At 44.1% G+C, this 57,671-nt stretch carries 58 protein-coding genes (2 of these 58 running past the window's edge); 29 read left to right on the top strand and 29 right to left on the bottom strand.

Annotation, left to right across the window (positions count from 1 at the left end; genetic code table 11):
* Positions 1-916, bottom strand: partial view of a tandem-95 repeat protein gene (locus tag R8N46_RS03045; protein ID WP_318098133.1) — the 5' portion only. It extends 16,613 nt beyond the left edge of the window; 916 of the gene's 17,529 nt are visible here — the first part of the coding sequence; the start codon lies at positions 914-916; the stop codon falls past the left edge of the window.
* A gap of 181 nt (positions 917-1,097) precedes the next feature.
* Here R8N46_RS03045 and R8N46_RS03040 point away from each other — a divergent pair, with 181 nt between their 5' ends.
* The 7 genes from R8N46_RS03040 to R8N46_RS03010 all read left to right on the top strand — a co-directional run bounded on the left by R8N46_RS03040 (position 1,098) and on the right by R8N46_RS03010 (position 10,650).
* On the top strand, positions 1,098-1,466 hold the full coding sequence (locus R8N46_RS03040; protein WP_031777210.1) for a hypothetical protein: 369 nt from the start codon (positions 1,098-1,100) through the stop codon (positions 1,464-1,466).
* Positions 1,467-1,475: 9 nt separating this feature from the next.
* Positions 1,476-2,825, top strand: a complete 1,350-nt coding sequence (locus R8N46_RS03035) for an HlyD family type I secretion periplasmic adaptor subunit (RefSeq protein WP_213972137.1) — start codon at positions 1,476-1,478, stop codon at positions 2,823-2,825.
* Positions 2,826-2,828: 3 nt separating this feature from the next.
* Positions 2,829-5,060 carry a response regulator gene (locus tag R8N46_RS03030; RefSeq protein WP_005389023.1) on the top strand — a complete coding sequence of 744 codons (2,232 nt, stop codon included), beginning with the start codon at positions 2,829-2,831 and terminating at the stop codon, positions 5,058-5,060.
* Positions 5,035-6,459 carry a TolC family protein gene (locus R8N46_RS03025; protein WP_318098135.1) on the top strand — a complete coding sequence of 475 codons (1,425 nt, stop codon included), beginning with the start codon at positions 5,035-5,037 and terminating at the stop codon, positions 6,457-6,459. The genes R8N46_RS03030 and R8N46_RS03025 overlap by 26 nt, the downstream gene beginning before the upstream one ends.
* Positions 6,449-8,035, top strand: a complete 1,587-nt coding sequence (locus tag R8N46_RS03020; RefSeq protein ID WP_005389021.1) for an ATP-binding cassette domain-containing protein — start codon at positions 6,449-6,451, stop codon at positions 8,033-8,035. Before R8N46_RS03025 ends, R8N46_RS03020 begins: the two co-directional genes overlap by 11 nt.
* Complete coding sequence (locus R8N46_RS03015) at positions 8,032-10,170, top strand: ATP-binding cassette domain-containing protein (RefSeq protein WP_053350479.1); 2,139 nt, start codon at positions 8,032-8,034, stop codon at positions 10,168-10,170. The genes R8N46_RS03020 and R8N46_RS03015 overlap by 4 nt, the downstream gene beginning before the upstream one ends.
* Before the next feature lie 105 nt (positions 10,171-10,275).
* Positions 10,276-10,650, top strand: a complete 375-nt coding sequence (locus tag R8N46_RS03010; RefSeq protein WP_064369162.1) for a hypothetical protein — start codon at positions 10,276-10,278, stop codon at positions 10,648-10,650.
* A 26-nt stretch (positions 10,651-10,676) separates the two neighbouring features.
* Here the strand turns inward: R8N46_RS03010 and R8N46_RS03005 are convergent, their stop codons facing one another.
* From R8N46_RS03005 to R8N46_RS02995, 3 genes are all read right to left on the bottom strand, one after another.
* Complete coding sequence (locus R8N46_RS03005; RefSeq protein WP_025768458.1) at positions 10,677-11,567, bottom strand: RNA polymerase sigma factor RpoD/SigA; 891 nt, start codon at positions 11,565-11,567, stop codon at positions 10,677-10,679.
* Positions 11,568-11,900: 333 nt separating this feature from the next.
* Positions 11,901-13,343, bottom strand: coding sequence for a diguanylate cyclase domain-containing protein (locus tag R8N46_RS03000; protein WP_171345462.1), 1,443 nt, complete (start codon positions 13,341-13,343; stop codon positions 11,901-11,903).
* 248 nt (positions 13,344-13,591) lie between these two features.
* Positions 13,592-13,879, bottom strand: coding sequence for an alternative ribosome-rescue factor A (locus tag R8N46_RS02995; RefSeq protein WP_171345463.1), 288 nt, complete (start codon positions 13,877-13,879; stop codon positions 13,592-13,594).
* A gap of 365 nt (positions 13,880-14,244) precedes the next feature.
* On the opposite strand from R8N46_RS02995, the gene R8N46_RS02990 reads away from it, so the two are divergent.
* The 4 genes from R8N46_RS02990 to R8N46_RS02975 all read left to right on the top strand — a co-directional run bounded on the left by R8N46_RS02990 (position 14,245) and on the right by R8N46_RS02975 (position 16,089).
* Positions 14,245-14,454: a cold-shock protein gene (locus R8N46_RS02990; RefSeq protein ID WP_005375625.1), complete on the top strand. Its 210-nt coding sequence runs from the start codon at positions 14,245-14,247 to the stop codon at positions 14,452-14,454.
* Between the two features lie 89 nt (positions 14,455-14,543).
* Positions 14,544-15,089: a YaeQ family protein gene (locus tag R8N46_RS02985; RefSeq protein ID WP_005375627.1), complete on the top strand. Its 546-nt coding sequence runs from the start codon at positions 14,544-14,546 to the stop codon at positions 15,087-15,089.
* Positions 15,076-15,618: a hypothetical protein gene (locus R8N46_RS02980; RefSeq protein ID WP_005375629.1), complete on the top strand. Its 543-nt coding sequence runs from the start codon at positions 15,076-15,078 to the stop codon at positions 15,616-15,618. Before R8N46_RS02985 ends, R8N46_RS02980 begins: the two co-directional genes overlap by 14 nt.
* Positions 15,619-15,729: 111 nt before the next feature.
* On the top strand, positions 15,730-16,089 hold the full coding sequence (locus tag R8N46_RS02975; RefSeq protein WP_005375631.1) for a glutaredoxin family protein: 360 nt from the start codon (positions 15,730-15,732) through the stop codon (positions 16,087-16,089).
* A gap of 191 nt (positions 16,090-16,280) precedes the next feature.
* Here R8N46_RS02975 and R8N46_RS02970 read toward each other — a convergent pair whose 3' ends face one another.
* Complete coding sequence (locus R8N46_RS02970; protein WP_025768460.1) at positions 16,281-16,907, bottom strand: OmpA family protein; 627 nt, start codon at positions 16,905-16,907, stop codon at positions 16,281-16,283.
* A 282-nt stretch (positions 16,908-17,189) separates the two neighbouring features.
* On the opposite strand from R8N46_RS02970, the gene R8N46_RS02965 reads away from it, so the two are divergent.
* Both R8N46_RS02965 and R8N46_RS02960 read left to right on the top strand, forming a co-directional pair.
* Positions 17,190-17,822: a thiol:disulfide interchange protein DsbA/DsbL gene (locus tag R8N46_RS02965; RefSeq protein WP_005375635.1), complete on the top strand. Its 633-nt coding sequence runs from the start codon at positions 17,190-17,192 to the stop codon at positions 17,820-17,822.
* A 13-nt stretch (positions 17,823-17,835) separates the two neighbouring features.
* Positions 17,836-18,309 carry an FKBP-type peptidyl-prolyl cis-trans isomerase gene (locus R8N46_RS02960; protein WP_171345464.1) on the top strand — a complete coding sequence of 158 codons (474 nt, stop codon included), beginning with the start codon at positions 17,836-17,838 and terminating at the stop codon, positions 18,307-18,309.
* 82 nt (positions 18,310-18,391) lie between these two features.
* Here the strand turns inward: R8N46_RS02960 and cyoE are convergent, their stop codons facing one another.
* From cyoE to R8N46_RS02940, 4 genes are read right to left on the bottom strand one after another with little or no spacing between them, the layout of a single operon-like run.
* Complete coding sequence (gene cyoE, locus R8N46_RS02955) at positions 18,392-19,291, bottom strand: heme o synthase (protein ID WP_005385222.1); 900 nt, start codon at positions 19,289-19,291, stop codon at positions 18,392-18,394.
* A complete protein-coding gene (locus R8N46_RS02950) occupies positions 19,284-20,303 on the bottom strand; it encodes a COX15/CtaA family protein (protein WP_033906821.1) in 1,020 nt (339 codons plus the stop codon). The genes cyoE and R8N46_RS02950 overlap by 8 nt, the downstream gene beginning before the upstream one ends.
* Positions 20,304-20,314: 11 nt before the next feature.
* Positions 20,315-20,851, bottom strand: coding sequence for a hypothetical protein (locus R8N46_RS02945; protein WP_033906820.1), 537 nt, complete (start codon positions 20,849-20,851; stop codon positions 20,315-20,317).
* The gene (locus R8N46_RS02940; RefSeq protein WP_213972197.1) at positions 20,841-21,632 is read right to left on the bottom strand and encodes an SURF1 family protein; all 792 of its coding nucleotides are present in this window, start codon (positions 21,630-21,632) and stop codon (positions 20,841-20,843) included. The genes R8N46_RS02945 and R8N46_RS02940 overlap by 11 nt, the downstream gene beginning before the upstream one ends.
* Here R8N46_RS02940 and R8N46_RS02935 point away from each other — a divergent pair.
* Complete coding sequence (locus R8N46_RS02935) at positions 21,631-21,867, top strand: DUF2909 domain-containing protein (protein WP_161440793.1); 237 nt, start codon at positions 21,631-21,633, stop codon at positions 21,865-21,867. The two genes, R8N46_RS02940 and R8N46_RS02935, sit on opposite strands and share 2 nt — an antisense overlap.
* Positions 21,868-21,891: 24 nt before the next feature.
* Here R8N46_RS02935 and R8N46_RS02930 read toward each other — a convergent pair whose 3' ends face one another.
* Genes R8N46_RS02930 through coxB form a run of 4 tightly spaced genes read right to left on the bottom strand, consistent with a single transcriptional unit; the run spans position 21,892 to position 26,179 of the window.
* The gene (locus R8N46_RS02930) at positions 21,892-22,776 is read right to left on the bottom strand and encodes a cytochrome c oxidase subunit 3 (protein ID WP_182016673.1); all 885 of its coding nucleotides are present in this window, start codon (positions 22,774-22,776) and stop codon (positions 21,892-21,894) included.
* A 51-nt stretch (positions 22,777-22,827) separates the two neighbouring features.
* Complete coding sequence (locus R8N46_RS02925; protein ID WP_005385211.1) at positions 22,828-23,367, bottom strand: cytochrome c oxidase assembly protein; 540 nt, start codon at positions 23,365-23,367, stop codon at positions 22,828-22,830.
* Between the two features lie 20 nt (positions 23,368-23,387).
* Positions 23,388-25,019: a cytochrome c oxidase subunit I gene (gene ctaD / locus R8N46_RS02920; protein ID WP_005375510.1), complete on the bottom strand. Its 1,632-nt coding sequence runs from the start codon at positions 25,017-25,019 to the stop codon at positions 23,388-23,390.
* Positions 25,016-26,179, bottom strand: coding sequence for a cytochrome c oxidase subunit II (gene coxB, locus R8N46_RS02915; RefSeq protein ID WP_171345465.1), 1,164 nt, complete (start codon positions 26,177-26,179; stop codon positions 25,016-25,018). The genes ctaD and coxB overlap by 4 nt, the downstream gene beginning before the upstream one ends.
* Positions 26,180-26,509: 330 nt before the next feature.
* Between coxB and R8N46_RS02910 the strand changes: the two genes are divergently transcribed.
* Positions 26,510-28,204, top strand: a complete 1,695-nt coding sequence (locus tag R8N46_RS02910; protein ID WP_025768465.1) for a phospho-sugar mutase — start codon at positions 26,510-26,512, stop codon at positions 28,202-28,204.
* 98 nt (positions 28,205-28,302) lie between these two features.
* On the opposite strand, the gene R8N46_RS02905 is transcribed toward R8N46_RS02910, so the two are convergent.
* Both R8N46_RS02905 and R8N46_RS02900 read right to left on the bottom strand, forming a co-directional pair.
* Positions 28,303-28,725 carry a GNAT family N-acetyltransferase gene (locus tag R8N46_RS02905; RefSeq protein ID WP_054574395.1) on the bottom strand — a complete coding sequence of 141 codons (423 nt, stop codon included), beginning with the start codon at positions 28,723-28,725 and terminating at the stop codon, positions 28,303-28,305.
* Between the two features lie 79 nt (positions 28,726-28,804).
* Positions 28,805-29,437, bottom strand: coding sequence for a LysE family translocator (locus tag R8N46_RS02900; protein ID WP_005375522.1), 633 nt, complete (start codon positions 29,435-29,437; stop codon positions 28,805-28,807).
* A gap of 229 nt (positions 29,438-29,666) precedes the next feature.
* Here R8N46_RS02900 and R8N46_RS02895 point away from each other — a divergent pair, with 229 nt between their 5' ends.
* The 3 genes from R8N46_RS02895 (at position 29,667) to R8N46_RS02885 (ending at position 31,595) form a co-directional block, all read left to right on the top strand.
* Positions 29,667-30,494: an AraC family transcriptional regulator gene (locus R8N46_RS02895; RefSeq protein ID WP_054574396.1), complete on the top strand. Its 828-nt coding sequence runs from the start codon at positions 29,667-29,669 to the stop codon at positions 30,492-30,494.
* Positions 30,495-30,573: 79 nt separating this feature from the next.
* Positions 30,574-31,284: an AzlC family ABC transporter permease gene (locus tag R8N46_RS02890; protein WP_054574397.1), complete on the top strand. Its 711-nt coding sequence runs from the start codon at positions 30,574-30,576 to the stop codon at positions 31,282-31,284.
* The gene (locus R8N46_RS02885) at positions 31,284-31,595 is read left to right on the top strand and encodes an AzlD domain-containing protein (protein WP_005385193.1); all 312 of its coding nucleotides are present in this window, start codon (positions 31,284-31,286) and stop codon (positions 31,593-31,595) included. The genes R8N46_RS02890 and R8N46_RS02885 overlap by 1 nt, the downstream gene beginning before the upstream one ends.
* On the opposite strand, the gene R8N46_RS02880 is transcribed toward R8N46_RS02885, so the two are convergent.
* Both R8N46_RS02880 and R8N46_RS02875 read right to left on the bottom strand, forming a co-directional pair.
* A complete protein-coding gene (locus tag R8N46_RS02880) occupies positions 31,592-32,206 on the bottom strand; it encodes a fumarylacetoacetate hydrolase family protein (protein WP_017635857.1) in 615 nt (204 codons plus the stop codon). The genes R8N46_RS02885 and R8N46_RS02880 overlap by 4 nt on opposite strands.
* A 221-nt stretch (positions 32,207-32,427) precedes the next feature.
* On the bottom strand, positions 32,428-33,486 hold the full coding sequence (locus R8N46_RS02875) for a porin (RefSeq protein WP_053303773.1): 1,059 nt from the start codon (positions 33,484-33,486) through the stop codon (positions 32,428-32,430).
* Positions 33,487-34,095: 609 nt separating this feature from the next.
* Here R8N46_RS02875 and R8N46_RS02870 point away from each other — a divergent pair.
* The 3 genes from R8N46_RS02870 (at position 34,096) to R8N46_RS02860 (ending at position 37,048) form a co-directional block, all read left to right on the top strand.
* Complete coding sequence (locus R8N46_RS02870) at positions 34,096-35,067, top strand: porin (RefSeq protein WP_005375535.1); 972 nt, start codon at positions 34,096-34,098, stop codon at positions 35,065-35,067.
* 465 nt (positions 35,068-35,532) lie between these two features.
* A complete protein-coding gene (locus R8N46_RS02865; RefSeq protein ID WP_318098143.1) occupies positions 35,533-36,390 on the top strand; it encodes a DMT family transporter in 858 nt (285 codons plus the stop codon).
* Between the two features lie 43 nt (positions 36,391-36,433).
* Positions 36,434-37,048: a glutaredoxin domain-containing protein gene (locus R8N46_RS02860; RefSeq protein WP_017635855.1), complete on the top strand. Its 615-nt coding sequence runs from the start codon at positions 36,434-36,436 to the stop codon at positions 37,046-37,048.
* A 126-nt stretch (positions 37,049-37,174) separates the two neighbouring features.
* Here the strand turns inward: R8N46_RS02860 and R8N46_RS02855 are convergent, their stop codons facing one another.
* The 3 genes from R8N46_RS02855 to R8N46_RS02845 all read right to left on the bottom strand — a co-directional run bounded on the left by R8N46_RS02855 (position 37,175) and on the right by R8N46_RS02845 (position 39,161).
* On the bottom strand, positions 37,175-37,309 hold the full coding sequence (locus R8N46_RS02855) for a hypothetical protein (RefSeq protein WP_017635854.1): 135 nt from the start codon (positions 37,307-37,309) through the stop codon (positions 37,175-37,177).
* A gap of 133 nt (positions 37,310-37,442) precedes the next feature.
* On the bottom strand, positions 37,443-37,790 hold the full coding sequence (locus tag R8N46_RS02850; RefSeq protein WP_005391198.1) for a hypothetical protein: 348 nt from the start codon (positions 37,788-37,790) through the stop codon (positions 37,443-37,445).
* 177 nt (positions 37,791-37,967) lie between these two features.
* Positions 37,968-39,161 carry a multidrug effflux MFS transporter gene (locus R8N46_RS02845; protein WP_017821607.1) on the bottom strand — a complete coding sequence of 398 codons (1,194 nt, stop codon included), beginning with the start codon at positions 39,159-39,161 and terminating at the stop codon, positions 37,968-37,970.
* Positions 39,162-39,266: 105 nt separating this feature from the next.
* Between R8N46_RS02845 and R8N46_RS02840 the strand changes: the two genes are divergently transcribed.
* Together R8N46_RS02840 and R8N46_RS02835 are read left to right on the top strand one after the other, a co-directional pair.
* Complete coding sequence (locus tag R8N46_RS02840; protein WP_017635852.1) at positions 39,267-40,154, top strand: LysR family transcriptional regulator; 888 nt, start codon at positions 39,267-39,269, stop codon at positions 40,152-40,154.
* Between the two features lie 183 nt (positions 40,155-40,337).
* Entirely contained in the window at positions 40,338-42,158 is a 1,821-nt protein-coding gene (locus tag R8N46_RS02835; RefSeq protein ID WP_005375494.1) for a putative bifunctional diguanylate cyclase/phosphodiesterase, read from the top strand.
* Between the two features lie 106 nt (positions 42,159-42,264).
* Here the strand turns inward: R8N46_RS02835 and R8N46_RS02830 are convergent, their stop codons facing one another.
* Together R8N46_RS02830 and R8N46_RS02825 are read right to left on the bottom strand one after the other, a co-directional pair.
* Positions 42,265-43,548, bottom strand: coding sequence for a peptidoglycan DD-metalloendopeptidase family protein (locus R8N46_RS02830; RefSeq protein ID WP_025768471.1), 1,284 nt, complete (start codon positions 43,546-43,548; stop codon positions 42,265-42,267).
* A gap of 124 nt (positions 43,549-43,672) precedes the next feature.
* Positions 43,673-44,302, bottom strand: coding sequence for a hypothetical protein (locus R8N46_RS02825; protein ID WP_115386736.1), 630 nt, complete (start codon positions 44,300-44,302; stop codon positions 43,673-43,675).
* Positions 44,303-44,502: 200 nt separating this feature from the next.
* Between R8N46_RS02825 and R8N46_RS02820 the strand changes: the two genes are divergently transcribed.
* From R8N46_RS02820 to R8N46_RS02805, 4 genes are all read left to right on the top strand, one after another.
* Positions 44,503-44,904, top strand: a complete 402-nt coding sequence (locus tag R8N46_RS02820) for a GFA family protein (protein ID WP_025768472.1) — start codon at positions 44,503-44,505, stop codon at positions 44,902-44,904.
* Between the two features lie 153 nt (positions 44,905-45,057).
* On the top strand, positions 45,058-45,729 hold the full coding sequence (locus R8N46_RS02815) for a YoaK family protein (RefSeq protein WP_005375484.1): 672 nt from the start codon (positions 45,058-45,060) through the stop codon (positions 45,727-45,729).
* 455 nt (positions 45,730-46,184) lie between these two features.
* A complete protein-coding gene (locus R8N46_RS02810; protein ID WP_005385171.1) occupies positions 46,185-47,549 on the top strand; it encodes a YjiH family protein in 1,365 nt (454 codons plus the stop codon).
* Positions 47,550-47,985: 436 nt separating this feature from the next.
* The gene (locus R8N46_RS02805; RefSeq protein WP_017821611.1) at positions 47,986-49,857 is read left to right on the top strand and encodes a methyl-accepting chemotaxis protein; all 1,872 of its coding nucleotides are present in this window, start codon (positions 47,986-47,988) and stop codon (positions 49,855-49,857) included.
* A gap of 144 nt (positions 49,858-50,001) precedes the next feature.
* On the opposite strand, the gene R8N46_RS02800 is transcribed toward R8N46_RS02805, so the two are convergent.
* From R8N46_RS02800 to R8N46_RS02790, 3 genes are all read right to left on the bottom strand, one after another.
* Complete coding sequence (locus R8N46_RS02800) at positions 50,002-50,349, bottom strand: hypothetical protein (protein ID WP_213972135.1); 348 nt, start codon at positions 50,347-50,349, stop codon at positions 50,002-50,004.
* A gap of 232 nt (positions 50,350-50,581) precedes the next feature.
* A complete protein-coding gene (locus tag R8N46_RS02795) occupies positions 50,582-51,739 on the bottom strand; it encodes an amino acid permease (RefSeq protein ID WP_115386738.1) in 1,158 nt (385 codons plus the stop codon).
* Between the two features lie 723 nt (positions 51,740-52,462).
* On the bottom strand, positions 52,463-52,774 hold the full coding sequence (locus R8N46_RS02790) for a hypothetical protein (protein WP_005375472.1): 312 nt from the start codon (positions 52,772-52,774) through the stop codon (positions 52,463-52,465).
* A 141-nt stretch (positions 52,775-52,915) separates the two neighbouring features.
* Between R8N46_RS02790 and R8N46_RS02785 the strand changes: the two genes are divergently transcribed.
* Complete coding sequence (locus tag R8N46_RS02785; protein WP_005375470.1) at positions 52,916-53,248, top strand: helix-turn-helix transcriptional regulator; 333 nt, start codon at positions 52,916-52,918, stop codon at positions 53,246-53,248.
* Positions 53,249-53,359: 111 nt separating this feature from the next.
* Here R8N46_RS02785 and R8N46_RS02780 read toward each other — a convergent pair whose 3' ends face one another.
* The 3 genes from R8N46_RS02780 to R8N46_RS02770 all read right to left on the bottom strand — a co-directional run bounded on the left by R8N46_RS02780 (position 53,360) and on the right by R8N46_RS02770 (position 55,272).
* Positions 53,360-53,740: a hypothetical protein gene (locus tag R8N46_RS02780; RefSeq protein WP_005375467.1), complete on the bottom strand. Its 381-nt coding sequence runs from the start codon at positions 53,738-53,740 to the stop codon at positions 53,360-53,362.
* A gap of 167 nt (positions 53,741-53,907) precedes the next feature.
* Positions 53,908-54,294: a GlcG/HbpS family heme-binding protein gene (locus R8N46_RS02775; protein ID WP_115386739.1), complete on the bottom strand. Its 387-nt coding sequence runs from the start codon at positions 54,292-54,294 to the stop codon at positions 53,908-53,910.
* Positions 54,295-54,303: 9 nt separating this feature from the next.
* Positions 54,304-55,272, bottom strand: coding sequence for an aldo/keto reductase (locus tag R8N46_RS02770; protein WP_115386740.1), 969 nt, complete (start codon positions 55,270-55,272; stop codon positions 54,304-54,306).
* A 154-nt stretch (positions 55,273-55,426) separates the two neighbouring features.
* Here R8N46_RS02770 and R8N46_RS02765 point away from each other — a divergent pair, with 154 nt between their 5' ends.
* Positions 55,427-56,302 (top strand): LysR family transcriptional regulator, encoded by an 876-nt coding sequence (locus tag R8N46_RS02765; RefSeq protein WP_017635840.1) that lies wholly within the window; start codon positions 55,427-55,429, stop codon positions 56,300-56,302.
* Between the two features lie 9 nt (positions 56,303-56,311).
* Here R8N46_RS02765 and R8N46_RS02760 read toward each other — a convergent pair whose 3' ends face one another.
* Positions 56,312-57,671, bottom strand: the 3' portion of a protein-coding gene (locus R8N46_RS02760; protein ID WP_017635839.1) for an SgrR family transcriptional regulator. 398 nt of this gene lie beyond the right edge of the window; the window shows 1,360 of its 1,758 coding nt (coding positions 399-1,758); the start codon falls outside the window, past its right edge; its stop codon occupies positions 56,312-56,314.

The following is a 57,671-nucleotide window of genomic DNA, read 5'->3' as shown; positions in this document are numbered from 1 at the left end:
TTAAATCAATCGAGCTAGAAATGGTTTCTTGACCATCACTGATATCAAACGTTAAGCCGAGTTCACCATTAAAATCAGTATCAGGTGTGACGGTATAAGTGCCATCACCATTATCCACAACCGATGCATTAGCACCCACTTGCACGTTGAATGCGGCAAGATCATCGCCATCAACATCACTCGCGTATCCGAGAAGTTGTTCTTGAGTGAAGGTAATAGTGCCATCTTCATCCATGATGTATGCCAGATCTTGCCCTACTTCTGGCGCGTCATTTTCACCTTCGACTTTAATCTGGAACGTTTCGCTCGTAGTTTCGGAGTCGAAATCGTCTTCTACTTGCGTCGTAGTTTCTTCGCTGGTGTCTTGTACATCCACCGCGAAGCTCTCTTCAGTGGTTTCTGAATCTAGCTCGTCACCACCTTGAGAACCTTCAGAGTCTGAAGAAGCACTTGGCGCAGATGAAGTTTGTACCGCTTGTCCTTGCGCTTCATTGCCTTCTGCGTCCGAACCACCTTCAGAGCCAGAGGCATCACCACCACCGACCGCTTGGGCACCCGCCCCAGAATCCGAACCACCGCTGCCCAGAGCCTCGTCACCTGATTCTCCGCTAGAAGCTACACTATCAACAACATTGGATTGTGCAGCGTCAGAGTCGCTGCTACTTTCAGTATCCTCTTCTTGAACTGCGCCACCCGAGCTCACTGCTTCTTCTTCCGTACCCGCGCCACTAGGATTTTCTTCCATCGCACGATTGGCTTCATCAACAGCATCTGCACTTTCAGCACCGGTCGCTACAGTCGAAGAGACGGTCGACTGCTGTTTTTCTTCTTTTGTCCCCGTATCCTTCGTTTCTGTTTGCTCTACCGCATCGTTAAGCTTTTCATTGTCTTTTTCTTGATTAGTGTCGCCTGCCATTACAGCCTCCGTTGCTTTTAGCTAACTGATCGTATTTAGAGGCAGTAAAGGACACCATTTTTAGAAACCAACTTTTTTATACAACTTTTTTCATACCTTTCGAGTTCCATAAAAACAAAAAATTTGAAAACCCAGTATAAAGATCCTTACTTGTTGTCATTAAAGCAATTAGTGCGGTGGGATAATGATAAATATGACAAATCTGTTGCGCTCAGTCGACAACAGCCATAAAGGGCTGCAATTGCTATTAGGCGATTTTTACCAAGATTTCAGTGACGCAGGGATTGATATTGAGATGCTGCATAAACAAAACCGTTTTGAAGCACTCAGATGTTATTCAAAAAGACTAAAGACCATTCTCGTCTTGTTATGTGATGACGACTTACCACCAAAATTGGCAAAGCTTGAACACTTAAACAAACACCATTTCCCTGCTCCTAATGAATTGATCGAGGATGTTAAAACCGAGCTTAACAACGTAAACAAACAAATTAGCCAGCTGTTAAAAATCGAAAATTCAATCGATAGCCGCACAGGTAGTGAATCGTAGGGGTGGCTCATGAGCAATAAGCAAATAGAACATCACCTCAAAAAGGCGCTCGTTTCGAACAACGAAGCTTCGAAGGTAACAACAGACGATACAATCGTGCTAGCCAGTGCAATGACCAGCGTACACAAAACCTTGCTGGTTATCTTTTTGCTTTCCATGGTGGCTATCGCCGTGGCATCTCAGGCTCGTATCGACATTGTGGTGTCGGTGCGCGGTGAGCTATTGCTCGAATCTGACATCGAAAAAGTGCAACACCTTGAAGGCGGTATTCTAGAAGAAATGCTAGTGCGCAAAGGCGAAGTAGTTTACGAAGGTCAGCCTATTGCACGCCTTCGCTCTCTGGATAGAAACACTCAACTCGATACGGTAAACACAGAGATCATTCAGCTTGAGCTAGACAAGATTCGTTACGAAAGCCTGCGCGATATGGTGGAACCCGATTTTTCTGCCTACATCGAAAAGTACCCAAAATTAGTGCAAGTCAACATGAATACCTGGCAGCAAGAATTTTCTAAAAACCGTTCCAATGAAGAGTTGATCACTCACGATATCCAACATAAGAATTCGCTTATTGATTCAATGCTCAAGCGCCGTAAAAGCTCCGAGAACCAGCTCTCCTTGATACGCAAGCAGCTCAATATTAAGAACACCTTGTACAAAGAGGAAATGGCGTCTTACGTCGATGTTCTGAATATGCAGGTTCAAGAGTCAAACATGGTGCGTGAGATTGAAAACCTTGATGAGTCGGTCATGAATGAGCGCTTCCAACTCGACAAACTAGAGAAGCAGTACCGAGACTTGGTGGAGAATCGTAATGCCGAGTATCAAGCACAAATCATTCAAGCAAACAAGGACTTAAAGTTGAAACGTATATTACGTCCTCAACACTCAGATAAAGTGGATCGCCTCGTGGTTTACGCCCCTATTGACGGTGTAGTAGATAAAGTGCACTTCAACTTCCGCTCCGCTGTGATACCGCCAGGTGAAAGCATCGCGGACATTGCACCGATCAATAACGCCCTTCACGGAGAGGCGAAGATCCCGCGTAAAGACATGGGTTTTGTAGAAATCGGACAAGCGGTCAAAGTGAAGATGGATACCTACAACTTTGCCAAATACGGATTTTTGGAAGGTCGAATTGCATCGATCAGCCGTTCTTCTTATGAAGAAGAAGACGCTGAATTCTACCTCGCGGAAATCCAAATCAGTCAAAACTATCTAGAGCGCGGAGGCACACAATACAAGCTGTCCCCTTATATGGAGTTTACCGCAGACGTGAAAACAGGTTCACGCCGGGTGATCGAATACGCAGCGAAGCCGGTTATGTCGGCTATCGAAGACGCATTCGATGAGAGGTGATGGATGAGTAGCAAACCTTCTTACAATATTTCCGTTCCTGTTATGCGCCTAAGCATCGCTTTCAGCTTGATGCTGGCTGCCCTCGCCTTTTATTTGTATATCTCTTGGGAAAAAGTGGATTCAGTCGAGAAAGTGCAAAACGCGCCTCTGTTGGTTCAAGCTCAACAGCTCAACCAAACTATCGAGTTTGATATTCAAACGCTTCAACGCTGTTTAAGCGCACGTTATTGCAGTACAACAGAGCTTGATTTTGAGGTTCTGAAAGACGAAATTGACCAATTTAAGTCGCTCGCGTCACTCAACAAAACCGAGTTTAGCTTGGTGGGCGCGACCGAATACACGCAGCTTGAACTGGCAATCAATCGCTTCTCAGACAGCCAAAAAACACGCGACGATGTGTTGGCACTGTACCTCTCGCTCACCAATAACTACCTACAAATGGACGACAACTACCGGACCATATTTAACAACCATGCGAGTGACCTAATGATGGAGAAAAACGAGTTCTTCATTTGGTTGTTTGTGGTCGTTGTCGTACTGGTTGGTATCGCAGTGCTATCGAACTTGGTGGCAATCCTTAAACTGAAAAAATCCAGCTCGAATGAGCGAGACATTGACCAAGAATTCGATGAGCTTTATCAAGAACTCAAACTACTGGATTTACAAAGGTTGGAAGAGTTGCTGAATGAAGTGAGCATCAATCCTAAGCAGCGTCAGATCTACTCACACCTAAAACTGATTTTCAGCAAACTCGAAGAGCAAAAACGCAATAACGATCTCTACAAGCAGCTCTATGCTCTGATTGGTTACGAGATTCGTGGCATCACCAACACCATTAACGGCGGCGTGCAATATCTCGTTCAAGAGACCGATGAGAGCGGAGTGTTGATGGCGCAAGATATAACCTCGGCTGCCAATACCCTGTCTGAATTGGCAGAGAACTACAACCGACTCATTTCACAAGGGACCGAGAGCAAATCGAAAGAGTTTTCACTGCTGAATGTACTGTCTGAATTGATGATTCACATCAGTTCAAAAGTGCAGCGAAATGAAGGTGAGCTAGACTGCTTTATCTCAGATAACTTACCAAACCGTGTTGAAGGACAATCCACCAGCTTATTCTGGGTGTTGTTCCTTCAGCTATCAAATGCCATCCAACTCAAAGCCGACAAGAAACTGTTTGTCACCATTGAATCAGGTGCGGCGTCAGACATTGAAAATACCCGCCTGACCATCAATCTAAACTTCTTAACCACGCTGGATGTGCCGCTTGCCAAGCTCAATACCCTACACTGGAGCGACCATAAACAGCACACTGCAACCAAAGACGATTTGGCGAAAAGCGTGTTGAAAGATTATGGCTATTACGAGAGCCATTGGTATCAATCGGGCAATCAGGAACGTTTTCAAATTCAGCTCGATTTGAAAGCCAAAAGCTTCCACACCGAGAAAACTCGCTTCGACAATAAGCGCCTATTACTGTGTGCCAACTCTCAGCTGCGCATTGATGTGATGAGCAAAATGTTAGTCAACTTGGGCTTAGAGATTACGCCAATTCGAACGCCGAACGAACTCTTCTCTGCGGCAAAAACCTTTGGCGAATACGATGCCATCATGCTGACCGACACGTTCGAGCCAAACAAGCTGCCCTCACTGAGCAAAACGGTGAAATCGCAACTGCGCAATCACCCGAACACCAAGTTGCTGCTCTCGGTCACTAGCACTCAGCAAGCGCAAGAGAGCCATACCTTTGTCGACAAGATTCTGAACTCCCCTGCGATTCCGTATGAGTTTATCCCCAATCTTTTAGCAATCATGGAAGCGGAAGCCTCAGAAGATCAGATGGAGAACAGCTCATTCCTGATTGTGGAAGATGACCGTGTTCAACAGATTCTACTCAAACGTATTTTGAGCAAGCAAGAATACGAAGCCGACACCGTTGGCGATGGCGCAGACGCTGTTCAGCACTTCATGAATCAGCGCTCGGACATCATTTTTATGGACTGCATCATGCCTGGCATGGGCGGTATTGAAGCAACCAAACGCATTCGACAATACGAACAAGAGAGCGGACAAAACCCTTGCACCATCATAGGCGCGACAGCATTGACCAGCAGTAATGAACACCAAGCTTGTATCGAAGCTGGAATGGATTACGTGATCAGCAAACCTTATAAAAACGACGAAATCATCAAGGTGATCAACAAGTATGTGGCGGTACAGAAACTTAACTAGCTGCGTATTGGCAGCGCTTACATTGAGCAACGCTCCTTCGGCAATGGCGACCACCTTGCTTGAGGCGGTCAAACTCGGCTTGGAAAACAATTTATCTCTGCGCGCTAGTGACAAAGGCGTGGAAGAAAACGAATACAACATCGACATTAGCCGTTCTAAGTTTCTACCCTCTTTAAACGGTGCTGCTGATACCACATGGAATGAAAACGAAACCATATTAACGGGAACACCGGATACACGTTCTAGCTACAACTCGAACAGCTACAGTGTGTCTTTATCCCAATCGGTGTTTAACCTTGGTGACATCTTTAAATACGGCACCGCGAAGCTTGATTTCAACATTGAAGAAATCAAACACGAGAACAAAATCCAGAGCACCATTTCTGAAATCGCGACGCAATATTTCGAATACCTCAAAAACAACGCGCAAATCAAAGCCACCCAAGTAGAACTTAAATCGTCTGAAACACGTGAGCGCCAAATGCGTCGCAACGTGGAACTTGGCAACACTGCGGCGAGCGAGTTGTATGAGGTAATTGCCCAGAAAGAAGGCATTGCCAATCGCTTAAGAACCTTAGAGAAAGACCGGCGCGTAATTTTGAACGGTTTAGAGATTCAAGTTCAATACCCAGTCACCCCATCACAGGACATCTACGAAAGCGTGCCCTTGGCGGAAATCAGCGAATCCGAACAACGTGAGATTCTTGAACAAGCTTTGAAGCTCAATAACGACTTATTGGTTGCGAAGAAAACCGTCGAGCGCAGCCGAAGAGGCTTGAAAGAAAGCGGTTCAAACTTTGTGCCGACCGTATCGCTCTCTGCCAGTTACCGTTACGACGATGCGAACAACTATGACCGAACCAACCCAACCGCAACAGGGGACAGTAACTCGACCAGCGTCGGGTTGAACTTGAATGTGCCAATTTTCTCCGGCGGTTCGGATTACTACGGTTATCAAAAATCGTCGACTGCCATCGAGCGAACCGAGCTGCTGTACCAAGATTCATTGTTCGCGACGCGCAATAGCGTTAACACCTCAGTACTCAACATTAATGACTTCTCCCGCGCCATCAGCAGTTACGAGAACATCATCCGTGCCAACTACGCTTCCTACAAAGGCATTCAACGCGCCTATCAGCTTGGTACGCGAACCATTACCGACTTACTGGCAGCGGAAAGTAAACTGTTCAGCGCGCTACGTGATTACGAGAGCGCGCGCTATGACTACATCATTGAATCGATCAATCTTGAGCAAATCAAAGGCATGCTATCGGTTCAATCTATCGAAAGCATCATGCAGTTGATGAGCGATATCGAAGGCAGAAGCAATCAAGACTTAGTTCCAAAACACCTTCTCTCTAAACCATCGATTAAGAAAGGAGGTCGCAATGCAAACTGAGCACTTTTCCCAAAAGATTAACTTTGCTGACAAGTGTTATCTGACTTTCTCAACGGTCATCTCAACACTGTTTGGTTTAGTGCTGCCCTTTTCGATTCTTATTATCTTTGACCGTGTTTTACCTAACCAAGCCAAAGACACGCTGTTTCTTCTGTTTGCCATCATCTTGATCACTATCTTCCTCGACTATCACTTAAAGAATCAGGAAGAGAAGATTTCGTCGGTGATCATGAAGCAGTTCGAAACTAACTTAACCAACAAGGTGTTTCAATCCATCTGTTTGGCTGAGATATCGAAGTTTCGTCGCCTAGAACCCGGTGAATACTTAGAGCGTATTGCCACCATTCCCGAGATTAAATCCTTCTTTGGCGGAGAATCTGTACGGGCATTGATCAACCTTGCCGTCAGCATACTGACCATTCTGATTATCGGTGTGATCAACATTTGGGCGGGAGTGACCATCTTGCTCGCCTCCATCATTTTGGCGGTGTTCGCACTGAGCCTATCTAAGCAGAAAATCAACAGCTTAGAAAACAAATCCGACATCGAAGGCTTAACTACTTCTAAAATCATCGAGATCATCTCTAGCCCACTCGATATCAAAGCGCGCAATATGGAATATCGCGTTGAGAGCTTGATGACACAAATGGTGGAAGAACGTGAAGTCGAGAACATCAAATACGAGCAAATTGAATCAAACTTCAACCTTATCTTGTCGCTCATACAACAGCTCTCCATCGCTTGTGTGGTGGTGGTTTTGGCAACGGCAGTTATCAACATGCAATCGAGCCAAGGCATCATGGCTGCCATCATCATGCTTACCAACCGCTACTTCGCGCCATACCAGCAAGTAATGCGCACGGTGAGTCGATGGGAGTTGAACAAGCTTCATATTCAACGTATCGCCGAGCTGCTTGAGCTTGCTGCATCTATAGAACAACAAAACGACACGACGGAAGTCGAGCGCATCTCGGTGAAGTATTCGGAAAAACAACGCATTGAGTTTGAACGCGGTCAGGCTTACTTGCTGACGGGGAAAAGCGGCGCAGGTAAAACCCACCTCGCCAATTGCATTACGCGGCAAAACACCGACAGCAAGCTCGATATCCAAATCAACGAGACACCGCTCGATGACGTCAACTACAACGTCTGGCGTAATAGCGTGCTCATGGTCGACAAAACCAGTTCGTTCGTCGAAGGCACCATCATCGACAACTTGACTTGTTTCCGCCCGAGCTTAAATAACACGGCATTTGCGCTTTGCGAAACCATGAACATCAAGGCACAAATCGATGCCCTTCCCGCTGGTTTTTACACCGAGCTTAAAGGACATTTACGCAACCCATTCTCGCGCCAAGTCGCTTATGCCTTGTTGTTAGTGCGTGCCTTACTCGCGAACAAACGTGTGTTGATCTTCGACGACATCGACTGTGTTTATGATGACGACTTTGCTCGATTGGTTTTGACCAGCACCGCCTATCGCGCCAACGACAAAATCCTCATCATCGTCAGCAACAAGATGGACAAACTCAATCATCGCCTCAAACGCGTCAAACTTACCGGAGGTGACCAATGAGTATTTTGGTTGATTTTAATAATGTCCCTCAGCGCTTGTTGGACTTTGAGGCTCGCAGTTATGACGAGCGATACAATGAGTCACCTTTGATTCGTGGTTTAGCTTACACCCTCATAGCGCTTGAATGGGAAGGCACACCTTCTATCCTCAGCGACGCTTTTATCCCTAAACCAAAAGACAGCGACAGTTTTATCGCTACGATTGAACGCCTTGGTTACCGTTGTGACGTCACCAAACTAAAAACGTTGGAGCACATCGAGGGGCATCCTCATCCTTGTTTTATCGAGATAGAAAACCTCACTGCGATTTTCTTGGGCACTAAAGACGGCAAACTGATCCTGTTTGATTACACAAATAACAACACCATTGAATACCCGCTCTGCAAGAAGCCGTGCTTGTTGGTCTCGATCAGCGAATACTCCCGCTTATTCCGAGAACCGCCACCTGAATCTCAAGACCGCAGTAACTGGATTAAATACGCGTTTTATCGCTACAACAATGAACTCAAAAGCCTGATTATTCTCAGCTTCGTGGTCAGCATTCTCGGCGCACTCCAGCCCTTTTTTATTATGAGTGTGTACAACTTCGCCTTAACCTCTAGCTCGCAAGCCACGCTTTATTGGCTCACGTTATTTGCTGTGATTGTTGGGTTCTCGGAATACTTTTTCAAGAAAATGCGGGTCAACATCATCGCCACATCAGGAAAGGATTTGGCGGTGCATATTTCTCAAAACGTAATATCCAAACTGTTGTGGCTTCCTTATTCGATGACATCTACCGCTGGTGTCTCTTCTCAGTTAGCACGATTGAAGGACATCGACACTTTCCGCCGTTTGGTAACCGCAGAGTCAACATTAAGCTACTTCGACATGCCGTTTGTTATCGTATTCATTATTGCCATTGCTCTTATGTCTGGTACCGCAGCGCTAGTCGTTATGGCGGGGTTGATTCTAATGTTGGTGTTCTGTGTTTATTCTCGTTACATCTACTCGCAAGCCACGTCCAAGAGCTCTCGCGCCAACGCCATGGTTTCTTACCAATGGAATGAGATTCTTCGTGGTATAAAAACCATCCAAGGCTTGCCATTATTGCGTGTTATCCAGTCCCGCTTTAGCGCATCGCATTTACAAAGCACCAACGATGCAGAACATGTTTCAGTGACTAATAGCAGGGTTCAGGCAGCAGGCGGGAGTTTGATTCAGGTTATTGGTACCGCAAGTATCGTCGCGGCCGTTATCGGCGTGATGGACGGCACCTCCGATGCAGGTGCAATGCTTGCTACCGTAATTTTAGTCTGGAAGGCGTTGGGGCCTATTATGGGCATCTACAACTCTATTTCTAAGTTCCAATCCATTAAGGCGTCTTCTGCGCAAATCAACAACCTTATGGCGATGAATGACGATAAGCTAACGTTAGAGAAAAGCCCCCCTATTCGCCTATTTCAAGGTAGTATCGTCGGCTCTGGTGTGAGCCATCGTTATAGTGGTGCGGCAACAGGCTTAACTAATCTTGGTTTTAAAATTCCACCGGGCGCAAAAGTTGTGATTTGTGGACCAACAGGTTGCGGTAAAACGACGCTCATTTCTATTATCGCTGGGCTAGAGGAACGCTATCAAGGCTCAGTTTCGGTGGACGGTTATAACATCAAACAATTCAACAGTTACCGCTATCGAACCTCGATTAACTACATCCCGTTTAACCTGCATATTTTTGAAGGCTCCTTGGAGACTAACTTCATCTTGCATAATGGGTTAATCCCAACAGAAAAAATGCGTGAAATGGTGAGTTTCTTTGAGCTCGATACATGGTTGCCACAAGGCCTGGACACTCAATTGAGCGTTGATATCTGTAAAAGTTTACCAAATGGTATTCAACAAAGACTGCGGCTCGCATTAGGGCTAGGTAACTGCGAACAATCTTTGATTATCATTGACGAGCCATTTAATGGTGCTGAGCAAGAAAACTCGCACTACTTCAAGCGGTTATTCAGCGACAAACTACTCAATAAGACCGTTATTTTCTCAACGAATGATCCGGGCATGATCTCTACATCCAATATGAGCTTAGTCTTGGAGCCAGATGGCAACTTGAAGTATTTCGGGTTAACCGATAAGTACTTAAAAAGTCTAAGTTAAGTTCGGAATGTGGTGTGGTTCATCATTCATAATTGAGCACGGTCATTGACAAAAATGTAAACGATGAGACTATTTACTCTGTAAGCGCGTACACTAAGGAATCCGATGTATACATTTGTTGCAGACAAATTGGATGTGGTTTATTTATCAACAATACCAGAAAACTACCATTTACAAGACTTCGACGTGCCTGAAGAAGAACTCGAAATTCGTGAAATTGTAGAGGTATGGTATGAGTGTGCGTTTCTTCCTGACTTTAACCTTCAACACATCGACATCGAAAACAAAACCGCATTGGTCGAGACACAAGCGCGAGTCGTAAACAACTACACAAGTACGCTCGCTTTTTTACTCAAAAGTCGTACTTATCGCGCAGCACTTAACCGATTATTGAGTGTATGGAGATTGGAGGCAGCAGCTAAAGCACAGCTTGAGCTGCTGTTACTTACGGAAGAACAGAGTAGCAAGCCAGTAAATTAATCGGCTAGGATAAGGGGCTAAAAATCTTAAACCCAACCATCGAATCGGAGACGTTTCTGCACGCGTTCAACCGCCTCTATCTGCATCTGACGAACACGCTCGTTAGACACGTTTAATAACAGGCCTATTTCCGACAAGGTTTTCACTCTCTGGTCAAATAATCCGAATCGATGGATCAAGACTTTCTGCAACTTAATTGGCAAAGTTTTAATAATATTTTCAATAGCTTGAGTAAAGCACTGGTTTTCACAGTCTTGTTGTGGATCTGGCGTATACTCACTTTCACACAGTTCAAGAACAAATGGAACGCGATGTAGGTCCGCAGTGGTCGATACATCAATAAAGCCACTAAGCGCAACAAGTTCATCTATACGCTCTGCTTTCACCCCTGAGCAGCGTGAGAGTTCAGAAATAGACAACTCCTTGCTCTCACTTTTTGACGCATCGAGCTTTTTTAAAGCCAGACTATTTATCTCTTTGCACACATGAGCAGGTAAACGTACCGTTCGGCCATTGTTCATTAATGCCGCTTCTATATTCTCGCGAATCCACCATACCGCATAAGTAGAAAAACGGTAGCCTGGCTCAGGATCGAACTTATCGACCGCTTTTATCAAACCAATATTACCTTCTTCTATTAAATCGAGCAGAGTAAAGTTATTGCCTGGCCGTTTGAGGTAGCCTTTTGCGATTTTCACAACAAGTCGAAGATTAGACTCAATCAACATTTCGCGCGCTTCTTCATCACCAGCTCGATTAAGTTTGGCGTAATGCAACTCCTCTTCACGAGACAACAAATCAATGCCCACAATATCTTTGAGATAGTGAGCATAAGGGTCTTTCCCAACTGACAACGATTCTTTCATTGACAGTTCATCCGTGACAGCTCGGAACCTAGCAAAGCATTCGTTGTTCATTCCCCGTCCTTCTCAAGCCAACTTATTTCTTATCTTCTTTAATTGTTTTTGTACAACACTGTATGCATCATGCTTTATATGCATTACTTTACACTGAGTGTAGACAGGGGTTCTGATCTTTACCAAGAAATCGCTTATCACTTTGAAACAATTACTGCTTCTATGATAAAAACGTGAGCAGGTGGGGGGTTATATATATGAAAGTGCAAGTATTTGTACGCAAATTGGCCTCAAAGAAAACAACGCAACGTGATCGTCAACGCTTACCACGTTACTCTGACTAAAACTTTGAGGCTTGAGGATGGTTTGAAGCATCAGTTGAATTAGCGAGATCTAATTCACTTGACGAAGCGCAGGTTGAAGCTGACAGTCTGTTATAACTTGGAAAACTGCACGATTCTTTCCTTCAGACTTACCTTGATACATCAACTCGTCAGCATCTTGCAAGCTCACGATGTGGGTAAACTCAGGATAGTAAGCACAGCCCAAACTGATACTCAAATGAATTGCTTGTCCGCCCAGTATAACAGGCTGATCGTAAACGGCTTTACAAAGCATATTGGCAAAATTGAGCGCTTCTCGCTCTGACAGAGAAGACGTAACGAGTGCGAACTCTTCTCCTCCAATTCTCGCCAATGTCATTCGGTCATCAGTCATCGACTTAGCGGCTTCTGCGATGGCAACTATTGCTCGGTCTCCAGCAAGGTGGCCATATCGATCATTGATTGATTTAAAATCATCAATATCAAACACCATCACCGTTAAGTTTCGCTTCAAATGATTCAGTAGCGCCAATTGCTCAATCAGGTGTCTACGGTTGTATAGCTTTGTGAGAGAATCCGTCAACGTCATCTCCAGCAATTGCTGATTGGCAATCGTTAATTGCCTTGTCCGAAGAGCAACCATACGTTTGAGGGCAAAAATATGATAAAGCGTTGCAATCGCCATAATGAAAATAGCAATAGGGAAAAGATAAAGTGGATAAACCGTTTTCACCACACTCCAACGGGTAAGGATCCGCTCACGATCCGTATCAATGACTTTTTCAAACGCTCTTGATACCTCTAAAATGGAAGTTGCACTATGCATTCCTTTAGCAATCCGAAGATCTTTACTATACAAGCTAATTGTCGGGACAAACATACCCGCTCCCGGCGTGGTTGCCATATAAAAGTTAGCAACTTGCAGGTCTGCAACAAAGTACAGCACCTTTTTATCGACGGCTGCTTGTATCATCGAATCATTGTTAATGTACTCTGCAATAGGTGCATTTGGATAATTCGTCTGAACAAACTCAGACTCGTAACTTCCTTTAACAACGCCAATTGGCAGCGTCATTTCGCCAGTTAAAACACTCCTGATATCAACCGAAAGTACATCTTTATTTACGTACAGTTTGGTTTGGATAGGCATTATGACTGCGCCAAAGTCCATATACTTCGCTCTTTCGGGCGAGTAGACAAGTCCTCCGTGAAAGTCAGCCTTACCCTCTTTTACGGCTTGTAAAGAAGCATCCCAATCCAAAAGGAGAAACTGAACGTCGATTTGGTTGTTCGCCGCGTACTCTTTCCAAAAGTCGATTAAAATACCTTTAGGTTCACCATCTGGGCTAAGGTAAGAGAACGGCTTCCACGCTTTGGAGTTAGCAACAATTAAAGAATGAGACTCTGATTTGTGCGCATGCGCCATCGGACAAATGGACAGCCACACTAGTAATAAAGAAGCACACGCTTTTTTACATTTGCAACCATAAGTACCATAACTCGTTGATGACATACCTACTTCTCACCAGTCTTTTTAAACCATAATCTCGGCTGTTTGATTAGACTAAAGATATAGTAGAGTTGCATAAGACAGGAAGTGACGCTTATTGATATGAATCTAACTTAGTAAGTTTTAGTACTTAATTGGTACTTTCAACGCCTGGTTCGCTGAAGCAGTTGAAGCAGTTGAAGCAGTTGAAGCAGTTGAAGCAGTTGAAGCAGTTGAAGCAGTTGAAGCAGTACATGATAAATTAGGAAAACTTATCTGGTACTAAAAAATTGACTATCATCAGTTTTGCAAACACCTAGTACCAATAAAAAAGCCCTATTCAAAATCCACCTTGGGGAGAACTTTGAATAGGGCTCTTTGCCTCTATGCTTCATTTTACGGCTGAAGCTACCTTTACCTTTTTTCGCTTTAACGACTCGTGTTTGGAACAGCTGACTGGTAACAACCGCTTTTAGCGCGTTGTCTTTGATTTCACCTCTGCCGAAGTCGGTCTCATGTTGTGAGCCACTCGGTTGAGGACTGATTTTACGCTTTGCCATAAATCCTCCTTAATGGTCGAACCAGATTGGACAATAATTATATAAATAAGTCAAATTTATAGATTTAGTTGAATTTTATGCTAAAAAACTTCACATCACCGTCATTTATTTGAAATTTAATCAAAAACATGCTGGTTAAATAGTGACTAAATACAAATATTTGTCCATAAAGCACTAATATATGTTGACTCTTCGTGGAATTAACCTAGACTCAAACACGGCTAGAAAGAAAGTTCTTTGTTTTCACATTTCGTTGGATTACTTGTAACCCGTCGTCCTGTGGTACGCAATAGCAATTTATTTTTCCACGCTATAAGCGCCGTTGAGGCGAAAGATTACATTATTTAGATATTTAGGAAATAGACATGTCTAACACAGCTACTGGCACAGTTAAGTGGTTCAACGAAACTAAAGGCTTCGGTTTCATTCAACAAGAAAACGGTCCTGACGTATTTGCTCACTTCTCTGCAATCACTGGTGACGGCTTCCGTACTCTAGTTGAAGGCCAGAAAGTAGAATTTGTTATCTCTCAAGGTCAAAAAGGCCCTCAAGCAGAGCAAATCAAAGTACTTTAATTCTTAAAGAATTTGATACGATAGCCAGCTTTTAAAGCTGGCTATTTTTTTGCCTAAAACTTATTTTGCCAACAAAACGATATAAATCTATGGCTCTTAAACCAACCATTTACAAATTTCGTATCGCCATTTCCGATATGAATAATGACTATTACGATTCTAAAAATCTAACTATCGCCCTCCACCCTTCTGAAAAGCCGCAACGAATGTTGGCTCGCATTCTAGCTTACTGTTTAAATGCTCAAAGCAATCTGGAGTTTACAAAAGGACTCTCTACGATTGAAGAGCCTGATTTATGGCATGTTGGCGATGATCAAAGCATTACTCACTGGATTGAAATTGGCGAACCAGAACCAGACAGAATTAAGAAAGCTTCTCGCCTCGCAAAGCATGTAAAAGTTTACACTTATAACACCAAAGCGGCTGTCTGGTGGGACAAAATGTCAGGAAAGTTCTCAATGCTTCCCGTCAACGTAGAGAGCTTTGACTATGACGCTATCGACTTGATTTGTCAGCACCTTGACCGAGGTACTAGCCTTTCTGTTATGATTACTGGCAGCTCAATTTTTGTTGATATCAATGATCAACATATCGAAGTAACGGTGAAGGAACTAAAAAACCATGACGTCTCTTAGTGAACTGAGTCAAGAGATGGGATTTGAAGAAATCCCCTTTGTTAAAGAACATAAAGCAGCAAAGCGACGTTGGTTAAAAGAACAGTCACAACTATTTACAAAAGTTTGTGAGAACAAACCCACAACAGCACCTACTCTTCACCTGCTTGGCCTTTTGACCAAATCACATATTGAAGCAAGTGCTAACTACGAGCAACATGCTCACTCTACCCAGCGTATGCAGCAAGTTCTGACTGACTCCTTGGGTAATGAGCACGCGGATAAGTTTACTAACCAATCTGCTGAAGACCTAATCTTAGTCACCCACCTTTGGTTATACACGCAAGGCTATTTAAATATGGATTTCAGCTTGGCGCACGATCATGCCGAGCAGACTCAAAATACATTGCAGCATGAGCTTGTCATAAAACGCATGGACGTTGATGCATTCAGAACCGAACTCATGCAAAGTTTTTATCAAGGTAAAGAAGCCCGTCCGGCTTCAGCAAGTGGCTTTTGGGGTTGGTTTAAACGTCTATTTTCCGCATAAAATACATGGTTTTATCCATTTCAAACAACTGATAGACTTCACGTTCAGTGCAACAAGCATCATGATTGCATTCTTAAAGGACAATTACCCAATGAACATCAAGGGATCATTATGAAGTTTATCCGTTGGATTTTAGGCAAGGTTATCTTATTGCTGAACGCGGTGTTCTCACCTCGTGGTATTAAGCGCACCGCAGAAGAACAGCAACGTATTGATGAAAAAGCGAAACAATACGCACTTTACCAATTTGAAGCCTGCCCTTTTTGCGTAAAGGTCCGCCGTGCAATGAAGCGTCAATCGGTGAACATTGAGCTACGTGATGCAAAAAATAACCCGACTCATCGAGCTGAACTAGAGCAAGGTGGTGGGCGAGTTAAAGTCCCTTGTCTTCGTATCGAAAAAGATGGCGAGACACAGTGGTTATACGAGTCATCTGACATCGTCGCTTACGTTGAAAAAGAATTTGCCTAAGTTCCCCCTATGAACATTGGCGGATGTAAAAGAGGCACCTAACGGTGCCTCTTTTCTATTTTTTCTAGCTAAATGTTGCCGTGCGAGCTTTCCTTATTCAGTCTTCTTGCTCAACTCCGAACTTAAACTCCACTAAGCAAATAACGGGTATGCGAGAACAACACAACGAAGATTACCGCCTAACGTCTGCGTTATTCATCCACGATCAATGTTAGCTCTACGCGCCGATTGCAAGCTTTACCACTCGCTGTCGCATTGCTGCACTTCGGTACATACTCTCCGAAGCCTCTAGAAAACACTCGTTGACGTGGAATACTCGTCGCCAATAGTTGTTTTTCTACTTCACGAGCTCGCTTTTCAGATAGCGTGTCATTGAAGCTTTCAGCTCCCGTGCTATCCGCATGACCATCAATCACGACATCAACATCAGTTCTTCCAGCCAGATAGTGACCAATGTTTCGAATCCAGTCTTGAGATTGAGCAGATAACCGTGCAGAACCCGTTTGAAAATGCACTTGCTCTTTCAAACGTATCATCAGGTGACCACCACTGAGCGTCTCGTGAGGAATGTTATGCCTGCTCAGGAACATTTCCAGAGAGGTCACGTTTTGCGACTTTTTTACTGACGCCCTCGCCGTTTGATATGAACGAGGGGAAGAAGCCACATTGGATGCGCTCGGGTATCCCCACTCTGGGTGTCTCAGCTCAGTGTTTGATTTAGGAGCTGTATCTAAAATGTTCCCACCAGGGACCATATCTTGATCGAGGCTGCTGCACCCGGCCAGAATGCCACAAACAATTAAAAACCAATGCTTCATACCATTACCAACGTAGAAAAACTCTTGTTCATTGTGTCGACAAAACACGCCGAATCTTTAGCGCTTTTGTCCACCGATTGGTTTGTCTATGCAGCGTTCATGCCACTGGAGTCAATGCAAAATCATCTCTCAAATAAAAAGCAACACTAAAATACCCTACCCTTACAGCCCATACGTCAGGCAAAGTCTGTTACCAATGGTCTCACTTTATTGTTATTTAATGGTTTTAGTCACTATCGTTAACCGATAAACTAACGCAAATTTCTCATTTAGAGCACTACTATGTTAAAAACCATATCGAAAGGCTTTGCTGTTGTTGTTGCCGTAATGGCTTTGTCGGCATGCGATAGCGGCAAGAGTCAGCCTCAGCAAGGCAAACAATACGAAGTTTTGCCAGTATCCCTTGAAGAATATGATTTAGCTCCCCTGACTGAAGCATTCTCTTTAACTTGTGGCCACTGCCGCTCAATGGAAGAGTTTGTCCCTCAAATTGAATCATTGACCGATCAAAGCGTTGAAAAAATGCATGTAACGTTCAATGAAAGTGCACAAGTGAGCGCCATCATCTTCTATACTGCCGTAATGCAGCTTGAATCAACACCAGATAAAGCGTTTATGGCAGATCTTTTTACTGCTGTGCAAATGGGTGCCGATGCAACGGCTGAGGAACGCCAAATCGCTGTTGAGAAAGCCTTTGAGTCTCGCAACCTTATCAGCCCTTACCATTTAGATGAAGCACAACAAAAAACGCTGTTTGAGTACATCACTAAGGCAGAAGCGATCACGACTCGCGGCCAAATTAACTCCGTTCCAGCCTTTATCGTAAACGGAAAATATCAAGTGATTACTGGTGGTCATGATAGCGTTGAAGCCATGGCAGAAACCATCAACTTTTTGCTAAAACAACCTAAATAGACAAGGAGATTACGTGTCTAAATTTTTGTTTCCTTTTATTATTTTTATTTTGGCGGGCTTTTTCATTTACCGTACTTGGACAAACCATAAAGTAGCAGATGAAAACTTTGCCAAAGGCCAAGCATTCTTACTAGAAAATGCGAAAAAAGAAGGCGTCATCACAACAGAAAGTGGCCTTCAATACATGGTTCTTGAAAAAGGCGAAGGTGAGGTTCACCCAACGGCAACAAGTAAAGTAAAAGTACACTACCACGGCACCTTGATTGATGGCACGGTATTCGATAGCTCTGTTAATCGTGGTGAGCCGATTTCATTTGGTCTTAACCAAGTCATTAAAGGCTGGCAAGAAGGTCTACAATACATGGTAGAAGGTGAGAAAATCCGCCTTTTCGTACCAAGCACGCTTGGCTATGGTAAGAGTGGCTCTGGCCCAATTCCACCAGCAAGTGTTTTGATCTTTGATGTTGAACTGCTAGAAATTCAATAAATCTAGAAAGCTTTATCTTAAAGCCAAAGTATCAAAACCAAAAACGCCGCGAACCACGCGGCGTTTTCTGTTTTAAGAGAGGTTAAAAACCAATATAGTGATCCGAAAGCAATGCAATGAACAACGCCAAAAGATGATATATAGAGAATTTAAACGTCTCCATCGCGGTATTTGGCTCTGGTGCATATTTTAGCTTCCATGCATGGTACATAAAGCCAGCATTGAGTAGTAGCGAGGCAAAAAGATACACCACGCCGACCATACCAACCAAAACCGGTAGGACACAAACCAAAGTCAATAGCACCGTATACAACAGAATAGAAGTTTTGGTGTACTCAATGCCGTGTGTCACTGGCAGCATGGGAATATCTACCTTGCGGTAATCCTCGACACGATGAATAGCCAGAGCCCAAAAATGTGGTGGCGTCCAGATAAAAATGATCATCACGAGCAGCCAAGCATTCGCATGTAATTGCCCTGTTACAGCAGTCCAACCGAGAAGAGGCGGCATCGCACCGGCAATCCCTGCAATGACGATATTTTGGGGCGTAGCACGTTTGAGGTACATTGTGTATACCATCGCATAGCCGAGCAAACTCATCAAAGTCAACCATGCCGTCAGCGGGTTGACCATCGCATAGAGAAGTACAAACCCTAAGACACCTAAAACTGTAGCGAAGGCTATCACCGATGATGGTTTAGTCTCACCCGATGGCAATGGTCGTTTGTGTGTACGTGCCATTCTCGCATCAATTCGGCGGTCAATTAGATGATTAAACGCTGCCGCAGACCCTGCCATCAGACCAATCCCCGTTAGGCCAACTACCGCCTGCAACCAGGGGAAATCATCAACCGGGGCTAAGCTCATCCCTACTACTGCCGTCACCAACATTAACGCCACCACTTTAGGTTTCGTTAACTTCAAATAAACTGAACTTAGTCGCTTTCGCCCATTTAACGACAGCGCGATTTCTTTACTCATAGCGAACTCCTTTCGCGGTGTAATTCCAAGCCGTTTTACCCTGCCACAAGTAAAACTGGCTAACACAAACGAGACTCAACATAACAGCGGCACCAAGGTTGTGCGCCACCGCGACATAGATAGGAAGTTGAAATACTACGTTGCTTACACCCAGCATAATTTGGCACACCAGAGTGAATAACAACCACCCTCCGATTCTCTGTGAATGATGAGAATCTTGCCTCATAAGCCCAATACTATAAGCCAATACCACGGTGGCGGTAACAATAGCACCTATACGATGAGTGACGTGTATAGTCATTCTTGCCGGATACTCCAAGACACCAAATTCATAATTCTCGAATCCAGTTTGCCAGAAAGAAAACGCTTCTTTCCATGAGAGATGGCTCATCCAGTCTCCCTCACAAATCGGCAGTGTGGTACACATCAGCGCAGCATAATTTGACGAAGTCCATCCTCCAAGGAGCACTTGCACCAAAACAACCAGGAAAACCAACAATGAAAAGCCTCTCAGAGAGCTAGAAGATGGAGAGAAATAGAGATTGTTTTGCGCTTTTAATTGGCAGTAAAAAATCGCCTGTAACGCCAATAAAACAAAACCACCGAGCAAGTGAAGCATCACGATGACGGGCATTAATTTAAGAGTAACTGTCCACATTCCCAAAAGTGCCTGCCCAATCACCAATACGCTGAGCAACATCGGAATGGTTGAATTTACACGCTCAGACCTTATTGATATCGCTGCCATCGCAAAAATGACTAAACCTAACGTTCCTGCAAAATAGCGATGAATCATCTCAAGCCATGCTTTCTCATGCTCTACTGCCCGCTCGGGGAAGTTCAGGTTAGCACGTATGACGTCTTCTTCTTGATGCGGCACAGAAAAGTGCCCATAACAACCAGGCCAGTCCGGGCAACCTAACCCTGCATCTGAAAGGCGAGTATATGCCCCTAGCATGATCACCACGAGAGTTAGGAGCAAACTGAATCTAACCAACTGAATTAATTTCATATGCACTTCCTCTAACCGACTCGTGACAGTTTTAAGAGCTTGCGTAAGTCCGCCAACATACCTTTATTCATTAGGACTAAGTCCTCATTTGGTTTCGGCGAGTAAGACATCACCAGTTGCCCAAGAGGATCAACGATCAACATTTGCCCAGGTTTCACTTTAGCGGTAACCAATTCATTCATTTGCATCGCTAACATCGATACTTCCATGGGATCTGAATGCTCAGTCTGCCAAACGACTGGCACTACTCGCTCTTGATACTTACCTAAAGCAACATGGCTTTGCTGAAGCAGGTAAAGCTGCTGTTTACACTGTTCAGTGCATTCGTTAGGCAATACATAAGCGAGTTGCCAACCATGGTCTTTGAGAGGTGACTCTTGACCAAGCTGCTCTAACGTCGTGTATGGTTCGACTAACTCGCCTCTATTGGTCACTCCGCTTTGATACCACCCTTGTGTGAGAATGACTTTTGCAATGACAGCGGGAAGCGCGAACGTACAAACCAGCGCAATCAACATTAGTCGTCCTTTGGTTACTTTAGATGTCATGCTTCACCTCCATGTGACGCAACTTTTTTTGCCAACGAACAAAAACAATTAAAGTCAGTAATAAGAAAACACCTGCCATCGAAAACCATTGAATCGAATAGCCGAAATGTTTGGCACTATTGAGTGGCAATGGATTCCAAGGAAAGTCATAGGGCCAACGAGTTAAATTGTCTGGCTGCAAGACTGCGGGCATAAGTTCAATATTCAGTAGCTGATTCAATTGCGCGATGTTTAGGTTTTGCACGCGAATAACATCGCCAACTTCCGGCATTAACTCTGAGCTCAGTGGATTAGTAGATTTTCGGTACAGGCGTCCTGTGATGAAAATCGAATTATCGAGTTTGGTGACCGTTGGTAACACTGAGCGTTCTGCTCTTCCCTCGACAAAACCAAGCTCCAATAACGCATAGGCACTAGGCTCATCGCTCGTCAATACAATCTGAAATGCTAAATATCCCACACTGCCTTGATGCGTTTGGTTGTCTAACAAAATTACGGGAAACGCCTGAGGAACAACATTAACTTCCACTTTTTTCCCGAGGATACTTTCCTCTCGCCAGTCGTTGTCTTCAAGAACGACGCTTAGTGCTCGGTACGCACTATCCGCACGCGCGAGAATGGCTTGTTCCAATGCTTGTTTTTCTTGCCCTCTCTCAAACTGCCAAAAACCCAGTTTGACCAAAAGAGAAAACACAACCACAGTTAAACCAACTGCAACCCAAAACCGTTTCGATAGCCATAATTGTCTTGATAACAACAATGATGAAACCGGAGGTGCCATGTCCACCGTATTTCTATTCAAACTGACGCTTGTCCTTTTGCTGCTTTTCATTATCTTCAACCTCGCAAAAGCGCTTATCGAAATGGTTCGTGAAGACCCAGATAATCCTAAAAAAAGAGACAAACCCATGAGTCATTACTTAGGCCGTCGAGTCATGTTCTCCGCTTTGGTGGTCGTCCTTTTGCTTATTGCGCTCAGCTCGGGTTGGCTAGCACCAAACCCTCGCCCTTATTAGTCGAACCAAGAGTTCACACTGCGCCTAAAGTACGTAAACAAACACAAACAGACATAACCAAACCACATCCACGAAATGCCAATACCAGCTGCCCGCTTGAAAGGCAAAATGGTTCTTTGGCGAAAAGTGATCTTTAGCGATTCTGAACAGCAGCACGATCAAGAAGATAGCCCCAAGACAAACGTGTAAACCGTGGAACCCCGTCAACATGAAGAACGTGTTACCGTAAATACCGGACTGCAACGTGAGCCCTATGTCTTGATAAGCATGAACATACTCAACCGCTTGGTAATATAGGAAAAAGCCAGCAAGTACGATGGTTATCTCTAACCAAACAATCAGTGCCGTTCTTTTGTCTTGTTCAAGGCTTATATGCGCCATATGTAGCGTAATAGACGACAATAGCAGCAAGATAGTGTTGGTAAGGGGTATGCCCTGCCACGGCATAGCTTGTGTTGTTTCTCCTCCCGGCGTCAGTGTGAGTGGCCACATCGCTTCGAAGGTTGGCCACAGGACTTCGTTAGTCATGAAGTTATTATCTGCCCCACCTAACCAAGGCACAGAAATCATTCTGGCGTAGAACAAGGCACCAAAAAAGGCACCAAAAAACATCACTTCAGAAAAGATAAACCAGCTCATTCCTTGGCGAAAAGAACGAGTAATTTGCGAGCTGTATTTTCCACTCAGTGATTCAGTAATCACATTACTAAACCAACCAGCCAACATGTAAAGCAAGAACAAGAAGCCCACCGCTAGCACAATGCCACCAATGGTTCCCACTGCACCGTCACTTTGTGTCCCCTGGACGGTCATGCCTGCGCCAACAGCAACCAAAAACAGAGCAAATGCACCGATGATCGGCCAGCTACTTTGAGCGGGAACATAATATGTTCCTGGCTTGTTACTCATAATTTCTCTCCTTACTGACCAACCTTGGTCTGTATCTCTCTCCCTGAGTGGCTAAGAGCCTGTAGGAGGGGGAAGTTTATAGAGTGTGTAAGACAGCGTTAACGTGTGTATAGACTCCGGCAAGTCCGGTTCGATATAAAAAATCAACGGCATTTGAGCTTGCTGTTTACCATCCAGAGGCTGCTGGTTAAAGCAAAAACACTCAATCTTATTGAAGTAAGCAGCTCCAGTCCCGGGAGAAACAGAAGGAACGGCTTGCCCCACCAACTTCTGCCCGCTTTCATTAAATGCAAGGTATTCGGTTTGTACGACTTCACCTGGGTGAACATCCATCGAAATCACTTTGGGTCTAAACTCCCAAGGCATATCTGGGCTGACATGCGCCATAAACTCCACGCGAACAGTTCTGCTCATGTCCGGTTGCATACCTGTCGGTTGAATGGCGGCTACTTCACTTGTCTTTCCATTGATTCCCAGTGCGTCGCACATCACGTCATAAAGTGGGACCAGTGCATAGCCGAAGCCAAACATTAACAGGGTCGCCAAAAGCAACTTCACGGTGAGCTTCTTGTTTGATGGATTCGGTTTCATGTCACTCACCCCACTCTTTGCTAGTCAATCTTAGGCGGTGTAGTAAACGTATGATGCGGCGCAGGGCTTGGCACTGTCCACTCTAAGCCTTCCGCACGTTCCCACGGTTTTGCAGAAGCCTTCTCCCCGCCACGAATACACTTGATCACCAACCATAAGAAGATCAGTTGTGACAACCCAAATGCAAACCCACCAATTGATACTATTTGATTAACATCAGCAAACTGAATGGCGTAATCCGGTATGCGCCTTGGCATGCCTGCTAAGCCTAGGAAGTGCATTGGGAAAAACAGGACATTGACGGAAATAATTGAGCACCAGAAATGCCATAAACTCAGCTTGTGGTCGTACATATTGCCCGTCCACTTAGGTAGCCAGTAGTATGCTGCTGCCATGATCGAGAATACCGCACCAGATACCAACACATAATGGAAATGGGCAACCACGAAGTAAGTGTCATGATATTGGAAATCCGCCGGCACAATCGCCAACATCAGTCCCGAGAAGCCGCCAATAGTAAAAAGCACAATAAAGGCAATGGCAAACAACATTGGCGTTTCAAATGTCAGAGCTCCACGCCACATGGTGGCAACCCAGTTAAAGACTTTAACCCCCGTTGGTACCGCAATCAGCATAGTGCAATACATGAAGAAGAGCTCAGCAAAAACTGGCATCCCCGTGGTAAACATGTGGTGCGCCCACACAAGGAAAGATAACAATGCAATGCTGCACGTCGCGTAAACCATCGAATGATAACCAAACAGCTTCTTACCACTGAAAGCAGGCAGAATGGCGGAGATGATTCCAAACGACGGTAAAATCATGATGTACACTTCTGGGTGACCAAAGAACCAAAAGATGTGTTGGAACATTACCGGGTCACCACCACCAGCTGCGTCAAAGAAGCTAGTCCCGAAATATTTGTCAGTAAGAACCATGGTCACTGCACCCGCTAGTACCGGCATAACCGCGATCAACAAGAAAGCGGTAATTAACCAAGTCCAAACAAACATTGGTAACTTGAACCAAGTCATTCCCGGAGCTCGCATATTTACGATCGTCACGATAACGTTGATCGCGCCCATAATGGAGCTGATACCCATGATATGAACAGAGAATACAAACAGCGCAGTGCTATCCGGGCCATAAGTCGTGGACAGCGGAGCATAAAACGTCCAACCAAAATCAGGACCGCCGCCAGGTAAAAACAACGAGCTCAACAAGATGAGAAATGCAAAAGGTAAGATCCAAAAGCTCAAGTTGTTCATGCGCGGCAGCGCCATATCTGGAGCGCCGATCATCATCGGAATCATCCAGTTAGCAAGACCAGTAAATGCTGGCATCACCGCACCAAATACCATCACTAAACCGTGTACCGTGGTCATTTGATTAAAAAACTGCGGATCGACTAGCTGTAGCCCTGGCTGGAACAGTTCGGCACGAATGATCATTGCCATCGCACCACCTGTTAGAAACATCGCAAAGCTAAACCAAAGGTAGAGGGTGCCTATGTCTTTATGACTTGTAGAATACAACCAACGAGTGATGCCCTGGGGGGCATGATGCTCGTGACCATCATCAATCGCAATGGTACTGTTCGCACTGGCTTCTGCTGGCGCAGACTTCACTGCCTTATCTATTGGCTTACTCATATTTCCTCCTTAGCACTGCCTTGTGCCTTAAAGGCATTCACATCGGATGCTTGCACTGTATCGCCAGTATCGTTGCCCCATGCATTTCGTTGATATGTGATAACCGCGCCAATTTCTTTGTCACTTAACTGATTAGAAAAAGCCTGCATTGCGGTGCCCGGGCGACCGTTGACAATAATATCTATGTGCTCTGTAACATCTCCGGTTGCAATAGGACTGCCTTTAATCGCGGGAAATGCACCCGGAATCCCCTCACCATTTGCCTGATGACACACAGCGCAACGCGCCGTGTATATCGATTCGCCTTGCGCCATCAATTCGTCCATAGATAAGTCTTGAGAGAGCGCTTCTTGTGCCGCCGCTTTTTGAAGCGCGAGTTCTTCCTTCTTACTCGCTAGCCATTCATCGAACTTTTCTTCTTCCATCGCATGCACCACCACTGGCATAAATCCGTGTGCACGACCACATAGCTCCGCACACTGACCGCGATATACGCCTGGCTCATCAATTCTTGTCCATGCTTCATTGATAAAACCTGGAATGGTGTCTTTCTTGACGGCAAAGTCTGGTACCCACCAAGAGTGAATGACATCATCAGAAGTCATCAAAAAACGCACTTTGCGATTCACAGGCAACACCAAAGGGTTGTCTACTTCCAGTAAGTAATGTGCGCCTTTAGCTTCGATTCCATCAATTTGTTTTTGGCTGGTGGCAAGCAAACTAAAAAACTCAACATCTTCGCCAAAATAGCTGTAATGCCATTTCCATTGCGAGCCTGTGATCTTGACCGTGATATCCGATTGGCTTGTGTCTTCCATTGCGACTAAAGTTTTCGTTGCGGGAATCGCCATAGCGACAAGAATGATGATGGGTATGACCGTCCAAATAATTTCCACTTTTGTACTTTCATGGAAATGTGCGGCAACTGCTCCTTTTGACTTGCGATGACGGAAGATGGAATAGAACATCACACCAAAAACAATCAAAGCAATTACACAGCAGATATAGAAAATCAGCATATGTAATTCATACACTTGCCCACTTATCTCTGTGACCCCTTTTGTCATGTTGTAGTCATTTTCCTTTGACCAACCAAAAGAGGAAAATGTGATTAAAATCACATTCAGTGATAAGGCTAGAGTAGTCGTTAATCTTTTCAAAAGATCTCTCCTCTGCTCAGCCGCTACGCCTACGCGAGCTTCCTTGCGTCCCGATGCAAATATCGAACAACTTTACGAAAAATCACAAAAACTACGATTTCGACACGGTTTGTTATATTTATGTTAAAAGGCTAGTTATAGTTCCAAGGTTCTTCAAGAAATTAAATATGATTAAATTTTGTTCGGATAAGAAAAATTAATTCGGTTTATCGATTGCCCTCTTTGAAATGTAATTGAGAACCATTTACATTGATTTAAAAGAAAACATTGAGATACTTACCAAACGAAGTGTCCAAGAAAGTAGGCTCCACCTACTAAGGAATGACTGATATGACAGCACTAATTACTCAATGGCTAGAACGAGACCCTGATCCTAAGACTCGTGAAGAGCTACAACACCTCGTCGATACGAACAATGAACAAGAACTTACTGATCGCTTTGGCTCACGCCTTGCCTTTGGTACTGCAGGCTTACGTGGAAAAGTGGGCGCAGGTCCAAACCGAATGAACCGCTTGGTGATTCAAGAGACCGCCACTGGTTTAGGGAACTATTTGCTTGAGCAAGTCAAAGATGCCGCGAGTCGTGGTGTCGTTATTGGCTACGATGGTCGTCCCGATTCAAAACAATTCGCGCATGATACCGCATCCGTACTGACGGCCCTTGGTATCAAGGTTTACCTAACGTATGACGTTGCAGCAACCCCAATTGTCGCGTTTGGTGTCCGTACATTGAATGCGGCGGCCGCTGTTGTTGTTACTGCCAGCCACAATCCACCAGAATACAATGGCTTTAAAGTATATTGGGAAAATGGCGCACAGATTATTCCTCCGCACGACTCTGGAATCGCAGCGAAAATTGATGACGCAACAACGAAGCCATTACCTTTAATGTCTCTCGATGATGCAAAACAGCACGGTTTGTTAGTTTGGTTGGAAGACGACTACTACCAAACTTACCGTAAGACAATGAATGAAAACGCGCTGCTTACTCCTGACAACAATACCGATATATCTATTGCTTACACCGCAATGCATGGCGTTGGCGCGAATATGGCGGAAACGCTACTTGCCGACGCAGGCTTCCAAAAAGTGGCAAGTGTTAAGGAACAGCGCGAACCTGATGGAAGCTTCCCAACCGTCAACTTCCCAAACCCTGAAGAAGCCGGTGCAATGGATATGGTGATGGCATTAGGTAAGTCCGTAGATGCCGATATCGCTTGCGCGAACGATCCAGATGCGGACCGTTTTGCCGTGGCAGTTAAACGCCCAGATGGCGAGTATCAAATGCTAACAGGTGATCAGGTGGGCTCACTGTTTGGCGATTACTTGCTGGAACAGCAACCTAACGCTTTGGTTGGCAACACCATCGTATCCTCAAGAATGCTGAGCAGCATCGCTAAGGCGCATGGCGCACAATACTATCAAACATTAACTGGCTTTAAATGGCTTACTAACGTTGCCATGGAACAAGAGACAGAAACCAACCCATTCTTGTTTGCTTATGAGGAAGCGCTCGGTTATACCGTGGGTAACAAGGTGTGGGATAAAGATGGTTTATCTGCAATCGTCGCGTTTTCACAGCTAACAGGCAAGCTTAAAGCGCAAGGCAAAACACTGTGGGATAAACTGGAAGAGCTGTACCGCGAGCACGGTTTCTACTTCAACGCACAACGCAGCATCGCTCTCGACCCGAACTCTCCACCAATCGGCGACAAACTCCGAGCCAATCCACCAACAGAGATTGCTGGTAAAAAAGTTGCAGTAACCGAAGATCTTAAAACATCGGTTCGCATGTTTGACGACGGCTCTGAAGAATCCATTGACTTACCAGCAAGTGACGTATTGATTTATCACCTAGAAGATCAATCTCGCGTGATTGTTCGTCCTTCTGGTACTGAGCCAAAACTAAAATGTTACTACGAAGTCATCAACCTCTTCCCTGCGGATATGAGCTATGAACAAGCACAGCAAGCAGCAGAAGCGAAGATGAACGAACTTATCGACGCGCACCAGCAAAGTTTGTAAGTCAAAGAGAAACATAGATATTTGATACAACAAGAGGCGCAAATTCGCGCCTCTTTTTTGATTTTCACTAGAACAAGTCAAGCTAACCCGTGCTTTCCCTAGCCTACAATTTCCTTTTGTAGAAAGTACTTGTGGATGCCCTCTGCAGGATAGCCTGAGTACTGCCCCACTTTCTCAAAACCCAATTTGAGATAGAACTCAAGAGCTTGAAAGCTGTAGGTATCCAAATAAACATGGGTAACCCCATGAGGCTTTACTCTTTGTTCTAGCATCGACATTAATTGGCTACCGAGACCAGAGGTTCGACTTTCAGCGTCTACCCACAAAAACTCAACAAACACCGTATTTTTAAACATTTCGCCAGTCAAGCCACCCATGATCTTGCCATTCTCATCTTTTGCGAAACAGCCTATAGCATGCACTTCCCCTTCAGGTAAATGCAGTCGGTTATAAGATCGAATACCTTCACGAACAAAATCAAGGTCTGTTTGATCTGGATTTAAACAAAATTCAAGCGTCATATACCCTCTCCTTAGGAAACACCAATATCCTAAAACAAAAAGCCAGCAATTGCTGGCTTTCTGATGGAATATGATAACTTTACAAGGCGAAACTACTCAGCATCCACAACGCCAGAATAACAAACACTAACCCCATTAGTTTATGTTGATACGTGCGGAATTTTTCGTTCTCGAGCAGCCCTTTGCCCAATGTGCCTGCTAACCCAACAAGTAATAAATTGAATGACAAGCCAAGAACGTTCAACAATAACCCTAGCGCTAGCATCTGCTCACCAGAAGATGCCGTGATATTGCTTGAGACAAACTGCGGCAAAAACATCACAAAAAAGACCAAGGCTTTAGGGTTGAGCAAATTACTCATCAAAGCACGTTGATAATAAGTTGATGCCATTTTGTTTTGACCATCAAGCTCCGGAGCCGAAGATGCCTCAGCTCGTAAGCAGTCCCAACCCATTTTTAGCAAGTAAGCGCCACCTAGTAGATGAAGGACTTTAAGGGCTATTGGGCTCATGGCAATCAGGGTAGATACGCCCATTGCAGCAAGCAAAGTAAGAATAACACCAGACGTCGCATTGCCTAAGCTAGCAAAAAGACCGACCTTCTTACCGTAACTCATACTAGAGCTCGCTATCAGCAACATATCGGGCCCTGGTAACAGCAACAAAGCCACTACTGCGGTGAGATAAACAGGAAGTACAGATAAATCAATCATGATGGAACCGCTTTTCTACAACAAGGCGGCGAATGTTATACCAACAAAATGACATCATCCAGCCCAAAATAGCCAAGATAAATCAAAAAATAAAAATCATAGTTTGCCCAGCCGAAAAATAGCAATCAATTCGCCTGTTTATCAAAATCGAATAGCAATTTTGTACAAAAATAAGCACGATGGATCCGTTACACTTCTAAAATGATTTTCTTGAGCAGACCGGATAAAGATGAAAGAAAAGAATAAGGAAATCGCTACCTTCAAGATAGCTCAAGAGCTCGGCGGTTTAGAACTTCTCGATGCAAAGTATGAGAAGCAGAATTTTTCACGCCATAGCCACGAAGGTTACACTATTGGTGTCATCGAAAAAGGGGCACAACAATTTTTTAGAACGGGCGGGAATCATATAGCGCCACAGGACAGCATCATCCTTGTTAATGCAGATGAAGTACACAACGGGCATTCAGCCTCGGAAGGCGGCTGGGAATACAAAGCAATGTACCCTGTACCTCAGCAGTTTCAAACTTTAGGACAAGAGCTTGGTTCACCAAATGTAGCTCTGCCCTATTTCCCTCAACCTGTGGTTTACGATCCTGAGCTGGCTAGTCAGTTACGATTGGTATTTGAAACACTAGAAAAATCAGACAACCGTTTATTGAGAGAAACTTTGGTTTACGGCACGTTGATCAAGCTAGCCAGTAAACACAGCACTCATCGGGCACCACTGAAAGAGTCAACCAGAGCTCAGCGACAAGTGCAGCTCGTCAGAGAATTTTTGGAAGACTTTCCACAAACGGACGTCTCACTAGAAGAACTCGCGAAACTGTCTGGATTAAGCCCTTTTCATCTACTGAGAGAGTTTCAAAAGCAATTTGACTTTCCGCCTCATGCCTATCAAATTCAGCAACGTTTACGTATGGCGAAGAAGCTATTAAAAATGGGACAAAAAATTTCAGACGTGGCACAAGAATGTGGCTTCCATGATCAAAGCCATCTGCATCGACACTTTAAAAAAGCCATGGGCGTCACTCCCGGCCAATACGTCCGTCACAGCTAAAGCAGCAATATTGTACAAGGCGTTATGCGACTACCGAGCTATCTTGGTAATCTGATTTAGGAATAAATAAGAAGAAACTATGGACCACACTTTGCCGTTACAAAAAGAATCAAAAGCCACGCTATTTTGGCAAGGTACACTTGCGATGATGCCTCTGAGTATCGCAGTGCTTCCTTGGGGCTTACTCGCAGGCTCATTCGCAATTGATACTGGGCTTCACCCTTTGGAAGGACAAGCACTATCCGCCATTTTGTTCGCAGGTTCTGCACAGCTCGTCGCGATGGGAATGATTAAAACGGGAGCAGGCCTAGTGACCATGTTACTGACAACGTTTTTTATCACCTCTCGACACTTCCTCTACAGTGTATCGATGCGCAGTAAAATTGCACCGCTCCCTCTAAAATGGCGATTATCACTCGGCTTCTTACTTACTGACGAGCTGTTTGCGATTGTAGGCCACCATTCCGATAAACAATTTAATCGCTGGTATGCACTTGGGGCTGGTCTGAGTTTTTACCTGTTTTGGAATGTCGCGACATTGACGGGCATTATTGCGGGAAGTCTAATCCCTGAACTGAACGAAATGGGTTTGGAATTTGCTGTAGCCGCTACTTTTATCGCGATAGTAGTACCCACCATTAAAAATGCAGCGGTGCTCGCGAGTGTTATTGTGTCTTTGGTGAGCTCAGTTGCCCTAACCTATTATCAAATTGAGGGAAGTTTGATGATTTCGAGCATTTTAGCCATGCTTACTGGTTACTTTGTGGAACAAGTAAAGGAGAAACGCTAATGATCATGTTGGCTATTTTGCTGATGACGGTACTTGTTTTCACCAGCCGCTACTTGTTTTTAGAACCCAAGCTACCATTGCGATTAGGGACGCGCACTCAAAAAGTACTCAATTACGCTAGCCCCGCAGTACTGACTGCGATCTGGGCACCGATCGTTTTCATTCCCGATGGGGAGCTCAGCGTCAATGTGCAAAACCCATTTTTACTGGCTGCCGTACTGGCTGCTTTAATCGCGTATTTTACTAAAAATGTTCTTTTAACGACGGTTATCAGTATGGTGGTATTTCTCGTTCTACGAATTTGGCTTTAATCCGCCAACCACTCAATCTCCAACAAGGTGACATCGCCACACTTTAATCGACCAAGGAAGATGTCACCTTCATGTACCTCACCAACGCCCTTTGGTGTACCAGTCATCACTACATCGCCATCTTGAAGTGTTGTGTAACTGGTTAATTCATCCAGGATAGTTAGCGGCGGGTAGAGCATTTGGTTAACGTGACCTTTTTGTACACGAACACAGTTAATTAAGAGCTCAAGGTTAAGATCGTTGATATCAATGTTATCCAAAGAGACAAACCGACTAAACACAGCAGAGCCATCAAATGCCTTAGCACGCTCCCACGGCAACCCCTGATTTTTAAGCGAGGATTGCAAACCACGCTTGGTCAGATCCAATCCCAAACCAACCGCTGAATAACGTCCATCCTTGATCAAAAAGCAGATTTCAGCCTCATAATGAAGGGGCTCTTGATGGAATGAACGCAGAGTTGTTGATACGGAAGTTGCGGGTTTATTAAATACCACCATTTGCTCAGGCATTGCATTATTAAGCTCATGAATATGTTCAACGTAATTTCGTCCAACACAAAGCACTTTACCCACTTCTACTTTCTTTTCTTCAACTTGAATAACACTCATCATTCTTCCCTGCAAAACAAAAATCCCATCATAATCTAACCTATTGACTTAACGACACTAAATAGCAACCTCTAGTGTAAAAAATAAGACATTCACCCCGTTTTGAGTTTTGTATCATCTAATTGAAACAGCAAAGTATTTGTAAAACAAATAGACAAAAAAGCCAGCACGAGGCTGGCTTTAGATCAATGAGCTTGAATAATAGTTCTCGCTAAACCCTATTATAGGTAGTAACGAGCACCTAACGCCCATTTGTCATCAGTTTCACGACCATTGTCGTCATTTAGGTCAAACTGGTAACCCGCGTAACCAACAAATTTAGGCGTGAAGTTATATTCTGCTTGTAGTGCCATTTCTTCACGAGCAGTTTCTGTTTTAGAGCTCTTAAACTCTTTACCTTCCACCATCTCATAGTTAACACTCAAGTTTAGGCTGTTCGCCAGAGCGTATGCGATGATCGCCTCGTACGCATCACTTTCTTCTAAACGGTCGCCTTTTGCACTGAAGTTCATGTTTTCGTTTGAACCATAAACCGCAGCAAGGAATAGGCCTTGTCCGTACGCACCGTAAGATGCTGATACAACGTGTGATTCCGCCGTGTGCTTACCTGCATATGCAGGGTGCTGGAAATCACCGCCATTGTAAGAGTAACCGATTTTAGCGCCCATGATTGAGTAAGAAAGCGCAGCTTGCACACGGTCATCGTATTTGGCACCGCCAGTTATAACTCCAGCATCGTTGCGTGTGTAATCATCGTTTGCACCCTGCCAACCAAGACCAAAGTTGATCACCCCCGCTTCACCCAACTCGATGGCATTACGGTAAGAAAGCATTTTATCCGCACGGCCTGTGCCAAGGTTTCCATGATCGTCATAGATGAAGTCGTTGGCAAACGCGATTGGCATATCTGCAATACCTGCGACATCGTAGTAAGGTGACCATTGCGTACCACCTACTGCACGACCATAAACCTCATGCGTTACACCTAAGTAACCTAGACGAGTTTTAAACGACTCTTCACCACCGTCTAAGTAGTTTAGCGCCCATTCACCACGTGCGTCTGCGGTGAAGCCATTACCCAAATCCTGTGTCGCAGAGATATTGATACGAGGAGAGTTAGTCCCCACATCCGTGTCACCTTGCTCTGATCCATTTAAATTAACAGAAACGTGGCCGCCCATCGAAAATGTTGTGCCATCGTTATTATATAGTTCCACTGCAACTGCTTGAGTACCGAAGGTTGCTGCCGCGATTGCCGCTGCTAATAATTTTTTATTCATTTCTAAATCCATTACTTATTAGTTGGTTAGTCAGTTTTAGACCCGGCTTTGGTTCACTTTCGTAAAAACGAAATGATGAACAAAGAGAGGAATACAAAGGCTATCCGAGGCATCGTTTCCACCAGATTAGTTTTACCTTTGTGTAACAACTGCCGACACTTTATTTGATTAGTTCCTGACAACCGAGTGAAAAGATCTCAGACAAAACCTAAAAAGCAATCGTTTACTTAGCCTTCAAAAAATCGAGAAATAAAAACCTTACAATAAGAAATGCTTTAGAGAGAGTTAGCTCACAAATAGCTGATGATTCGCTATTTTTAGGCCAAACTTCCCTGCTAAATTGAAATGTTTACTTACATTTAGGGTCAAGAAGCAATTCAGGAACTTTTTGAAAAAAACACAGTCTTTAACGGAGAGGAAAAAACCTCAAAAAAGATAAACCTTTCTTTTTATAAGTGGTATGAGAAGGGGCACTTATTCTTGCCAGCAATAAAAGTGCAATCAAATCATAACTTAACAGAAATCTATCTTTCATTTTCAGCATTTACCTTAGCGTCATCAACACATCGGGCAAGAAAGCCCATCGATTACAACTAGGGTAATAAGAAAATGAAAAAGGCAGCACTAACTACTGCAATTCTTACAGCATTGGTATCAGCACCATCATTCGCAGCAACTGTATACAAAAACGACGGTACTGAATTAAAAGTTGGCGGCCGCGTTGAGTTTCGTGGTGACTTCATCGGTTCAGACGGTGCTGAAGTTGAAGGTTCCATGGAAGATAAAAGCCGTGCTCGTCTTAACCTAAAAGGTAAAACAGACATCGGCAACGGCCTTTCTGCTTTCGGTGTTTACGAAGCCGAACAAAAAACGGGCAAGAGTGAATTCAAAAACCGCTACATGTATGCAGGCGTCGACTCTGATATCGGTGCTTTCTCTGTAGGTCGTCAAGACATGGCTGCAGTCATCATCTCTGACATGACGGATATCACTGAATTCTCTGGTGTTCAGCAAGTTATTGATTCGTCTTCTGATAAGCAAGACAGCGTTTTCGCATACCGTGGTGCGTTTGATGCACTACAACTTCAAGCAACCTACCAAGCAAACTCTAGCGATAACGAAGATAAATACGGCATCTCTGGAATGTACTCACTACCAATGGGCCTCGACTTTGGTCTTGCATACTCTGGTGGCGATGTAGATAAAGATAACTCTGAAGATCAAATTCTAGGTGGTATCGCTTACTCGATGGACAACCTTTACCTAGCAGGTACTTATTCTCAAGGTTCCCTGACTGACTCTGAAGACTTTACGGCTTACGAGCTAGTCGCAAGCTACAAAGTAGCAAGCAAAGTGACACTTGCAGCTCTATACACAGCTCAAGAGAATGATCCAGACAACGGTTCAAAGTACGACACTGTTGAAGGTATCGAGCTTGTTGGTTACTACAAACTAAACAGCAACTTCCGTACTTACCTGTCTTACTACATCAACCAACTTGATGAAGCAAAAGATGCAACAACAGGTCTAGTAACAGAAGGCGAAGATACACTGCGCCTAGGCGTACGTTACGATTTCTAATTCACTCTTGTCCTAAGAGCGAGTCCACTTGGCCAGCACCTTTGCTGGCCATTTTTTATTTAACCCAACACAACTCGATAAGTTTTCACACTATCCAAGCATCGCTCAGCAATGAAAAACGAGCGTAACGACGCCTACTTCTGCCCTCTTTTAATGCGATTGATCACTAAGTTAGTGCATTTCACCTAATCGACAACATAGAAAAACAAAAAAAACCATTTAAAATCAAACATATAAAAGTTGGCACGTGTTCTGCAATATTATTTATGCAAATGCATGGCAGCGTTTGTGCTTCTCGTTCTTTGTACCTGTTATAACAGGCACGTCCTTTGAATTGGTAATGTCGCCTCCCTCTGGGAGGCATTTTTTTATTGGCGCGAAAAACAATAGGACGTATGATCCCGCCACCTCTATCAAACTGGAATTTTTCAATTGAATCATCATCCTGTTCAAGGTGCGTCCTGGATGCTAACAGCTGGCTTGGCATTCGCCATAGTGAACAGCTTCGCCCAAATTGCTAGCATCAACTTTGGTGTCTCTTCCACCACATTTGCGTTATTCCAATATGCAATCGCCTTATTTGTTATTCTGCCCTACCTACGTACACTTGGGATTAGACGTTCTTTAAGAACCCAACACTTTGGCTGGCATGCATTCCGCATTTTTCTCTCTGTTATCGGGATTCAACTTTGGTTATGGGCTCTCGCTTACCCAGTTCCAATTTGGCAAGGCATTGCACTTCTCATGACCTCTCCGTTATTTGCCACAGTTGGTTCTGGCTTGTTACTCAAAGAGAAAGTAGGTACTGCACGCTGGCTCGCTACATTGACGGGGTTTGTTGGTGCCATGATCATTCTTGAGCCTTGGGCAGACTCATTTACATGGGCGACCCTGCTCCCTGTTGGCGCCGCATTTTTCTGGGCAACGTATTCATTAATGGTTAAAAAAATGTCGGTAAACGATCCGCCTTCAACCATGGTTGTCTATTTATTACTGCTGATAACGCCATTTAATATCTTGTTAGCGATACCGACGTTTACTATGCCAGATACGTGGACGATATGGGGTGTGCTTTTAGCCGCAGGTGCACTTACAGCACTCGCTCAATGGGCTATCGTTAAAGCATATGCAGTAGCAGACGCCTCATTTGTGCAACCATTTGATCACGCCAAACTGCCTTTGAATGTTGTTGCTGGTTGGTTGGTGTTTGGTTGGGTGCCTCCTGGTCGTTTATGGTTAGGTGCTGCGATTATTATTGCATCTATTGCGTTTATTACGCATTGGGAAGCGAAAAAGACAAAGTTAGTTGAAAGAAAAATCTAATTTAAAAGTTCTATATTTTCAGGAAAGGAAATGAGGAACCCATATGAGTCAACCAATCAAAATTACACTGTATCGCTGGGCTGGTAGTTGGGGCCCATTCAAAGTCAATATTCCTTGTGGTGAATGTACATTAACCAAAGATATTTTAAAGGATACTTTTGAAAACGAACTAGCCGATGTGCCCGTTGAACTTGAAGTAAAAGATTGGTTATCGCACTGGTGGGAACCATTAAAAGCGGGGGCTTGGCATGCACCCATTCTTCTTGTCGAAGGGAAAGTTATCAGCCAAGGAGAAGCATTGAATCGGGGTGTGCTTGTACAGTCTGTTATTGCTGAGTGGGTAAAACGCGATGAGCTAAAAGGCAACATTGTTTATGGTAAAGCAACTTGCCCTTACTGTGTCAAAGCCAAACAATTACTTGACGAGGCTGGTGTTCAGTATGAGTACCGTGATGTAGTTAAAGACAGCGCCGCCTTATACCGCATGATTCCTGAAGTAAAAGCCATCATTGGCGAAAAAACACCGGTAACAGTGCCGCAAATCTGGTTAGATGGAAAATATATTGGAGGCGCTGACAATTTAGAAAAGTGGTTATCAGCAAAGGGGCTAGATAAAGTGCCTAATAATGTTGTGGAGATACCAAGCCAATCCGCGTAATTCTAGATTTAAATGTCATCAGCCTTTGAGTAGCGTTTGCCAATGTTGTGCAATATGTTGGCTACTTACTAACAACAAAACAGAGAAAAGCAAAAAGCCCTGATTTTTCAATCAGGGCTTTTTAAATTATTTCGCCAGTTTTTTAATAACACGAGCAAAAACAGAAGCTTTTTTCTTCTTCGCTTTACCGTAAAGCGCTTTGTGCATCGCGTCTTTTGCAATCATCTGGCCAATATAAGCACCACCAAGTTCGTTACCCATGACCTTCTCCTGAATGTATTGACTTAACTATGTTGTAATTTTACACCACAATTAGATAAAAACAAGACTCCAGTCACATTTATTTTGTAATTAACTTTCAGTTTAGTTTTCGTGGATTTTTTGAAATGAGCGTCTATCGCTTAGGTTGTTGGTATGTTTTACCCGCTGCGACGTACGTATCTTTCTGTTTGATTTCAAAGAATGTTTCAAAGAACCACGCTGCAAACTTGATCAAGTGATCGCCTTCATTCATGACGTGCTCTACGTATTCTTGCTCTTCTCCGGACTCGTCTTCTTGAGTGGTAATATGGTAAATACGTTTCTCGCCATCAACTTCTGCAAGACCAAACTGACCCGTTAGGGATTGTGCCGCTTGTGCAACTTCTTCTTCCTCACACGCCTTCAAGACTTCGAGTGCCTTTGGCATGCTTTCTTGCTGAGTAATTTCTTTTACCAGTGTTTCAAATTCGTTTTGTTGCATTCTTTCACCTAACGATTAGAGATCGGATAGTCATTTGGGCAGAAATGTATTCCAAGCTTGAGAGAAGTATCAAGGTTCGCCCTCTTCCTTTCAAACCAAGTCATTCAGTATACACAACAGGCCAGACTTAATTTAGCTGCGCATTTTAGAAAGCCGACCTTCTGGTTGCAAGTATATTCAGATGGAAGTTTCTGCTTGAACCGTCCCTTCTGGCACTTTACGAAATTGGCTTAGTACAAGAACAAAGCAAGAAAGTAACGCAATAAACAAATAAAACACCCCAAGCTGCTGCTGATTCGTAACCCATGAGTCTACTAAGTACCCACCAAACAAACCTGCTAAACACATTTGAATAGAACCAGATAGCGCAGAAACCGCGCCTGCCTGTTGCTTATGTGGTGAAAGTAGCAAACTGATCGATACTGGGAATGACATGCCTTGAGCAAAACTTAAACACGTGAATGCCGTCAGCAATGAAAATACACTGAAGGGGGTAACCAACAACATGAAGCCAGCAACAGCAACAATCGCGAAACTCATCAGCAAGATTTGCTGAGCTTTGTAACGAGCATTGATCAAATTCAGCACTAAGCTACCCGTCAGCAAACCAACTGATGGTATGATCATCAAAGAGCCGTAATCTGCCGCCGTCAATCCTAACTCTTGTTGCATTAAAAATGGATACAAGGAGAGCGTAACCAGAGCCGATAAATAACTAAGCCAGTTGTAGCTCGCACTACCAATCACTTGTGTATTCGTTAACAGACGCAAATAGTTCGCGCTTACTTCGCCTACTTTAAATTTTCTCTTCGGATAAGGCAGCGTTTCTGGCAGCACCAATAAACCAAGTGTAAAAATTGCCATTAAGTAAATCAGCACAAACACGAAGACAGCATGCCAACTCAGGTGAAAAGCAATCCAGCCACCAAACAGCGGAGCAATAATTGGCATCACTGAAGCAGTGACTGAAATATAAGATAGCGCTTTGGTTAATTGCATACCGTCATAACTATCACGCAGTACTGACCGACCAAGTACCGAAGCGCTGCCCGCTCCTAGGCCTTGCAGTAACCGTCCCGCTTCAAGGGCAACAATGTTGTCCGAAAACGCGATGCAAATAACCGTACCAACTAGATATACACTTTGCCCCAAAATAAACACCGGCCGACGACCAATCGCATCAGACAATGGGCCGTAAAAAAGCTGAGAGATACCGAAGCCAACGAGAAATAGCGTGACGAGATTCTGAATCGAATGTTGCGGCAAATTCAAGTCATGACCAATCAACGGCAAAGAAGGAAGATAAATACTAACGCCAACTTGGCCTGTGGCAATGATCATCATCGCTAATAACAATGGTGTTTTACGCAAACGTTCCTCCTACTTTGTGACAGATTGATGGCAAACAGTGTATATTTGATACTCAAAGATGATAATCAGCTAAGTTGGAAAGGAATTAATTCCCAAGGAGATACAATGGACTGGATTCAAAGCGTGAAGAGTTATATTCGTGTGGTCGAAGAAGGTAGCTTTAATGCAGCAGCGCGGAAACTCAATACCACCAGCTCAGCTATCAGTAAGCGAGTTCAATGGCTAGAAGATAAAATTGGCGTTCAACTACTCAAACGTACGACCCGCTCAATTAGCCAAACTGAAGCTGGTGCGCTGTTTTATCAACGAGCAAAAAGTCAGCTTGATTCATGGCAATCGGTATTAGATGAAACTCGCTCAGTCAACCAATCACCAGCGGGGCTATTAAAAATTGGCGCGACACTGGCCGTTGGTTCCAAGTTTCTAGTTCATTATCTCGATGATTTTCTTGAGAAATATCCAGACATCACACTTCAATTAACAACAACGCTACCAGGCCAATTGCCAGAGCTAAGCTTAGACCTGTTTATTAGCCGGGAATTAGAGCAACTGAACTCTCTAAGTTTCAAAGCTACTGCGCTTTTCGAACATAAAGCCCAGTTTTACGCTGCGCCTAGTTACCTAAAAAAATATGGAACACCGCAATGCGTTGAGGATCTGACAGAGCATAATGTCCTGATTTGGGGAGAAAAACCCTCACGAGAAATCAAAACAAATCGAGGTAAGCGTATCAGCTTGTCCGGTAACTTTGCCACGACCAACCCAGAAGCGCTGTTTCATGGTGCCAAAAGAGGCATGGGTATTCTGATGACGAATAACGTCATGATCAAAGATGATCTCAAATCCGGCGCGTTAGTCCCTATCCTGCCCGATATCACAGCGGATAAAGCCACTGTATATGCCTACTATCCAAAGCTGGATTATCAGCATACCCGGACTAAGCTATTCCTCGATTATCTCAAATCACGATTAGAAGAGGAGAAGCGCGCCTAGCTTAGCGTTTTTATCGCTATACCTTTAAAAGGTTCAAGCATAAAAACATGAAAATAATGATTTGTTCGTTCACAAAATTTGAAAAATCTGCCTTAGTAACCGATAGTTTATTTGATGCATATCAAATAATAATTCGTCGTGTCTTACACGATATGTTAATAACAACGCTAGGTGAAATGCTCAATGGGTCAGGTACAAATCAGTTTCCACAAAATTGATGAGATATTGAAGCTAAACGGCACGGCTCAGCTAAACCGAGTCACGCTAGATATTCATCAACACTTGCAGAGCCATTGCACTTGCGTTGTAGAAGTTGCGCATCTTCAGCATTCGGCTCATACCATTTCCTTCGCCAGCAATGGAAAAATTACAGACAACCTAAGCTACCACCTTTCAGGCACCCCCTGTGAAAAAGTGGCGAAAGACATTGGCGAACATATTTTCTATCAAGACCAGGTATACAAGCGTTTTCCTGAAGATCAGATGTTTCAAGAAGATGGCATTCAAGCTTACATTGGCCTGCCATTGAAGACACAAAATGGCGAAGTTCTGGGAATTTTACTGTCTACCTTTACCCGAAGCATCCACGCGAAAGAAGCGCAAGATATCCTCGACTTCCACCGATTTTATGCCAATGTCATTATTCATAGCTTACGTGAAAAGTGGGTCAGTGAACGTTCAGATAAGCTTCTTAATCAGCTTAGCTATGAGGTATCGCATGATAACCTAACTGGACTGCTCAACCGTAGCTGTTTAGCTGATACCTTGGAGACATTAACGCAGCAGGCGACTCGCCCATTCAGTTTGGCGTATCTTGATATCGATAATTTCAAATCGATCAATGATATCAACGGAAACTATATCGGCGACCAAATCATTAAGTTCACAGCTAACGCCATTCAACAGAGCTTGTCGTCGCCAAACAATGCGTTCCGTGTTGCAGGAGATGAATTCGCCTTCATCACGTACGACGAAGATCCTGTCGCCGTGTGTCAGGAAGTACTCGACAAAATTGAAAGCGGCTACAGCGACAAATCTAACCGGATTTCTTTCACCGTTAGTATTGGTATTGCACGTGCCCCAGTACATATGTTGAACAGCGATGAGCTGATTTTGAATGCCAGTCTCGCTCTCAAAGATTGTAAAAAACACCGCGATACACGGATTCAGCATTACGACACACACCTTAGTGCGTTATACCACCGTAGGACGCAGCTTATTGAGGCAATGCGAATCCAGCTAAGTACTGATATACAAGACAGCGATGAGTTGTATGTAGTGGTTCAACCGATCGTCGATATCACGAGCGACCGCTGGAATTACTTTGAAATTTTGACTCGTTGGAATAGCAATATCTATGGAAATATCTCTCCAGCGGAGTTCATTGAAGCTGCCGAACAATCAGGCCTGATTATCGAGTTAGGTGAACGGATTATTGAACTCGCGTGTATCGCAAAGCAAGAACTCGAAGCGAACCTAGGCTATAAAGTCAAACTCTCCATCAATTGCTCAGCGTATGAGCTGGTTGATTCCAACCGTTATATTAATCACTTAACCAACATGGTTGAAAAGTATCAGCACGAAGCAAAAGACTTTGTTATAGAGCTCACCGAGACCGTCTTACTCTCACAAAGTGGCCGTGAACAGATGGTACTTAACTCGTTGCGATACTTGGGTTTTAAAGTCGCACTGGATGATTTTGGTACGGGATACTCAAGCTTGAACTATATACACAATTATCCGATTGATAGCATCAAAATCGATGCTACCTTTGTGCAGAACATGCTCTCAAATACAACCTCTGAACAAGTGGTGTTTTTGATAGCGCAATTGGCAGAGCTGCTTGATGTGGATTTGATTGCCGAAGGCGTAGAAGACGATAGAGCACTGCAAAAGTTAATTGAAATGGGCTGCCACTACATCCAAGGTTATTTTTACTCTCGTCCACACAGTGTTGAAGAAATCGTACACCTGATAAATGAACGTGAAGTACGGAGTGCCTAACGTACTGAACAGACTGCTGTCATAGAATTCAAATCTAGTTAATGCACAAAGTAAAAGAGACCAAGCTATGCTTAGTCTCTTTTTGTTTTTTGAGCGAAGTACTTTATTACAGCACTGCTTTCTCTTTATCGCGTAATAGTCTATCCATTTCATCTCTGTTCGCGACAAAAGTAGCCATCTCTTTCTTAGGAACAGAACTCGCCATTGGGATATTTGCTCGCATAGCGTTAACTGGACGGCCGTATTCAATCAACTCATAGTGAAGGTGTGGCCCAGTCACTCGACCTGTTTTACCAGAAAGACCGATACGCTGGCCTCGAGAAACCTTTTGCCCTTTCTTCACCAAAATCTTACTTAGGTGTAAGTAACGGGTTTTGTATTTGCTGCCGTGCTCAACAACCACGTAGTTACCCGCATAAGGGTGTTTACGAGTCATGATCACTGTACCATCACCAGTAGAAACGACTGGTGTACCGGTTGGTACAGCAAAGTCAGTGCCGTTGTGCGGCGCAACACGCCCCGTTACTGGATGTAAACGATTAGGGTTGAAGCCAGAACTGATACGCCAACGGCTACTTACAGGGTAACGCTGGAATGCGCGCTGTAAGCTTTCACCTTTGGCATTGTAGAATTGACCATCAGTATGAAGGTAAGCGGTGATCTCGCGGCCGCGATTATAAATCTTAATCGCCTCAATTTCGTTCTTACCTGTTGGTACACCATTGATGCTTTGTGAGCGGCGAACAACTTCAAATCGATCACCTGCACGAAGATCACGTCCAAAGTTAAGTTGTTCTTTGAGTAAGCTTACGACTTGACTCACTTCCGCCGACGTTAAACCTAAACGACTCGCAGAAGAAGAAAAACTGCCTTGAATAACGCCAACTAAAGGTTCTTGGCTCCACACGCCAGGAATGGAAATATCAGTAAAGTCATAGCTACCATCACTATTCAGCTTGTAGACCACTTTATCTGCAATAGAAAATTGCAGTTCCATTTTCGCTAACTCGCCTGTCGCATCATCACGCCAGAAACGGAGCGTATTGCCCGGCTTAAGTGTATCAAGTGCCAAGTAGTTCAAATCCGTTTCCATTACTTTCATTAACGAGCTGTAACCGAAACCGAGCTGACTAAAAATAGTGCTTAGGTTGTCACCTGCTTGGATTTGATATTCGAAGTTCGGGGGAGTGACAACTTCGGCAGTTGTCGCATCAAGAATTTTTTCAACGACCTGAGATTCAGGTAGGTTCAATGCGATGGTTTTGGTTAAAGATGACTCTTTGAGAGAGTGAGAAACACCAATCGCAACTAAAACTGGCAAGGAGTATAACAGCAGCGCTCTACGACTTGTCAGATTCGGCAACCGTCTTGTAATTTCATTTGTAGACACGGGAATTACTATCTCCTTTCAAACAAGGCTCATAGCTTATGCATTCCCGAATAAGAAATCACTAGGAAATTTCGAGATCTAGCGCAGAAAATACTGAATTTTTACAGAACTCAAAAAAAATTCATCACTGTTGCATATGTAAGTTATTCCCTACACGCTGTAATGTGGATGAATTGAATTGATTTGGCGTGTCTGCCATTGCTTGATCGTCACCGTGCGCTAAATATGAAAGAGTGATAGTTGTATCACTTTTCCATTCGAGCTGAGTAAATTTCACGCGGTCACCAACAAAAATACTGTCTAAAAGTACAACTCGGCTCGGCACGGGGTCAAACTTGAACAAGCCAACATAGTTAAACGAACCGCTACCTTGTGTCGTTACAATCATCGGTGCAACAACCCATGAAACACCTTCAATCTCACGCTGGCTAATCGACGCAGTTGGAACAAGTACCTGACCTTTCGTCGCACCTGCATCATAGCCACCTATCAAATAGCCGTTTTCTTTATCCCACTCATCAAGAAAAGTGACCGCACCCTGCTCGGGGACTTGGATCGTCCAAGGATTACGTGCAGTGATACCAAGCGTCTCTTGCACAATAACGTTCGTTTCTACTTCTGTTTGAGGAAACTTAGCCATGATCTCGTCATCAGACAAACTAAAGCGATAAACACCCGCGATCACAACCACAACCAATAAAACGATTGGAATAAGTAGAATAAGTGGTATCGGCAGGATTTTTTTGTGAGTCATGAAGACTTCCTTGTTTCAAGGTATAAACGAAAAGCGAGTATACCATTGTATACCCAAATGATTTCACCTCTTCAAGTGTTTCAAAATTAAACTAAACTGATTGTATCCAAATAGTTTCAAGTCCAGAGCTCATAACGAGCCAGTGACATAAGCTCTGTGCTCTAGGTCTATTGGTGTATTGGGACAAATAGGTAATCACGATGACAAAAACCATTCATACATGCGAGTGCGCCTGCGGTTTAGTTGAGATCCGTTGTAAGGGAGAGCCCACCCACACGTCTGTCTGCCATTGCTTCGAATGCCAAAAACGAACTGGCAGTGTTTTTGGGGTACAAGCTCGCTTTGAAAAAGAGCATGTCACTTTAAACGGTGAAGTCACTAGCTATACCCGAATTGGCGATGATGGCAGTGAGGTTCAGTATGACTTTTGTCCATCCTGCGGCACGACAATGAGGTTGTTCGTTGCTGCATACCCAGAAATCATGATCATTCCCGTCGGTCTATTTACCGATAAAGAGTTCCACCAACCTACCGTTTCAGTCTATGAACAAATGAAACACGGGTGGGTGAGTTTCGAATGCACAACGGAACACATCTGCTAGCGAGCAATCCGCGTTCACATATTTACTTTGGCTCGGACAAACACCCTATAAGTGAGATTTTTTTGAGAATGATCAATCGAGTTTTACTGTAAAGGGTTTCGTAACTCGGTGTGAGCGCTATAATCGGCTCCTAATATTTGGTGGGGGTTTATTGTGATTTCCAGACTTCCTCGTTGGGTGGAATATGGCGCGTTTCTACTAGCTCTTCTCGCGGGCTGCGTCAACGCCGTTGGTCTTCTCGGCTTTCAACACCAAGCGATAACTCATCTTTCGGGAACCGTAACTCAGCTAGGGAACAGCTTGCTAACAGGTGTGGATAGCTCCATTCACCTGCTCTTCATCGTATTTAGCTTTTTGATTGGCGCTGCCTTTAGCGGCTTTTTTATTGAAAGCAGTGCGTTAAAACTAGGGCGAAGATATGGTGTTGCACTGTGCATAGAAGGGAGCTTGCTCTTACTCAGCTTGGGCTTTTTGGTGCAAGGGGATTTGTACGGCCAATATCTAGCATCAGCAGCATGTGGATTACAAAACGCAATGATCACCACGTTTAGCGGCGCAGTAGTCAGAACCACACATATGACCGGAATCATCACCGATCTAGGGATTATGATTGGAGAGAGTTTGAGAGGTCGTCAATTTGACCGACGTAAAGCAAAATTATTCCTATTCATTTTCTTTGGCTTTTTGTTTGGCGGCGTCGCGGGAGCGGCTCTATTTACGGTATATGGTTTATATACGCTGGTTTTCCCAGCAATATTGGCTTTTTCTACGGCTCTGATTTACTGGAGTTACCTATACATACTTAGCCGTCAACAAAAAGCATAAAATTTCGATCCGATTGAAGCGACATGCTTCAATCGGATTTGGCTCAATAGGTTCACACTGCAACGGTACAAGAAACGCTGAACGGTATTTTGACACCACTAAAAACCTTAGAATAGATAAGGCTAACTGAATTTCTGGCTAAGAAGTTAGTCAGATCAAAATCACATTTGTTTACCATTTTATTATTCCAGTCACAATGCGCCCCATAATTCACTGCGCAATTCGCCTCTCGTGCTACAATTTTCTAACACAAGCAACATATTCGCATACACTTAGACGTTATTTGACCAATTACCCGACAAATCGGCTGAATAACTAGATGTATTTAATGAATAGTATTGCAATGGATGCAGTTTGCGGGTACCCTCCGCAAAACTGTGATTAAATACGGATGTTTAGTGAATATTTATGTCATGGAAATGGCAAGTATTGACTAGTAGTAACACGAGACAACTATGCATAACACCACTAATGCTACTGAAGCTCCTAAGGGCAACTTTTGGATGTTTTTCATCCCTTCCCTAATTGGTCTTCTACTCTTTATGGCTCCGATCTCTTACGATGGCGGCCTAACCATTCCCGTTGCAGTGATGGCAAAAGTCATCCCAGCGGTGTTAGGCGATACCTTGATTGCTATCGTCACCAGTATCATCGCTTTCATGGCCGTTGCTTCTGTTCTTTGCAAAATTTTTAAGCCAGCTGCAATTTTACGTAATGGTTTTTTAAACGGTCTCTTCAACCCATCTCCACTTTGGCTCGTTGTTCGTTTAATCGGCGGCGCTGCCGTGTTAATGACGTTTTTCCAAGTGGGTCCAAAAGCAATTTGGGAAGAGAACACTGGCGGGCTTGTTCTTACTGGTCTCCTACCTACTCTGTTTGCCGTTTTCATTTTCGCGGGTTTACTGCTTCCGCTTCTTTTGAACTTCGGTCTTCTGGAGCTATTTGGTGCGTTACTCAGTAAAATAATGCGTCCGGTATTCAACCTACCTGGCCGCAGTGCAATTGACTGTATGGCATCTTGGTTAGGCGACGGAAGTGTTGGTATCTTGCTAACCAGCAAGCAATACGAAAATAAGTTCTATACTCAGCGTGAAGCGGCTGTTGTCGGGACCACTTTCTCAGCAGTATCGATCACGTTTAGCCTAGTTGTTATCGCTCAGGTAAAACTAGAGCACTTATTTTTGCCTTTCTACGGCGCTATCTGTCTAGCTGGTATCGTAGCTGCGATTGTCATTCCTCGCCTGCCTCCGCTTAGTCTGAAGAAAGATCGCTACATTGACGGTAGCAACCCTGATAAAGACGCAGATGCAGTGCCAGAAGGCCACACCACATTCTCTTGGGGTATGGATCTAGCTCTTAAGCGTGCTGGTCAAGTCACATCGGTTCAGTCTGTATTTAAAGAAGGCGTACACAACGCAGTCGACATGGTATTTGGCGTATTACCTGTAGTGATGGGTCTTGGTACCGTTGCATTGGTGATTGCAGAATACACGCCTGTATTTGCAATTCTGGGTCAACCGTTTATCCCATACCTAGAGCTACTGCAAGTCCCTGAAGCTGTTGCAGCATCACAGACAATCGTTGTTGGCTTTGCGGATATGTTTATTCCAGCAATTTTAGCGGCCTCAATCGATAACGAAATGACACGTTTTGTTATTGCGGCAATGTCAGTAACTCAGCTTATCTACATGTCGGAAGTAGGTGCCCTACTGTTAGGCAGCAAAATTCCAGTAAACATTGTAGAGCTCTTCGTAATCTTCATTTTACGTACGCTAATCACGTTACCTGTGATTGCTGGCGTTGCTCATCTTATTTTCTAAAATCGAGACGTCAATTAACAAAGGCTCCGCATCGTCGGGGCCTTTTTTATACCTAAAACTCCGTCCACATTAGGCTTTTAGTAAAAAGCTCATAATTTACAAAGACAAAACTTAAACAAAACACCTGTCAGCACCAACAAAATTTTCATCACCTCACCTGTAAAACCAGTTGATACCACTGTTTGTTAAGCAATTCTTTTCATTATGACGATTTCATTAATCGAGCTCGCAAACATGATCACACTCACAAGTTTTAACGTAAACTATCGTTTTGTTTAAATTTAGTTAAAAAAGACGACAAATGAGTTCATGTTTTTGACAAAGATGTCGATAAAAATATAACCAAACACAATAGGTTTCTCTTTATGCCCAATTCGCTCGGTTTAAAAGAGGCGAAAGCAAAGTGGAACCAACCGGGAGAATCAGAGGAAAGCTCATGAAATTCAGACATAAGGTTGTCACAGCCTCTTCATTTTTGCTGCTAATTACCGTGTCGTTATTGTCGACACAACAAGTTATGACCATCCGCTCCCAAACTCAGGAGCAAATCGACTCAAGTGTCAACGAGATATTGACCAGTGTTGGTAACACTGTGCAATCAGAAATGAATGCAAAGAAGGATCTCGCTCGCTCCATTACTGAAGTGATTGAGCTTGATCCCAGTTCACATAGCTATGTTCAAAACATACTTGAAAGACCGACGCCAAAAAGCAGCTTCCTTGCCATCGGTTTTGGTTATGAAAGTAATGGCTTTGTGATTGAAAATGACGACGGCTGGGATGCGGGTCCAGACTACGACCCACGTCAGCGTCCTTGGTTTATTGCAGCTAAGAGCAAAGGCGATTTGGTCGTAACCGATCCGTACGTCGATGCGTCTTCGAAAAACGTTATCATCTCTGTTGGTACACCAGTAAAAGAAAATGGCCAGTTTTTAGCCGGTATGTTTTATGACCTCGAATTAACTACCCTTTCAGATCTGGTCAACCAAGTGAATCTGTTTGATGCTGGTTACTTATTTCTGGTCACCGCTGATGGCACAACCATTGCTCACCCTCAAAGTAAATACAACGGTGAGAAAGTCGGTAGCTACCTCCCGCAAATCGAACTTACGCAATCAGCACAACATGTTGAGATTGATGGCAACCGCTACATGGTTAACCTGACTCACATTCCTGGCGAGAACTGGTACGTAGGTTCGGTGATCGATGAAGCTGTTGCCTATTCTGCCGTAGGAGAGCTTCGTAACAACGCTATTATTTATTCAATCATTGCCGTGATTGCATCTATTATCGCCCTAACTCTGTTGATTCGCACTCTCATGCGTCCTTTGGACACGCTAAACAATGCGATTAAAGATGTAGCATCAGGGAAAGGCGACCTTACACAACGCCTCGAAACAGATACTGACCAAGAGTTTTCTGAGCTTGCCACAAACTTCAATACGTTCATGGAGAACTTACAACAGCAAATCATTGAGTCGAAACGTATTTCTGATCAAATTTTAAATGGAACTCAAATCACCGCTGAGGGCGCAAAAGACTCGGCAGGCGCAATTCACACTCAGCTGCAAGAGCTAGAACAACTTGCTACCGCGATGCATGAGATGTCTGTCACCGCGACAGAGGTTGCTAATAATGCGCAAGGTGCGGCAAGTGCAGCCAAAGAAGCCGACCAAGCAACGGTTGAGGGGTCTTCTATCGTTGGTGAATCGACACAAACGATAAACATGCTTTCCGATAGCATTGACCTTGCAGTCGAAGAAGTACAAGTGTTGGAATCTGCTACTGCCAATATCGAAACGATTCTAAAAGTCATCAACGATATTGCGGACCAAACGAACTTACTCGCGTTGAATGCCGCAATCGAGGCTGCACGTGCGGGAGAATCTGGCCGAGGCTTCGCCGTTGTTGCAGATGAAGTACGTACACTGGCACAACGTACTCAAGAGTCGACAACAGAGATTCGTACTATGATTGAGCAACTACAATCTGGCGCTTCATCTGTGGCAAATGCCATGCATCAAAGCAAAGGTAGTGCTATAGAGGCCGTTGAAAAAGCGGGTTTAGCAAATAGTGCGTTACAACGCATTCGTGACGCGATTCAGCGTATTTCCGATATGAACTTGCAAATTGCCTCAGCAGCGGAAGAGCAAAGCCTTGTCGCTGAAGAGATCAACAACAATACGGTGAATATTAAAGACCTATCGACTCAAGTCGCCGAATCGGCAAATCGAACCAACGACGCGATGCAGGCGCAACAAGAAGATGTACATAAACAAGATCAAATCTTAAATAGATTTACTGTCTAACACTCATCTAAGCAAAAACAGCGAGCACCGGCTCGCTGTTTTTGCTTTTAACCCTCAACCCTAGTATTGGTCGATGTTACATGTGCCATGTTGTTGCTATTAAGCTCAACATTACAAGAACGCCGACTATGTGCCCTTTCAAGTTTAATTGAACTCGACATGGATATAGCGATCATTAGAACGGCGATAATAACGGTCGTCCACTTTTAGATAAGTGAAATCTCCAATCTTTATGTAGGTACTATTCCGAGGAATTCGGTCATGGTAATAGTAACTGCGCCTTGGTCGTCTGGTCTCCACATAAATAACGTCACGATGTTTGTGTTTATGTTTATGCTTGTGCTTGCGCTTGTGTTTATGATGGTAGTTATGCGCATGATGGTGATCGTACCGATGTCCATGCTTATGCTTCGGGTCAGCCACCGCTTCTGTACTCAACACACCTAAAGACAACATAACGCCAACCATGGCAAAAGATAATTGCTTTGACACAACAGAGCCTCTTATTCATATCAACATCGATATAATAGAAGGGTGAATCACTGTACATGTCAGCCTTTCGCTAAGGAGTTTTACTAAAAAGTCAGCGCTAACCGTGATTATCCGAGGAACGTCAAACATCACAAATGCTGATGACTTCGAGTGGCCTGGGTTCGGCTATGAATACAAAAAAGCCGCCCGTTTGACTACGAGCGGCTCAGTTTTTAAATAAGCTAGCGTGATTTTATACTGCTTGGGCAAACAGCAAGAAACAGCCGAATAGGAAGATCATGCTCATTCCCATTGCGCCGCCACCAGCTTCATAAATATTGTCATCTTCTACCGGCACTCGGCGCACTTTCATGGTCATTGATAATGGAACAAAGACCGCGAGAAACACAAGAATAATCCCCGCGTAGCTGAGAATAGCTAGGAAGTGTTCTGGCGCAAATACAGCACCTAATAGTGGTAGCACAAAAGTAGTAACAAAAATCACTGGCTTACTTGCTTTCAGTAGGTCTGCATTTTGATCGTATAGCGCCATTGCAACACCTAAGAACGACGTTAGTAGTGCCAAACCAGTAAACATGGATAGGATGAACTCTAAGCCCTCGTATTGCTGACCTAGTACCGAGATCAACTCTGTTACGTTGGAGTATTGAACAAGCTCATGAGGTGGTAGATTGCCGACAACCGCTAACAACCATAACAGGTAACAAACAAGCGGAATAGTTGAGCCCACGATAATCATATTACGCAGCTGTGTTTTACTCGCTTCTTTGTTGTAAGTTACAAGCGATGGGATCACGACCATAAAACCGAAACTGGTGAAAAGCACCGAACTGGTTTTGATAAGTGCCATTTTATCGTCGCTCACAACCTCATCAAGTCCTTCAAACGAGACGCTTGGTGCAAGCGCAAAAAGTGTCATGATCAGCGCTACGATCATGCCTAGGAACAAACCGCGATTCAGCTTATCTACTACCCCTGTACCTGCCGAAACAATGATACCAACTAAAAGAGTAAAACCGACTTGGCTTGAGATCGTAGATGTTGGAAGCCCAATTGAGGCTGTTACTTTTTGTACGAGATCACCCGCACCAATGATGTAAGCCATTAATAGACAAACTAACAGGGCGTAAAGCAAGCTGTTGGTTACCAACTGGCCTCCTTTACCAAGCGTTTCGCGAGCAATTGCATTCATGCTCACACCACCACCTACTTTACAACTGGCTTCAAGAAGGAGCAGCGCAGCATAAGTTGTTCCAGCCCAGATGAACAACATAAGAAGAGTGCCCCAAAGGAGGCCAAATTGAGCAAGCACCATTGGTATAGCAAGCATACCAGCGCCAAGAGCAGTACCTGCAACGATCAGGGAGCTGCCGACAAGTTTTAGGTTCACGGTTAATACCTCTAAATTCAATCCGTTAATTTCTCACCAGTTGTGCTTTATCTAAAGCACACAACAAAACGCTCCGACTTAGTCAAAATTTGGTTACAAGAGCACTATGTTACAAGAGCCCTGTATGGCTAAGAAAACATGCAACAAAAGGTGGTTAATCATTTGCACATGAACACTTGAGAGTCATTTTTGGCGATGTCATCGCTGATGAAATGTGCGCAACTTTGGGTTCGAAGCAAAATTGTTCATCTTAATTCATCAACCCCATTCGTTATGAATGGATTTGGTTCGAAAAGATTGTAAGGCATAAGCAGGACGATTGAAAAGCAAAAGGTCAATCTTATAGCGATATATTTTAACAACTCTTATCTTTTACCTAAGATGTGTTGTTTTTTTCGTCACTAATTAGTCTTTTATCGCTTAAAAAGAAGGCAGAACGTGCTCAATGGCTCAATTTGGCTGGGTGTACAGATTAATTTACAGTTTAAGTGAAGGTGTTAGATTCCAAGGACGTAGCCTAGATCGGACAATATCGCTATTATTCGCTGCGTACCGACACTGTTCGGTTCACATACCTCTAAACACTGATTTACGGTTCGAAAATATAGGTAAATGAGTGTCCGAATGCTGGGTGTGGTTCCCCAGCATTTGCATCCTTTCTTTTAGATGTCATCAATTGATCGAAATTGCGTAAATCTTGTATCGCCCGACTTTACGACTGTGTTAATACGCTTTATCTAGCGCGCCAATGATATAAGTTAACACTGGAATACCCATATCGGCGACCTGCTTCTCAGTCTCACTCATATTTTCATGCGCCATCCGCAGCTCTACTTCACTTATCGATTCTTTGTGAAGGTAAAGCTCTTTGTAGTTCATCAATCGCTGTTGTGACTGTTGAATCAGTGTCACAACATTCTCTTTAGTCTCACGATGTTGCTGATCAATTTCACTAAATAAATGATCTAAAATGCGTTGCATTTTGCGAATAGAAGCTTTCGTTTCTATTGATTTGTATGATTGATACTTTTCCATTGAGTTAATAACTGACTAAAATATTTACGTTTTTATAAGACAGTTATTTTTATACTGATTGCAAAGCAGGTAAATATGTGGTGGTTAAACTGGTCCACTTCTTGCTCCGTTTAGGTCAAAACTGTCCTTTCAGGAGAGCACATGCAGGTAGACCCTATAATTCAAGCACTGATCGCAAGACGAAAATCGAATGGCCTCTCCCGTGAGCAAATGGCAAACATCGCTGGAATGAGCGTAAAAACATATCAAAGGATCGAGCGCGGAGAGTCCGATCTTAAACTCTCACAATATCGTGCCATATTGCGTTCGCTTCATTTGACTGACCTAGATATTGCCTTAGATGTACGTGATGTTCAGCATGTCACAGCAAATGACTTAACAGCCGTGGCGCGATTGCTCTCACCGGAAGCTCAGTCCCTGCTCGTTCGCCTGTTATCGTTAATCCTTGAACAAAAGAACAAGAAAGGTGATTAACCACATTACTCATACTCAAACGATGAATGCCCTGTTGAGCGTTGAAACATGAATCGTTTAGACAAAAATAAAACTCGTCAAATGACGAGTTTTATTCTTTATATCAGTCCGTTACTCTAGGCTTTTCAATTCCGATGTATCAACGCCTTTTATTGCATCTTTCGCCACTTTATCAGGATCAAAGACATCACGTTCTTCATACGAATTATCAATCATGCCTTGTCCTATCGCGGTCGCCTGCTTTTGTAACTTGTTACCCTCTACCTCACCAGCATCCCAGCCTTGTCGATAATCTGAGTCGGTTTGATACCTTGTTTCGTCCTTAATATAGTGTTCAAAATCATTCCCTGCCTCTTGCATACCACTATGCCGACCGTCATGAAAGCCTTGGATATAAGCTTCATCATAACCGCTCTCTTTTAACGCGCTGTCACTCGTACCACAGCCTGAGAGGAGAACAAAAAATAGCGAAACGAATACCTTATGAAACATATTTAGGCCTCAAAGCTTTCAAATAAATTAATCATAGTTCGCGATTTCAACTTCTGCTTACTTCAGGCTATTAGATAGCATTGTGACTCGACGAAGCCTGTGAACTTGAGTCCCTACAGTGAGTACAAAGCTGGACAAAGCATCACACCTACTGATAAACATTATACTCAACGCGCGTTTAATACTTCCATCGCAAGTGCTTCATCATCTTGCTCAGCCAAACCGCTAATGCCAATTGCACCGACGATTTTCCCCTCTTGTTCTATAGGCACACCACCCATAAAGCCTGTGATCTTCGGGTCAGTCCAATAACTCAACTGCTTACCCGTCTCACGAGCCCAAGCACCCAGATTGCCGCTATGCTGACGGTCTCTAGCCGAGGTGTAAGCTTTGTTCTGTGCCAACAAACCTGCTTGCACACTCACATCATCCATTCGGGCAAAACCGAGCAATTCTCCATGTGTATCAACCACGGCAACCGCAATGTTTTGCTTGCGAGCAGTCGCAATTTCCAATGCCGTTTGAATTAGAGTTTGAACTTGTACGTATTTCATTTTTCTCTCCTACGGGATCTCATGACCAAGGGTTTTCTCGAACAAGCCATACCAATGGCTACGTGATAGCGTGACGCTCTCTACTTGAGCACAAGCGCGAATACGTTGTGGGTTTGCAGTACCAATAACAGGTTGAATTTGGCTTGGGTGACGCGTTAGGAAGGCTAAAACAATCGCCTCTGACGGCACGCCATATTCAGCTGCTAGCGCCATCACCATCTCCGCAATCTGTCTGGTGTTGTGATCATCAGAATGTAAACCACGCTCTGAGAATCTTCCCTGCGCCATACTGCCCCACGCTTGCAGTTGGATATTGTGCTTACGGGCATGTTCCAGTATTCCTGCAACGTAGTCAGATGCAGACGAAGGAAGCCCCATGCCTTGCTTGATGAAGTCAGACTTAGCCAGACTCATTTCCAACTGGTTCGCCACAACAACTTCGCCCGTAGCTTGTTGAAGAAGATCAATTTGAGCACTGTTCATGTTAGAAACACCGAAGTGGTTAACTTTGCCAGCTTGTTTCAGAGCTTTTAGCGCTGTGCCCAGTTCTTCAAATTCAACCAAAGGATCAGGACGATGCAGCATCAAAACATCAAGGTTTTCCACGCCAAGGCGTTCAAGAATGCCCTCAACAGAAGCCGTCACCCATTTAGCAGAGAAGTCATACTGCTTAACACCTTGCTCATCTCCTAGACGGATGCCGCACTTGGATTGCAAATAAATTCGTTCTCGTAAGGTTGAGTCATTGGCTAAGATGCGCCCAAACACTTCTTCTGCCTTACCGAATTTGTAGATATCCGCATGATCAAAGAGATTGATGCCCACCTCTAATGCTACCTCTACAGCGGCATAAGCTTGGTTTTCATCTTGGGCGGTTAATGGGTTGCGATTCCACTCCCCTCCAAGCCCCATGCAGCCGAAGACCAAGCGGCTAACGTTAGGTAAGGTTTTGGCGAGCGGTAGTGTTGGATTGTTCATCGTTATTCTCACTTTTCCGATTTCTGCATCTTCAATTTCTTAAGTTAACTCTAACCATCTTACCGTTCGTAAAAATTAGTTTAATACCGTAAAATCGAATTCATTATCCTCGCTACCGAACAATTAAAGCGAACAATAAAGACGAGCAATCAAGATGGCAGATTATAAGAGAATCGAAAAACTGATGCTGTTTGCCGAAGTGGCTCAAACACTTAACTTTTCTAGGGCAGCGGAGCAACTTGGCATTTCTAAAAGTTACCTGTCAGAACAAATCAAGCGATTGGAATCGGAACTCGCCACGCCTTTGATTGTTCGAACTACACGCAGCGTGAGATTGACGGCAGAAGGTGAATCGATCTTTGCACAAGCGGAAGATCTCAAACGCCGCGTAATGGAAATGGAAAAGAGTTTAAGTCAGCGATCTGAACAAATAGACGGTCTGATTCGTCTTACCGCTCCCAAGATGTTTGCCGAAGCGGTGCTGCATGATTTGTGCGTAGCGTTTCGCGCTTTACATCCAAACGTAGAGTTCGAGATCCTTTCTAGCTATCAAGCGTTTAATCTGACAGAAACCAGCGTTGATTTTGCGTTTCGAGCGACAAGAACGCCGCCAGAGAATATGATTGCTCATCACCTTTTGGACTACCACCACTGGCTGGTTGCCTCTCCTCAGTATCTGCAAGAAGAAGGTACGCCGGAGACATTAGATGATTTACAAGAGCATCAATGCTTAACCACATTGCATCAAAAAGAGTGGCCGTTAAAAACGGGAACAGTTCAAACCCAAGGTTGGCTTTCAAGCAATGAAAACCGCTTACTCAAAGAATCAGCCCTGTCTGGCAATGGCATTGCTCGGTTAGCAAGTTACTTTGTCGAACAAGACGTTGAGCACGGCCGTCTAGTGCAGGTTCTATCGGAAGAAACTGACCACCAGCACAACGCGGTTTACTTGGTGTACCCACAACTTATCTATCAATCAGCGAAAACCAGAGCCTTCATTGAATTCGTGAAGCAGCACTTTGCTATATAACTAAGGCAGTTAATCCGCAGACCACACCGAGCGAATATCTGGCCAACCCCAGTTAGTAAGAGCGACGTCTTCTAACACACCTTGGAAGCGCAAAGTTTGTGTATGGTGGAACATAGGTGCAATCCAGTATTCGCTGATCAACGTCGATGCAATTGGCTCCAATGCATTAAGGTAGTCCTCAAGTGGAACGAAAGATCTGACTCTCTGTAGTTGTTCATCTAACCATTGTGCGTTCTTCTCTCCCAAAGTGTGGAATAGCACAGCGTTGCTGAAGAAGTTCGTGAACGCTGAGGCATGACGATTATCATCTAGGTTTATGTTCGTCACGACCATCGTCTCATTTAGCTCACCATTCTTAGCTTTCTCGTTCAGCTCACGATAGGAATACATAACAATTTCTACTTTACTGCCAACACTCACCAAACGATTAGAAATAGCCCGCGCACAGCGACGCAACGCGGTATAGTTATATCCGGCTATCGTAATGTGTTTAGGTAACTTAAGCGGCTCACTGAACGGACGGAGCACTGGCTTCCAACCTGGTAGCAGGTTATAAGCGGGTATACTCCCAAATACAATATTCTCGCGGCGCATCACTTCGGCCAAGTGCTCAGGTTGAATTAGCTCACTAATATAACGGCGCTGCGCTAAAGAGAGTTTGTGCTTAGCGTGCTGATTAAATAAGGCGAATAAGCAACCATCTTCTATTCGACTACGCTTGCTCGCCGATGAGTTTTCTCGGTTTTGCGTCGACATATAGTGTCCACACAAATCCTCCTCGGGCGAAGCATCCCTTTGCAACGTATTTGCTGCCAATGACGGGTTCTCCATCTGCTCGTCATTAACAATCCAGATAGTCACCAAATCCGTTAGAACTCTACATGCGTAGTAACCATTAAATGCTTGCAGTTTTAAACGACTTTCATTGTGCTCGACAACAGAGAATGGGCCACTTCCGACCACCAGCTTGTTATTCGCTACGTTAACTTGGCTTACTGGTTGAATGCCGTATTTCACCCCAGAAATAAGTCCAGCAAAGCCCAAGTCAGCTCGATTAAGCTTAAAAACAACTTTCAGTGGCGTTGGCGCAGTAATGTTAGCAACATGTGCCAACTCTTTTTCGTAGTACTGTAGTGAACTCAACTTTGCAAACAAGCTAACCACTGTTTCTGCATCAATGGAATTACCATTATGAAAAGTCAGACCTGGACGAAGGTAGAAAGTCCATTCGTAGGTGTCTTCGTCATAACGCCAGTGATGTGCGAGTTCTGGTTGCACTTTCCCATTGTTATCACTCGAAACTAAGCAACAATAGATTTGCCTTAATAAGAAACGTTCGCTGCTACGCTGAAGTTGATGTGGAACGACG

The sequence above is a fragment of the Vibrio sp. 1874 genome (assembly GCF_033344395.1).
Taxonomy (GTDB): Bacteria; Pseudomonadota; Gammaproteobacteria; order Enterobacterales; family Vibrionaceae; genus Vibrio; species Vibrio alginolyticus.
This window is presented reverse-complemented; position numbering and strand designations above follow the sequence as displayed.

Bases quoted from the DNA above. Each gene is read 5' to 3' on its own strand.
- R8N46_RS03035 (WP_213972137.1), top strand. From the start codon at position 1,476: ATGAGCAATAAGCAAATAGAACATCACCTCAAAAAGGCGCTCGTTTCG.
- R8N46_RS03030 (WP_005389023.1), top strand. From the start codon at position 2,829: ATGAGTAGCAAACCTTCTTACAATATTTCCGTTCCTGTTATGCGCCTA.
- R8N46_RS03025 (WP_318098135.1), top strand. From the start codon at position 5,035: ATGTGGCGGTACAGAAACTTAACTAGCTGCGTATTGGCAGCGCTTACA.
- R8N46_RS03020 (WP_005389021.1), top strand. From the start codon at position 6,449: ATGCAAACTGAGCACTTTTCCCAAAAGATTAACTTTGCTGACAAGTGT.
- R8N46_RS03015 (WP_053350479.1), top strand. From the start codon at position 8,032: ATGAGTATTTTGGTTGATTTTAATAATGTCCCTCAGCGCTTGTTGGAC.
- R8N46_RS03010 (WP_064369162.1), top strand. From the start codon at position 10,276: ATGTATACATTTGTTGCAGACAAATTGGATGTGGTTTATTTATCAACA.
- R8N46_RS03005 (WP_025768458.1), bottom strand. From the start codon at position 11,567: ATGAACAACGAATGCTTTGCTAGGTTCCGAGCTGTCACGGATGAACTG.
- R8N46_RS03000 (WP_171345462.1), bottom strand. From the start codon at position 13,343: ATGTCATCAACGAGTTATGGTACTTATGGTTGCAAATGTAAAAAAGCG.
- R8N46_RS02995 (WP_171345463.1), bottom strand. From the start codon at position 13,879: ATGGCAAAGCGTAAAATCAGTCCTCAACCGAGTGGCTCACAACATGAG.
- R8N46_RS02990 (WP_005375625.1), top strand. From the start codon at position 14,245: ATGTCTAACACAGCTACTGGCACAGTTAAGTGGTTCAACGAAACTAAA.
- R8N46_RS02985 (WP_005375627.1), top strand. From the start codon at position 14,544: ATGGCTCTTAAACCAACCATTTACAAATTTCGTATCGCCATTTCCGAT.
- R8N46_RS02980 (WP_005375629.1), top strand. From the start codon at position 15,076: ATGACGTCTCTTAGTGAACTGAGTCAAGAGATGGGATTTGAAGAAATC.
- R8N46_RS02975 (WP_005375631.1), top strand. From the start codon at position 15,730: ATGAAGTTTATCCGTTGGATTTTAGGCAAGGTTATCTTATTGCTGAAC.
- R8N46_RS02970 (WP_025768460.1), bottom strand. From the start codon at position 16,907: ATGAAGCATTGGTTTTTAATTGTTTGTGGCATTCTGGCCGGGTGCAGC.
- R8N46_RS02965 (WP_005375635.1), top strand. From the start codon at position 17,190: ATGTTAAAAACCATATCGAAAGGCTTTGCTGTTGTTGTTGCCGTAATG.
- cyoE (WP_005385222.1), bottom strand. From the start codon at position 19,291: ATGAGTAAAGAAATCGCGCTGTCGTTAAATGGGCGAAAGCGACTAAGT.
- R8N46_RS02950 (WP_033906821.1), bottom strand. From the start codon at position 20,303: ATGAAATTAATTCAGTTGGTTAGATTCAGTTTGCTCCTAACTCTCGTG.
- R8N46_RS02945 (WP_033906820.1), bottom strand. From the start codon at position 20,851: ATGACATCTAAAGTAACCAAAGGACGACTAATGTTGATTGCGCTGGTT.
- R8N46_RS02935 (WP_161440793.1), top strand. From the start codon at position 21,631: ATGTCCACCGTATTTCTATTCAAACTGACGCTTGTCCTTTTGCTGCTT.
- R8N46_RS02940 (WP_213972197.1), bottom strand. From the start codon at position 21,632: ATGGCACCTCCGGTTTCATCATTGTTGTTATCAAGACAATTATGGCTA.
- R8N46_RS02930 (WP_182016673.1), bottom strand. From the start codon at position 22,776: ATGAGTAACAAGCCAGGAACATATTATGTTCCCGCTCAAAGTAGCTGG.
- R8N46_RS02925 (WP_005385211.1), bottom strand. From the start codon at position 23,367: ATGAAACCGAATCCATCAAACAAGAAGCTCACCGTGAAGTTGCTTTTG.
- ctaD (WP_005375510.1), bottom strand. From the start codon at position 25,019: ATGAGTAAGCCAATAGATAAGGCAGTGAAGTCTGCGCCAGCAGAAGCC.
- R8N46_RS02910 (WP_025768465.1), top strand. From the start codon at position 26,510: ATGACAGCACTAATTACTCAATGGCTAGAACGAGACCCTGATCCTAAG.
- R8N46_RS02905 (WP_054574395.1), bottom strand. From the start codon at position 28,725: ATGACGCTTGAATTTTGTTTAAATCCAGATCAAACAGACCTTGATTTT.
- R8N46_RS02900 (WP_005375522.1), bottom strand. From the start codon at position 29,437: ATGATTGATTTATCTGTACTTCCTGTTTATCTCACCGCAGTAGTGGCT.
- R8N46_RS02895 (WP_054574396.1), top strand. From the start codon at position 29,667: ATGAAAGAAAAGAATAAGGAAATCGCTACCTTCAAGATAGCTCAAGAG.
- R8N46_RS02890 (WP_054574397.1), top strand. From the start codon at position 30,574: ATGGACCACACTTTGCCGTTACAAAAAGAATCAAAAGCCACGCTATTT.
- R8N46_RS02885 (WP_005385193.1), top strand. From the start codon at position 31,284: ATGATCATGTTGGCTATTTTGCTGATGACGGTACTTGTTTTCACCAGC.
- R8N46_RS02880 (WP_017635857.1), bottom strand. From the start codon at position 32,206: ATGAGTGTTATTCAAGTTGAAGAAAAGAAAGTAGAAGTGGGTAAAGTG.
- R8N46_RS02875 (WP_053303773.1), bottom strand. From the start codon at position 33,486: ATGAATAAAAAATTATTAGCAGCGGCAATCGCGGCAGCAACCTTCGGT.
- R8N46_RS02870 (WP_005375535.1), top strand. From the start codon at position 34,096: ATGAAAAAGGCAGCACTAACTACTGCAATTCTTACAGCATTGGTATCA.
- R8N46_RS02865 (WP_318098143.1), top strand. From the start codon at position 35,533: ATGCTAACAGCTGGCTTGGCATTCGCCATAGTGAACAGCTTCGCCCAA.
- R8N46_RS02860 (WP_017635855.1), top strand. From the start codon at position 36,434: ATGAGTCAACCAATCAAAATTACACTGTATCGCTGGGCTGGTAGTTGG.
- R8N46_RS02855 (WP_017635854.1), bottom strand. From the start codon at position 37,309: ATGGGTAACGAACTTGGTGGTGCTTATATTGGCCAGATGATTGCAAAA.
- R8N46_RS02850 (WP_005391198.1), bottom strand. From the start codon at position 37,790: ATGCAACAAAACGAATTTGAAACACTGGTAAAAGAAATTACTCAGCAA.
- R8N46_RS02840 (WP_017635852.1), top strand. From the start codon at position 39,267: ATGGACTGGATTCAAAGCGTGAAGAGTTATATTCGTGTGGTCGAAGAA.
- R8N46_RS02835 (WP_005375494.1), top strand. From the start codon at position 40,338: ATGGGTCAGGTACAAATCAGTTTCCACAAAATTGATGAGATATTGAAG.
- R8N46_RS02825 (WP_115386736.1), bottom strand. From the start codon at position 44,302: ATGACTCACAAAAAAATCCTGCCGATACCACTTATTCTACTTATTCCA.
- R8N46_RS02820 (WP_025768472.1), top strand. From the start codon at position 44,503: ATGACAAAAACCATTCATACATGCGAGTGCGCCTGCGGTTTAGTTGAG.
- R8N46_RS02810 (WP_005385171.1), top strand. From the start codon at position 46,185: ATGCATAACACCACTAATGCTACTGAAGCTCCTAAGGGCAACTTTTGG.
- R8N46_RS02805 (WP_017821611.1), top strand. From the start codon at position 47,986: ATGAAATTCAGACATAAGGTTGTCACAGCCTCTTCATTTTTGCTGCTA.
- R8N46_RS02790 (WP_005375472.1), bottom strand. From the start codon at position 52,774: ATGGAAAAGTATCAATCATACAAATCAATAGAAACGAAAGCTTCTATT.
- R8N46_RS02785 (WP_005375470.1), top strand. From the start codon at position 52,916: ATGCAGGTAGACCCTATAATTCAAGCACTGATCGCAAGACGAAAATCG.
- R8N46_RS02780 (WP_005375467.1), bottom strand. From the start codon at position 53,740: ATGTTTCATAAGGTATTCGTTTCGCTATTTTTTGTTCTCCTCTCAGGC.
- R8N46_RS02775 (WP_115386739.1), bottom strand. From the start codon at position 54,294: ATGAAATACGTACAAGTTCAAACTCTAATTCAAACGGCATTGGAAATT.
- R8N46_RS02770 (WP_115386740.1), bottom strand. From the start codon at position 55,272: ATGAACAATCCAACACTACCGCTCGCCAAAACCTTACCTAACGTTAGC.
- R8N46_RS02765 (WP_017635840.1), top strand. From the start codon at position 55,427: ATGGCAGATTATAAGAGAATCGAAAAACTGATGCTGTTTGCCGAAGTG.